A 57,393-nucleotide genomic window follows, 5' to 3' on the forward strand; every position below is an offset into this window, starting at 1 on the left:
CCCTACCAGATCCTTTTCCCGTTCCGTTTCCGGTTCGGATTCTGTTTCCGGTGGCCGTTGGAGGGCCTTTGCCTTTCGGCTGATCCGACTTTATCAGAATCATTTCCGCCGAGCTAATCGACGTTCGTGATTCGAATGAGGAATCGGATTGGCTCCGCGGAATCAATTCCGCCTTGGAGCGAGACAGACCTTAGTGTTCGCGCTCGAACCTGTCCAGTCCGAGGCAACCGTTCTAATCTACCTCCCCACGGCACCCGTGTCAACGGGTTTTGTGGGCGAAGAGGAGACTAGCAGCTCAGCTGGGCCGGACGCACATCAGGCTGCGGTGGGCAGGGCGGCGCTTCGGTCGGGGGACTCGACGTCCCCGGCTTCACCGGCTCTGGCCGCACGGCCGCCGAGGACGTACACGTACGCGAGGAATGCCAGCTCGGCGGTGATGCCGATGGCGACGCGGGCCCAGGTGGGGAGGCCCGAAGGGGTGACGAAGCCTTCGATCACGCCGGAGACGAAGAGGACCAGGGCCAGCCCGAGGGCCATGCCCAGAGCGGCTCGGCCCTGCTGGGCCAGAGCGGTGCGGCGGGGTAGGGGGCCGGGGTCGATGAGGGTCCAGCCCAGCCTGAGACCGGTGCCGGCGGCGACGAAGACGGCGGTGAGTTCCAGGAGGCCGTGCGGAAGCAGGAGGCCCAGAAAGGTATCGAGGCGCCCGGCTGAGGACATCAGGCCGAGGCCGACGCCGAGGTTCAGCATGTTGAGGAAGAGGATCCACAGGACGGGGACGCACAGGAACGCGCCGAGGACGAGGCACATGGCGGCCGCCTGCGCGTTGTTCGTCCAGACCTGGGCCGCGAAGGAGGCGGCCGGGTGGCTGGAGTAGTACGACTCGTAGTCTCCGCCGGGACGGGTCATCCGACGGAGCTCCTCGGGAGCCGCGATGGAGGACTGGACCTCGGGGTGGGTGCCGATCCACCAGCCGATGAGCGCGGCCAGAAGCGTGGAGAGCACGGCGGTCGGGATCCACCAGTGGCGTGAGCGGTAGACCGCCGCCGGGAAACCGGAGGTCAGGAAGGTGGCCGCGTCCCGCCACGAGGCACGGCGGGTACCGGTGACCGTGGCGCGTGCGCGGGCGACCAGCTGGGTGAGGCGGGCCGTGAGCATGGGGTCCGGTGCGCTGGACTGGAGGAGCGAGAGATGGGCGGCGGTGCGCTGATACAGCGCGACCAGTTCGTCGGCCTCGGCCCCGGTGAGGTGGCGGCCGCGTCGCAGGAGGTGGTCCAGGCGGTCCCATTCGGGGCGGTGGGCGGTGACGTAGACGTCGAGGTCCATGATCGGCTGCTGCTCCAGGCACTGGTGCGTACGGTTCGTACTACTGCGGCGCTCTGACTGTCAGCTTGGCAGACTGGCGTTTGGAGGGGTTGGGGAAGACCGGAGAAGGGTGGGCACTGTGAGCGGGGTAGTGACGGGGGACGCGGTCGTACTCGGCTTGCAGCCGGCGAGGTTGCCGAGCCGGGCGCTGGCCCTTGTCATCGACCTCGTCGTGGTGTGGACCGTGTACCTGCTGATATCCGTGGGGCTGGCGATCGCCACCGCTTCCCTGGATGAGGCGGCCGTCATGGCGGTGTCGATCGCGACGTTCCTGCTGGTGCTGGTGGGCGGGCCGATAGCGGTGGAGACCCTCTCCCACGGGCGGTCGCTCGGGAAGCTGGCGTGCGGGCTGCGCGTGGTACGGGACGACGGAGGGCCGATCCGGTTCCGGCACGCGCTGGTGCGGGGTGCGATGGGGGTCGTCGAGATCCTGATGACGTTCGGCGTCGTGGCGTGCGTCGCCTCGCTCGTGTCGGCGCGTGGCCGGCGGATCGGCGATGTCTTCGCCGGCACGCTGGTGGTACGGGAGCGGGTTCCGGCGGCTCGGGCCGTGGCTGTTCCGCCCCCGCCGCCCTGGCTGGTCGGACGGTTCACGCAGGTGGACCTGTCGGCGGTGCCGGACGAGCTGTGGTCGGCGATACGGCAGTACCTGACGCGGATGCGGCAGCTCGACGCCGTGGCGGGGCGGGCGCTGGCTGAACGGCTGGCCGACGATCTGGTGGCCCGGACGGGTACGCCCCCGCCGCCGGGGGTGCCCGCGGCGGAGTACCTGGCCGCGGTGGTGAACGAGCGGCAGGCGCGGGATGCGCGGCGTGCGTTCCCCGCGGGTGGTGGGGCGCCGGTGGGTGGCGGGGCGCCGGTGAGCGCGGGTGGCACGGCTGGCTGGGGTGGTGCGGGTGGCCCTGGGGGTTGGGGTGGCCAGGGGGGTGAGGGCCGGCTCGCGGATGCCGGTCGGCCGGTGGTGCCTGGGGCCGTTGGAGCCAGGGGGCCTGAGGGAGCGGGCCCCGGCGAGGGTCCCCACGATGCCCGGGGGAATGGCGCTGGTGCGGGGAGTGGGGAGCGCGGCGGTACGCCGCCTGCCACCGGGTTCGCTCCGCCCGCGTAGCGCGGTCGGGGCGCGTCGGCGTCGCCGGGTCAGCTGAAGACCGACGGTGGGGTCTGGAGGTCCTCGAGCTCGATGCCGGGGGCTGCCAGGACCACGTCGCCGGCGATGTGGACGGTGTGCCGCTCGCCGGTGTCGAGGGCGTCGACCTGGTATTCGTCCACGGTCAGGGGGCCGTTGTCAGTGGTGTGCGCTTCACTTCTGATCAGGGCCCACGACTGGTCGACGGTGAGGGGGGCGAGGACCGGGTCCGTGAAGGCGACGAGGCGGACCCGGGTGGGGGGCGAAGCGGGGGTGAGGCGCAGCAGGCGGGATGTCGCGACGAGGAACGCCGGGGACGTGCCGGTGAAGGCGTGGGCGCGCACATTGCCTTCCGTGGCGTGTGTCCCGGAGGGATCGGTCCGGACCCAGGTGACGCCGTCGAGGGCGGCGCCGCGGACCTGCCAGCTCGCGGCGTGGAGTTCGAGTCGGATGGGGCGGCCGAGGTCGTCGAGGGCGAGGTCGACGGAGCCGGCGTGGTCGCCGGAGGGGGTGGTGACCTGGGAGACGTAGCGCCAGCCGGATGGGCCGGGCGCGCAGTTGAAGTGCTCTTCACCGAGGGGGGTGTGATCGTGCGGATCATGGAGCGAATAGCGGCCGCGGGGCATGGGTCCTCGGGTCCTCGGGATCGGCGGTAGGGGGACGCCCGGTATGGGGCAGGCCCCCGGCACGGGGGTGCGGGGGCCTGCCTGGTACCTGCTGCCGTTCACCGGCTGCTGCGGACGTGCGTCAGTGCACGGGCGCCGTCAGTAGCGGTAGTGGTCGGGCTTGTAGGGGCCTTCGACCTCGACACCGATGTAGGCGGCCTGCTCGGGGCGGAGCGTCGTGAGCTTCACACCGAGCGCGTCGAGGTGCAGACGGGCGACCTTCTCGTCGAGGTGCTTGGGCAGCACGTAGACGTCGGTCGGGTACTCCTCGGGCTTGGTGAACAACTCGATCTGGGCCAGCGTCTGGTCCGCGAAGCTGTTGGACATCACGAAGGAGGGGTGACCGGTGGCGTTGCCCAGGTTCAGCAGGCGGCCCTCCGACAGCACGATGATCTTCTTGCCGTCGGGGAACGCCCACGTGTGGACCTGCGGCTTGACCTCGTCCTTGACGATGCCGGGGATCTTCGCCAGGCCGGCCATGTCGATCTCGTTGTCGAAGTGGCCGATGTTCCCGACGATCGCCTGGTGCTTCATCCTGGCCATGTCGGAGGCCATGATGATGTCCTTGTTGCCGGTCGTGGTGATGAAGATGTCGGCCTTGTCGACTACCTCGTCGAGGGTCGTCACCTGGTAGCCGTCCATCGCCGCCTGCAGCGCGCAGATCGGGTCGATCTCGGTCACGATCACTCGGGCGCCCTGGCCACGGAGGGACTCCGCGCAGCCCTTGCCTACATCGCCGTATCCGCATACGACCGCGACCTTGCCGCCGATGAGCACGTCGGTGGCGCGGTTGATGCCGTCGATCAGCGAGTGACGGCAGCCGTACTTGTTGTCGAACTTCGACTTGGTCACCGCGTCGTTGACGTTGATCGCCGGGAACAGCAGCGTGCCGTCACGGTGCATCTCGTACAGGCGGTGCACACCCGTCGTCGTCTCCTCCGTCACGCCACGGATCTCGGAGGAGAGGAGGGTCCACTTCTGCGGGTTCTCGGTCAGGGTGCGGTTGAGGAGACGGAGGATGTGCGCGTACTCCTCGCTGTCCGCGGTGGACGGGTCCGGGGCCTCGCCGGCCTTCTCGAACTCGACGCCCTTGTGGACCAGGAGGGTGGCGTCACCACCGTCGTCCAGGATCATGTTGGGACCGCCGGTGGACGCGTCCGGCCAGGTCAGCGCCTGCTCGGTGCACCACCAGTACTCCTCCAGCGTCTCGCCCTTCCAGGCGAAGACCGGGATGCCCCGAGGGTTGTCCGGGGTGCCCTCGGGACCGACGGCGATGGCCGCGGCGGCGTGGTCCTGGGTGGAGAAGATGTTGCAGGACGCCCAGCGGACCTGTGCGCCGAGGGCGACCAGCGTCTCGATCAGGACGGCCGTCTGCACGGTCATGTGCAGCGAGCCGGTGATACGGGCGCCGGCGAGCGGCTGGGTCTCGGCGTACTCCCTGCGGATCGCCATCAGGCCCGGCATCTCGTGCTCGGCGAGAGTGATCTCCTTGCGGCCGAACTCGGCCAGGGAGAGATCGGCGACCTTGAAGTCCTGTCGGTTGGCGACAGTCGTCATTTCGAGCTGCTCCTCGTGTTGGGTCGAGGGTGGGTACGGCTGGCTCTGCGAGATAGCTGGACAACACAAGGATGCCCGGTACTCGCAGTGCAGTCGTCGGAGGCCCTCTCTCCCTCGGCCGGTCCGTCGTGGACCGCCCGACCGCCATCAGCAGCGACGTCTGACTCTGTCACGAATCTACACCGATCGGTCCTGCGGACCACAGCCCGCGGGGCACCTCTGCGGAAACGGGACCATGACCTGGGTCGCTTCGGGATGGGTGGCGGCCTGGTCCCGTCGGGGCGGCGTTGCCGGTGGGAGCGGGCCGAGGGAGCGGGCGGGTGCGCGGGGCGGTGCCGGGCGGGTGGTCTCTCGTGCTCGGGGACGAGCGCGCTACTTCACGGAGGGGCGGCTGTGGTGAGCGAGCGGGTGCCCTGGGGGCGGGAGGGTCCGTTGCTGCTCTTCGGTCCCGGGCCGGTGTGGGCGGCTGACCGGCCTGATCGTCGGGGCGGGTGCGCGGGGCGGGCTCGGGGCGGCCGGCGGGTGCGTGGGCGTCGGTCGTGCGGGGCGGCACGAGCACGACGAGGCCCCCGCCCCGAGAGGGGGCCGGGGGCCTCGTCGTGCCGGTCGTGTCAGGTGGTGGGGGTGGTGCGCTTGGTCTCCTGGTAGATGTCCGGTTCCAGGTAGATCACCCGGGCGATCGGTACGGCGGCGCGGATGCGCTGCTCCGCTGCGTCGATCGCCGCGGCGACCTCGGAGGCCGTGTCGTCGTGCTGGACGGCGATCTTGGCGGCGACCAGCAGTTCCTCGGGGCCGAGGTGCAGCGTACGCATGTGGATGATGCCGGTGACGGTGTCGTTGTCGACCAGCGCCGCTTCGATGCTCTTGACCTCGTCGGTGCCGGCGGACTCGCCGAGGAGCAGCGACTTGGTCTCCGCGGCCAGGACGATCGCGATCACGATGAGCAGGACGCCGATGCAGAGGGTGCCGATGCCGTCCCAGACGCCGTCGCCGGTGACCAGGGCCAGGCTGACGCCGGCGAGGGCGAGGATCAGACCGACCAGCGCACCGAGGTCCTCCAGGAGGACGACCGGGAGCTCGGGTGCCTTGGCACGGCGGACGAACTCCTTCCAGGAGAGCTTGCCGCGGACTTCGTTGGACTCCTTGATGGCCGTCCGGAAGGAGAAGGTCTCGGCGATGATCGCGAAGACGAGGACGCCGACCGGCCAGTACCAGGCCTCGATCTCGTGCGGGTGCTTGATCTTCTCGTAGCCCTCGTAGATGGCGAACATGCCACCGACGGAGAAGAGGACGATCGAGACGAGGAAGGCGTAGATGTAACGCTCACGGCCGTAGCCGAAGGGGTGCTGGGGCGTCGCCTCGCGCTTGGCCTTCTTGCCGCCGAGGAGCAGCAGCCCCTGGTTGCCGGAGTCGGCCAGCGAGTGCACGCTCTCGGCGAGCATCGAGGACGAACCACTGAAGAGGAACGCCACGAATTTGGCCACAGCGATCGCCAGATTCGCGACAAGCGCCGCCACGATCGCCTTGGTTCCGCCTGACGCGCTCATGCGTGCGGGTGTCCCTTCCTAGATGCTGCTGGGGGGTGGTTCGTACGGCCGGACATTGTTGCAGCAGCGGATGCGGGCGGGGCGTCAGGGCCTCACCGTGGCCCGGAAGACCGTGCCCGTACCGGATAGTTCGACCTTTTCGCCCGCGGGGACGAAGACGGACCGGCCCGGGGTGAGGGACTGGTCGTTCGTCCTGGGGGTGCCGGACGTGGCGAGGACGATCTGCGGGGTGGGGGCCGTGATGTCGACGGGAGCGGCGCCTTCGGGCCGTGCGAAGCGCGAGAGACGGAACTCGTCGACCGGCGTCTCGTAGACCTCTTCGCCGGAGGGGGAGGCCTCGGGGCGCAGGACGCCGGGGTCGTGCGGTTCGAAGCGGACGACGCGGAGGAGTTCCGGGACGTCGACGTGCTTGGGCGTCAGTCCGCAGCGCAGGACGTTGTCGGAGTTCGCCATGATCTCGATGCCGAGGCCGCCGAGGTACGCGTGCGGGACACCGGCGCCCAGGTAGAGCGCCTCGCCGGGCTGGAGCCGGACGTGGTTGAGCAGCATGGCGGCGAGGACGCCCGGGTCGCCGGGGAAGTGGTGCGCGAGGACGGCGTACGGGGCGTGGACGCCGCCGAGGCGGGCGCAGGCGGCGGCGGTCTCGGTGACGGTGGCCGCCATCTCGGCGGGGTCGGCGGACAGGACGGCTGTCAGGACCTCGCGGAGGGCGGCGTCCTCGGGGCTGGCGTGGAGGAGGTCGACGTACGGCTTGAGCGAGTCGATGTCCAGCGCGGCGAGGAGTTCGGCGGTCCGGTCGGGCACCCGGAAGCCGCAGAAACCCTCGAAGGGGGTGAGGGCGCAGATGAGCTCGGGCTTGTGGCTGGGGTCCTTGTAGTTGCGGTGGGGCGCGTCGATGGGTACCCCGGCGCGCTCCTCGGCGGCGTAACCCTCCTGAGCCTGGGCGAGGTCCGGGTGGACCTGGAGGGAGAGCGGGGCGCCGGCCGCGAGGATCTTGAGGAGGAACGGGAGGCGCGGGCCGAACCGGGCGACGGTGGCGGGGCCGAGTTCGCGCTCCGGGTCGGCCTCGATGAGGGCCGACAGCGGTTGCTCGGGCTGTCCGGCTCGGGTGACGCGGGAGGGGGCGCCGGGATGGGCGCCCATCCACAACTCGGCCTGCGGTTCGCCGGTGGGGGCCACGCCGAGCAGTTCCGGGATGGCCGTCGTGGAACCCCAGGCGTATGGGCGGACGGTGTTGGAGAGGCGGTCCATGCGGCGTCGTTCCTTGCGTCTTTGCTTGCCGTGCGGCCGGGGAGGCGGGGGTGGGGGGCGTCAGGTGGTGGTGTTGCGGCGGGACGTCAGCGCCAGGTAGACGGCCGCGAAGTCCGTGATCGCGAGGAGCTCGGCGAAGCACTCCAGGTCGGTCGTACCGTCGCGGGTCGTGCCGGGGTCGCCGGTCGCCGTGCCGTTGCCGGTCGCCGTGCCGTTTCCGGTCGCCGTGCCGTTTCCGGTCGCCGTGCCGCTGCCGGCCGTGGCGCCTTCGCCGTTCGTCGCGTCGTTCCCGGTCGACGTGCCGTTTCCGGTCGCCGGTCCCTCGTCGGCCGCCGGGTCCCGGGGTTCGAGTTCGCTGATCGTCGTGTCGTGGCTCAGCGCGAGTTCGCGGGCGGCGGGGGCGGCGGTGAGGCCTCCGGTGGGGCGGTCGCGGAGCAGGACGACGCGGGCGTGCAGGGCCTGCGCCTCATCCACACGGTCGCGGAAGAAGTCGTCGGGGTCCGCGCCGCGCGCGAAGGCGCCCGCGAGAAGGCCCCGGTGGGCGGCGAGGGCCTCCGGCAGTTCGGCCGCGAACGCCGGGCGGCCGGCCAGTTCCGCCAGCACGGCGGCGAACCGGCGGCCGATCGGGGCGGCCGCCGCGCCCTCGGTCCAGATGAGCGGGAGGGTGTCGGCGAGCTCGGCGGCGAGGGTCTTGGCCGGGTTGCTGTACGTGGCGACGCCCGGGCCGCAGCGTTCAGCGGTGCGGTCGAGGCGGTCGGCGACCCTCTGGAGGGTGTCGGCGGGCGCGGTGACGAGGCCCATTCGGTCGAGGAGCGCCAGGAGGGGGGTGAACAGCGCCCACAGGGCGGCGGGGCTCGCCTCCTGGGCTTCCTCGTCGGTCAGTTCATGGGGGGCGACCGCCATCGGGACGACGAGTCCGTGCGTGCCGGAGACGGCCTCGGCGAGCGGGGAGCGCTTGGGGACGACGGCGACGACGGTGACGCCGCGGCGGTAGGCCTGCTCCGCGAGCAGCGCGAGGCCCGGTTCGCTGCCGTCGGTGGTGGTGATCAGGAGCAGATCGACGGAGCCGGCCCAGCCCGGGAGCGCCCAGCGCAGGGCGCCGGCGGCAGCCGCCACGCCCGTGGAGTGCAGGCGGGCCACGGGCGCGGAGGCACCGGCCAGGGTGGCCACCATGTCGGCGACGCCGGCGGCCGCGGTGCCGGGACCGGCGACCAGGATGGAGCGCGGACGCCCCTCGGGGTTCAGCTCGGTGACGCCTGCTTCGGCGGCGTGGCGAGCGGCGGTGCGTACGCGCGCGCCTGCTTCGGCGGCCCCGCGGAGAAGACCGCGGCGGTCGACTCGGGCCAGGGCGTCCGGGTCGTCGAGCAGCGTCTCGTCGAGCATGAGGTGGGGCCTCCGATCGCCGTGCGGTGTGGGGTGCGGTGCGGCGCCGGGGTGAGCGGCGCCCCTCGCGGGTGGGCGGTACGCGGACGGTGCCCGTTGGGTCGCGGCGCCCGCCCGTACGCCCTGCCGGTGCGCCGTCAGGCGGGGCGGCGGGCCTCGTCCACCAGGAGGACCGGGATGCCGTCCCGTACCGGGTAGGCCAGGCCGCAGTCCTCGCCGGTGCAGATCAGCTCGGGGGTCTCGGCCGTCGTGCGGTCGCTGAGCGGCGCGTGGCAGGCCGGGCAGGCGAGGATCTCCAGGAGGCCGGCTTCGAGCGGCATGGGGTGGGTCCCTTCGGGCGGGCGAGGTCGGTCGCGTTGGGCCGGGTTGTACGTGTGGTCGTGCGTGGTGCTGTCGTACGTGGTGGTGTGTCGTACGTGGTGGTGCTCGGTGTGGCGCCCGTGCGGCGGTGCGCGTCGGGCCACGTCAGCCTACCGCCGGGGGCCCGGCGATGCGGCGTCGGCGGGGACGGGCCTGTCCCCGCGGCGACGGGCTTGTCCCTTACTCCGCCCCTTCCCGGAACCGGGCGGTTCACCCCCGGCGCCCGTCGGCGATTCGGACCGCGTTGTTCGGACCCGGTTCGGTTCGGGTCCGGTCCGGGTCCGGTCCGGTTCGGGTCCGGACCGGGCGGGCGCCGGGCGAGGGGCGTGCCGGGGCGGCTGCCCGGGGCCGGGACCGACTAGGGCGTACGGACGAGGGCGAGGACCTCGTCGCGGAGCCGCGTCATCGTCGGTTCGTCGCGGGCCTCGACGTTCAGGCGCAGCAGCGGTTCCGTGTTGGAGGGGCGCAGGTTGAACCACCAGTCCGTGCCCGTCACCGTGAGGCCGTCGAGGTCGTCGGTCGTGACACCGTCGCGGGACGCGAACGCCTCGCGGACCGCCGCCGTACGGCCGGGCTGGTCGGCGACCGTGGAGTTGATCTCGCCCGATCCGGTGTAGCGGTCGTACGAGGAGACCAGCTCGGACAGCGGGCCGGTCTGGCCGCCCAGGGCCGCCAGGACGTGGAGGGCCGCCAGCATGCCGGTGTCCGCGTTCCAGAAGTCGCGGAAGTAGTAGTGCGCGGAGTGCTCGCCGCCGAAGATGGCGCCGGTGCGGGCCATCTCCTCCTTGATGAAGGAGTGGCCGACCCGTGTGCGCACCGGCGTCCCGCCGTTCTCGCGGACGACCTCCGGGACGGACCACGACGTGATCAGGTTGTGGATGACGGTCCCCGTGCCGCCGTTCCTGGCGAGCTCGCGCGCCGCGACCAGCGCCGTGACGGCCGACGGCGACACCGGGTCGCCCTTCTCGTCCACCACGAAGCACCGGTCGGCGTCGCCGTCGAAGGCCAGGCCCAGGTCGGCGCCCTCCTCGCGCACCCGCTCCTGCAGGTCCACGAGGTTGGCCGGGTCCAGCGGGTTGGCCTCGTGGTTGGGGAAGGTCCCGTCCAGCTCGAAGTACATGGGGACCAGCTCCAGCGGCAGGCCCTCGAAGACGGTGGGGACCGTGTGGCCGCCCATGCCGTTGCCCGCGTCGACCACGACCTTCAGCGGCCGGACGGACGTGAGGTCCACGAGGGTCTTCAGATGAGCGGCGTAGTCGGTGAGGGTGTCGCGCCCGGTGAGCGTGCCGGGCGTGGCCGCCGCTTCCGGCGCGCCCGTCCCGAGCCACTTCTCCGCGAGCGCGCGGATCTCCGCCAGGCCGGTGTCCTGGCCCACCGGTGCCGCGCCGGCGCGGCACATCTTGATGCCGTTGTACTGGGCCGGGTTGTGCGACGCCGTGAACATCGCGCCCGGCAGCCCGAAGCTCCCCGACGCGAAGTACAGCTGGTCCGTGGAGCAGAGGCCGATCAGCGTGACGTCCGCGCCGTGCCGCGCCGCGCCGCGCGCGAACGCGCCGGACAGGCCCGGGGACGAGGGGCGCATGTCGTGGCCGACCACGATGGCGTCGGCGCCGGTCACCTCGACGAACGCCGCGCCGAAGAGCTCCGCCAGCGGCTCGTCCCACTGGTCCGGGACCACCCCGCGGACGTCGTACGCCTTCACGATCCCCGACAGATCCCGAGACGGACCACCAGACAGATCAGCTGTCACTTCCCCGCACCCTCCTGCAAGCCCTGTGTGTCCACCCGCGGTGGAGCACACAAACTACCCGTAGGGGGCGGAGGCTCAGGAGTCGGGAGAGCGCAGCACCCGCAGGTGGCCGCGGCGGCCGACCTCGACGGGGTCCCCGGCGCGGCTTCCGGGCTTGCCGCCGGCCTGCGCCGCGCGCTCCTGGGGGCGGGCCGCTTCCCGTACGGCGTTGGCGAGCGCTTCGAGATCGTCGCCGCTGGGGCGGGCGGGGGCGGAGCCGTCCGAGAGGCGGACGACCTCCCAGCCGCGCGGCGCGGTCAGGCGCTCGCTGTGCTCGGCGCACAGGTCGTAGCAGTGGGGCTCGGCGTAGGTGGCGAGCGGGCCGAGAACCGCTGTCGAGTCGGCATAGACGTACGTCAGTGTCGCGACGGCGGGGCGGCCGCACGCGGTGCGCGAACAGCGACGTACATGGCTCACGACGTTGGACGGTACCGCACTCTTGAGCGGGCCGCGACGACTCTCCACCAGGTCACTCGCCCGTGTCGCGGTGTGACGTCCCGCACAGGGGTCCCCGGAAAGGCTCGGCTGACCTGCTCGGAAGGTGTCGGCCGGGGGCCGCGGCGGCCGGCCTGCCGAACATCACCCCGAACGAATCCGGTCAATCCTGATGGGCGAACCGATCGGGGGGCCATGCCGAATCGCGCCGAAGTATGGCCGGAACGCGCAATCGGCGACATGCCCGCCGCCCGGCGCGCGGCACGATCGTCGTACCCCGGGGAGAGCTACCCTGCCTCAGTGATGGACAGTCCCGTACCGCCCCGCCCGGCCGAGCCCCGGCCGCGCCGCCGAGACCGCCACGGCAGCGGCATGCGCGGACCCGTCGCCCCGCCGCAGGTACCGCTCTCCGCCAGCCGCGCCGACACCTTCCGCGACCTGGTCCAGGACTCGGTGGAGCGGCTGGAGCGGCGCTGGCCGCAACTGACCGACGTCGACTTCCTCGTACTGGAGGTACCGGTCTCCCCCGAGGAGTCGGTGCCGCTGGGCGTCTCGGTGCCGGCCGGGCGCGACCGGCCCGCGCGGGTCGTGGTCTACCGGCGGCCGGTCGAGCTGCGCGCCAAGAGCCGGGACGAGCGGGCCCTGCTCGTCCACGAGGTCGTGGTCGAGCAGGTCGCCGAGCTGCTGGGGCTCTCCCCCGAGTCGGTCGATCCCCGGTACGGCCAGGACTAGTCGTCCAGGACGGACAGGTCCTGCCCCGCGGACGGGACCTCCACCGTGCCACGGTCGTCGGCGAGCGTCTGCACGGTGAACATCGGCAGGCCGTCGTCCGGTTCGGCCAGTGTGCGCGCCGCGTGCACCGGACCGCCCGAGAGGGTCTCCACGGTCAGGGCGTACACCCCCTTGAGCCCGGCCGGTACCGGCGGCGTGACCGCCAGGGTGGTACCACTCCCGATCTTGTACGTCTTGGTCACCGGCGTCCCGCCCTCGGTGCCGGCCGACGCTGTGACCTTCACCTCCGCGGCCTCGCCGGGCGCCGTCAGTGACAGCGTGGTGCCCTCGGCCCGGTTGTCCGCCACGGTCGCCCGCTCCCCCACCGGCCCGGTCGCCGGGATGAACGCCATCTCCTGGTCGGCGCCCTTGCCACGCACCACCCGCAGCGCGGCGACCACCGGGGTGGCGCGCCCCTTGCGCGCCGGTGACAGCAGCAGCGACCCGGCCTCCCCGCGCGTGACGTTCTCGAGGTCGACGGCCGCGGTCATCCCCGACTTCACATGCAGGCTCTCGGCGGCGGCCGGGGTGATCGTGCCGGTCGGGCTCGCGAGCTGGATCTTCAGGTCGGCGTCGCCCTCGCCCGGCGCGTACGCCACCAACCGTACGGACGTGGCGTCCGCCGGGATGCCGGGCAGCACCAGTGTGCCGGCCGGGTCGGCCGACGCGGGCAGCCAGTCGCTGCCGAGGTTCTCGTCGGCGGAGCGCACCACCGCGCCGACCCGCCCGCTGCGGGTGGTGACGTGGACGGTGACGTCCTCGGCGGCGGGGCCGGTCGTCAGGGTGGAGAGCAGGACCGGCACGCCGGACCGGGCGGGGACGGTGATGCCTTCGGTGAGCTGCGACTTCAGGGCGCCGTCGGGTCCGTACAGCTCGATGTCGACGACGGTGGCCGTGTCGTCGGGGTTGGTGAGGTGGACGTAGTCGGCGCGCTGCCCGGCCGTCGAGGCGCCGGGGAACCAGAAGTCCGTGTCGGGCGCGGTACAGCTGAGGCCGAGCATTCCGCGCCCGCCGCCCGCCGGGACCTTGGTCGTCTGCTGGGTGGTCCAGCCGGGCGCGAGCCGGCCGGAGGCGGCGCCGACCAGGGCGGGGGCGTCGCCGCCGTCGGCCTCGGCGGTGACCGGTCTGCCGGGCTGGGTGAGCGTGAGGACGGGCTTGTCGGCGGCGGGCGCCTTCTTCGGCGCGTCCGCCTCCGCGTCCGCCTCCGTGTCCGCCTTCTTGGAGTCCGCCGCCGTCACGTCGGCGGTGGCGGCGGACGGCCTCAGCTCCGCCCGGTCGGCGGCCTCGCCCGCGGCCGTGCCGGCGCCCTGGGCGGCGCCCGCCGGTGTGAACGACGTGTACACCGTCTCGGCGACCTCGGAGTTGCTCGGCGCGGGGCACAGCAGGCTGGAGCGTTCGACCGGGAGCCGTGCCGGGGCCTTGGCGGCCGTCGCCGTCCCCGCGTCGCCCCCCGGCGCGGTCAGCACGGCGAACCCGGTGACCGCGGCGAGGGCGGTGACGGCGGCGGCGAGGGAGAGGGTGGTGCGGTTCACTGGTTGCTGCTCCCGTCGGGACGCTGCTCGTTGTCGTACCCGTAGCCGTAATCCGGCCGCTGCTCGTACTGGCCCGGCGGGTACTGCTGGTCGTACTGGCCCTGGTCGTACTGGTCGTACTGGTCGTACTGGTCGTACTGGTCGTACTGACCCTGCCCCTGCCCCTGCTCGTACGGGACCTGCTCGTACGGGACCTGCTCGTACGCGCCCTGCTCGTGCGGGCCCCGTTCGTAGGACTGCTGGGGGTGCTGCGGGTACTGCTGGTGCTCGGGGTATCGCTGGTACGAGTCGGCCGGGTACTGCTGTCCCTCGGCCGGGTGGGCCGCGTACGCCTGGCTGCCGTCCCAGTCGCCGTAGGACGGCTGTCGCGGGACGCCCTGCGCCGCGTACGGATCGGCGTCCGGTACGGGGACGGGGTCCGGCTCGGTCCCCGCGGCGGCTTCCGTCTCCGCGGCCTCCGCGGCGGCCGCCGCCCGCAGCCTGCGCGCCCGGCGGCCGTCGCCCGCCAGGTCCTCGGGGGTCACGGCGTGCCGCTCCTCCTCCGGCAGGTCGTCGTCCACGTCCCTGCGCCGTCCCGGCAGAGCGAGCACGAGGAGGACCACGGCCAGGGAGCACTGGGTCCAGATCCAGGCGGTGTGCGCGAAGGAGTCCTCGTAGGTCAGGTCCAGGCGCCCGCCCTCGGCGGGCAGCTCGAAGCCCTGCGCCCAGCCGTCGACGACCGTCTTCTCCAGGGGCTTCCCGTCGATGGTGGCCCGCCAGCCGTCGTCCGCGCGGTCCGCGATCCGCAGGACGCGGCCGGGGCCGCCCGGCGGGATCTCGGTGTGCGCCTCGACCGGACCCGCGGCGACCGGCAGCCGCTCCCCCTTGCCGTCGCCGCCCGGGACGATGGTGGCCCGCGCGACCTGACGGTCGACCCGCCACAACGCGCTGCCGTCCAGCTGGCTGAGCCGGGTGAGCCCCGGCGTGGCGTCCAGAACGCGGCTCGTCCGGCGCGGCGCCCCGTCCCGTACCAGGACGTACCGGATCGCGAAACCGCTCAGCTCGGCGGTCTGGTCCGCGCCGGAGCCGGCGACCAGATGGGCGACGACCTTGTCGAGGCGGGGGTCGCCGCCGCCCGCCGCCGTCAGCTCGGCGTCGCCGAGGCGGGCCCCGGAGCCCCGGACCAGGGTGTACGGGACGTGGGCGGACGACGTGCCGCCCAGCACCAGGGTGCGCGGCTGGTCCCGGGTGTCGCTCTCCTCCGCCACGAAGGCGGGCACCTGGACCGGGTCGCGCCGCTCCAGCGGCCCCGCGGCGCCGCCGATCATCCAGCTCGCCGCGGAGACGAGCGGGCCCGCGGCGGCGGCCAGGGCGATCAGCACGGCGACGGGCTGGCGCCAGCCGAAGCTCTGGGAGGCGACGCGCGTACGGCCGCCCTCCGCCCCGAGCATGCCGGCGGCCAGCAGCGCGACGCCGTACACGAGGGTGGCCGGCCCGGCCCAGCCGGACCCGCCGCCAGAACCGCCGCCGGTCCCGTTGGCGAGCACCGCGAAGACCAGGGCGACCACGGCCGTGACCCACGCCGTACGGATCGCGGACCGCCGCTCGGCGCGCAGCAGGGCGGCGAGCGCCGCCAGGACCAGGCCGATCAGGACCACGCCGCCGACGGTCCCCGGTCCGCCCGGCGAGACGCCGAGCAGGTCCAGCGGGGACGCCGCCGGCGTACCGAACTCCACCCCGGCCTCCCTGAAGAGGGCGGACGGGTCGGTCAGCAGCGTCAGGGACCAGGGGGCGAGCATCAGCAGCGGAGTGCCGATCGCGGCCAGGAAGCGCAGCCCGTACGCCACGAAGTCGTCGCGCCGCAGCGCCAGCACCGCCAGCCCCAGGACGGCCGCGAGCGGCCACACGACGGGCGTGAAGGCCATGGTGAAGGTGAGCAGGAAGGCGTACGCCCAGGTGGCGCGCCAGCTGCCACGCCCTTCGCCCCGCAGTCCGTGCGCCGCGACGGCGGCCCGGGCGATCAGCGGCAGCAGGACCGCGAGGACGGCGGTGCCGATCCGCCCGGTCGCGAGGGCGCCGGTCGTGGCGGGCAGGAAGGCGTACGCGACGGCTCCCCAGGCGCGCAGCAGCCGGGACTGGACGAGGGAGCGGGAGGCGAAGTACGCGGTGACGCCGGCCAGTGGCACCGAGCAGACCAGCAGCACGGTGACAGTCAGGCCGGTGGAGCCGAGGAACACGGCGGAGAGGGCGGCGAGGAGCGCGAGGTACGGCGGGGCGGTCTGCGTGCCGCCGGTGCCGAGCGGGTGCCATGCGTCCGCGTACCGGTTCCACAGGTCCCCGACTCCGTCGGGGACGGGCAGCAGCGCGCCTCCCGCCAGGGAGCCACCGCCGAACAGGCCGCGGCAGGCGACCACCGACGCGACCAGCAGCAGCGCGAAGAGGACGGGACCCGGCCTGCGGGCGATCTTCTTCAGGCGGGCGAACTGCTCGATCTCCAGGTAGTCGGCGTCGTCACCGCCGGGGCCCGACTCGACGGCACCGTGCCGTGATCCGCCCGAATCGGCGTCCGTGCCCCCGAAGTCGGACATGACCTGTTCGACCGTGACGCGGACGGTGGCGCCGGGCGGCGGGAACAGCGGGCGCAGCTCTGACGCCTCGACGGTCCCTCCGCGCCGCCTGCGACGGGCCGCGACGATCCGCTCCGGCCGCAGCAACGTGCCGAACAGGCCCATCACTTCGTCGACGGCCTGGCCGGGTGCCTTGCCGACGAGGTAGGCGAGCGTACGGAGGAGGGTGCCGACGACGAGGCGGAGCAGCACCCAGGGGAAGGCGATGCCGCGCGCGTTGGCGAGGAGTGTGTAGACGGCGCCCGCCTTGTCGACGCGGTGCGGGCTCGCGACGGAGCGGCCCGCGCAGTCGACGGTGCGCCGCTCGCGCGCGGACGCCTCGGCGTGGCGGAGGACGGCGTCGGGGGCGACGAGCACCCGGTGGCCGGCGGAGTGGGCGCGCCAGCACAGGTCGACGTCGTCACGCATGAGGGGCAGGCGGCGGTCGAAGCCGCCGAGCTCCTCGAAGACGTCACGGCGGATGAGCATTCCGGCGCTGGAGACGGACAGCACGGAGCGGACCTGGTCGTGCTGGCCCTGGTCCTGCTCGCGCCGGTCCAGTCCGGTCCAGCGGCGGCCGCTGTTGGCGATGGAGACGCCCACTTCGAGGAGCTGCTTGCGGTCGTACCAGCCGCGCAGCTTGGGCCCGATGATCGCGGCGTGCTCGTCGCCGTCCGCGACGCGGAGCAGTTCGGCGAGGGCGCCGGGCTCGGGCGCGGCGTCGTCGTGCAGCAGCCAGAGCCACTGGACGGGCTCGCCGTGCGGCAGGTCCGGCAGGTCGTAGGCGTCGTCGTTCCACGTCCTGCTGACCGGGTCCCAGCCGCTGGGCCGCTTCAGGTAGGGGAGCTCCTCGGGGCCGAGGGCGGGCGCGGTGCGGGCGGCCTCCTCGACGGCGGCGCCGAAGCCCGTACGCCGCGCGAGGTGCAGCACCCGGTCGTCGCCGATGGCCTCGGAGACCAGCCGCGCGGAGTCGTCGGCGCTGCCGGTGTCGGCGGCGACGACGTTCTGTACGGGACGCTCCTGACCGAGCAGCCCGGAAAGGACGTCCGGCAGCCACCGGGCACCGTCGTGGGACACGAGCACGGCGGTGACGACGTGCCGCGGGAAGTCGGGCTGCTGCGTGGGGGAAGCGGGGGTGAACGCGGCTGTGGCGGACATCGGGTTACGGGCCCTCCGGCCGGGGGTCGCCCGCGGGGGGCGTTGGAGCGTCTCGGACGGAGGCCCACACTAATGGCTGGCACGTCACCCTTCCGCCGCCTGTGGACAGAGCGCGGACGGTGGCCGGTTCTTTACGTACGCGTGTGCGCGGTTTGACCGGTGGGCACCGGCCGCAGGCCGCGCGTCCGGCCCGACGGGCCCCGCGTACGCCCCGGCAGACCCCTCACGCTGCGCCTGTGACCGCGCCGGTCACGCCGGACGGCCCCGGCCGGTGCCCGTCCGCGCCGTGTGCCCGGTGGGCGCCCGGCGGCCACGGCGAGCGGGGGGCCGTCGCCCCGGCGGAGGCGTCCCGGCGGAGGCGTCCCGGCGTCCGGGCCGGCCCGCGGTCGGCCACGGTCGGCCGCGGTCGGACAGCGCCGCCCGGCGGGTGGGCGGGGGCCTGGGCGCGGGGCTCGGCGCGAGGTCTGCGCGCGGGAGGCCGGGACCACCGCCCGGCCGCCCCGCGGCACCCGGCGGGTGGGCGCGGGGTCACCGCGCGGCTGTGGGGAGCCGCCGCCCGGCGGGGCGGCTCGGTGCCGGGTCGGAGCCCGTGGGCGCGTGGCCCGGCCTGCGGCCCGCGTCGAGGCCGCGCGGCGGGCGGGCGCGGGGTGACCGCGCGGGGGGCCGGGGCGGGACGGCGGAGCGCGGCGTGGCCGGCGACGGCGTCAGACCGCGGCCTTTTTCAGGCGGCGGCGTTCACGTTCCGACAGCCCGCCCCAGATTCCGAATCTTTCATCGTTGGCGAGCGCGTATTCGAGGCATTCCGAACGGACTTCGCAGGCGAGGCAGACCTTCTTGGCCTCACGAGTGGATCCGCCCTTCTCGGGGAAGAAGGACTCCGGATCCGTCTGGGCGCACAACGCGCGCTCCTGCCAGCCGAGTTCCTCATCCGCGTCCTCGACCAGCAGTTCCTGGAACAACTCGGTCATGTGCGCCCCTCGTCGGTCTTTGCGTCCCCGTGTGATGGCCGTTTGTCGAATTTTTCGGCCGAACGACACGAGTGAAATTACAAGTGCGTTGCTCCGGACCAGTCAAGCCGGGATCTGCTATTGGGCCCGGTATTCACTCTGCGGAACCAAGGCTATGCGGAAAGTGTTCAAATCAGCAAAATTGAGACACATGCCGCCACCTGGCCCACACCCTCCCTTTCGCCACCTCTTCCGGGGAGGACGTCCGCCGCTTCGATCTTGTTGCGGTCAAGCCGGTGAAGCGACCCGGATCACAGTCGGATCTCGGGACTGCGGCGACGTTTGCGCCGGTGGTTGCTGCGGCATGTGTCCCGACCCCTGGCAGCACAAACCTTTCTCCGGACGGAGTAACCGGATGAGGTGAAACATTGCGGCCAAATCGGGCATTGGGTTGACATACGGAATCGAGCCGGTCACCTTTGTTTGCATGCCAGCGACCACAGCGCTCCTCGCGACCCCCGCACGTGGGTCCCTCGGCGCTGCCCGGGCTCTCCAGCCTCTCTGTCGCTGTTGCTGTCGCTGTTCCAGCTGTTGACGCCCCAGAGCTCCAGCGCCCCGCCCCAGCGTCTGTTTCCCGCCCTTCCCGCGTGTACCGCTTCCGGCTTCCGGACCCGTTTCTCTCGAGGAACTCCCGCACCCCATGAACAGCGACAGCGACCTCCAGATCGCCGGCGACATCCTCGCCGTCCAGCACCTTCTCCAGCCCGCCAAGGAGCACCCCTCCACCGTGGCCGAGTTCGTCGGCCTGGCCCGCACCATCGCCGCCGACCGGACGCAGTGGGCCCGCCTCGTCGAGTACGACGCCACCACCCGCTGGTACCAGCGGCTGCGCACCGGACCCGGCTACGAGGTCTGGCTGCTGTCCTGGGTGCCCGGTCAGGGCACAGGTATGCATGATCACGGCGAGTCCTCCGGCGTACTGACCGTCCTCCAGGGCGAACTGACGGAACGTACGGAAAAGGGCGCGCGTCCGCTCACCGCCGGCGCCCAGCGCGTCTTCGCGCCGGGATTCGCACACGACGTGGTCAACGACTCACTCGAACCGGCCGTCAGTCTGCACGTCTACTATCCGGGCCTCACCGACATGCCGATGCACCCCAGCGGCTGCTCCGCCCCAAAGCCCCGGGACGCCGTCGTCGCCTGACCGGCCTCAGGGGGAGCCGCCCCGGACTGACAGACTGTGCCCATGCGCATTGTGGTTCTGGCCGGCGGCATCGGCGGTGCCCGTTTTCTGCGCGGCCTCAAGCAGGCCGCGCCCGACGCGGACATCACGGTCATCGGCAACACCGGTGATGACATCCATCTGTTCGGGCTGAAGGTCTGCCCCGACCTCGACACGGTGATGTACACCCTGGGCGGGGGCATCGACGAGGAACAGGGCTGGGGGCGCGCGGATGAGACGTTCCACGTCAAGGCGGAGCTCGCGGCGTACGGAGTGGGGCCGGAGTGGTTCGGGCTCGGCGACCGCGACTTCGCCACCCACATCGTCCGCACGCAGATGCTGGGCGCCGGTTACCCGCTGAGCGCCGTCACCGAGGCGCTGTGCGCCCGGTGGAAGCCCGGGGTGCGGCTGCTGCCGATGTCCGACGACCGGGTGGAGACGCACGTCGCCGTCGAGGTCGAGGGCGAGCGCAAGGCCGTGCACTTCCAGGAGTACTGGGTGAGGCTGCGCGCCTCCGTCGACGCGCAGGCGGTGGTCCCGGTCGGCGCCGAGCAGGCCCAGCCCGCGCCCGGGGTCCTGGAGGCCATCGGCGAGGCCGACGTCGTGCTCTTCCCGCCGTCCAACCCGGTGGTGTCCATCGGGACCATCCTCGCCGTGCCCGGTATCCGGGAGGCGATCGCCGAGGCGGGCGTACCGGTCGTGGGGCTGTCCCCCATCGTCGGGAACGCGCCGGTGCGCGGCATGGCCGATAAGGTGCTCGCCGCGGTGGGTGTCGAGGCCACGGCCGGGGCGGTCGCCCGGCACTACGGCTCCGGGCTCCTCGACGGCTGGCTCGTCGACACGACCGACGTGGACACGGTCGGCGAGGTCGAGGCGGCGGGCATCCGGTGCCGAGCGGTGCCGTTGATGATGACCGACGTGGACGCCACGGCGGCGATGGCGCGCGAGGCCCTGGCCCTCGCCGAGGAGGTACGCGCGTGACGGCCCCGTCGTACCGGGTGTGGGCGCTGCCGGGACTGCCGGAGGTACGGCCCGGCGACGACCTCGCCAAGCTGATCGCCACCGCCGTCACCGCCAGCGGACCGGGACTGGCCGACGGTGATGTGCTGCTCGTCACCTCCAAGATCGTCAGCAAGGCGGAGGGCCGGATCGTCGCGGCGGACGACCGCGAGACGGCGATCGACGCCGAGACGGTACGGGTGGTGGCGCGGCGCGGCACCCTCCGCATCGTCCAGAACCGGCAGGGCCTGGTCATGGCCGCGGCCGGCGTCGACGCCTCCAACACCCCGCCGGGAACGGTGCTGTTGCTGCCGGAGGACCCGGACGCCTCCGCCCGGGTGATCCGGGACGGGCTGCGGGACGCGCTCGGGGTGGACGTCGGCGTCGTCGTCACGGACACGTCCGGGCGGCCGTGGCGCAGCGGGGTCACCGATGTGGCGATCGGCGCGGCCGGGGTGCGCGTCCTGGACGACCTGCGCGGCGGCACGGACGCGTACGGCAACCCGCTCGTCGCCACCGTGGTCGCCGGCGCGGACGAGCTCGCCGCCGCCGGGGACCTGGTGAAGGGCAAGGCGGCGGGACTGCCGGTCGCGGTGGTGCGGGGCCTTTCGCACCTGGTCGTCGCCGACGAGGGGGACACGGGCGCGCGGGCGCTGCTGCGCGACGCGGTGGACGACATGTTCCGGCTCGGTACGTCGGAGGCGGTGCGGGAGGCGGTCACGCAACGGCGCACGGTGCGGGAGTTCACCGACGACCCGGTGGACCCGGGCGCGGTGCGGCGGGCGGTGGCGGCGGCCCTGACGGCGCCCGCGCCGCACCACACGACACCGTGGCGGTTCGTGCTGCTGGAGTCGGCGGAGTCACGGGTGCGGCTGCTGGACGCGATGCGGGACGCCTGGGTCGCCGACCTGCGGGCCGACGGCCTCGGCGACGACGCCGTCGCGCGGCGGGTGCGCCGCGGGGACGTCCTGCGCCGCGCGCCCTTCCTGGTGGTGCCGTGCCTCGTGATGGACGGTTCGCACCACTACGGGGACGCCCGGCGGGACGTGGCGGAGCGGGAGATGTTCGTGGTCGCGGCCGGGGCCGGCGTACAGAACTTCCTGGTCGCGCTGGCCGGTGAGCGGCTGGGGTCGGCGTGGGTGTCGTCGACGATGTTCTGCCGGGACGTCGTACGGGGCGTGCTGGACCTGCCGGCCCACTGGGACCCCATGGGCGCGGTGGCGGTGGGACGGCCGGCGGGCACGCCCCCGCCGAGGGCGGCGCGGGAGGTCGGGGGGTTCGTCGAGGTGCGGTGACCCCGGCCGGGCCCGGGCGGCGGCCTCGGGCGGCTAGAGCGCGGCGATGTTGCCGGGGGTGAAGCGGGGGCCGTGGCGGGGCGGCGTGCGGCCGCTGAGGAGGATGAGGCGGGCGGCACGGTGGCGCTGGCCCGCGTAGGGCGCGAGGAGCTCCAGCATCTCGTCGTCGTCGGCGTCCCGGCGCCCCGCCAGGGCGTGACCGACGATGCTCGGCAGGTGGTAGTCGCCGACGGTGACCGCGTCGGGGGCGCCGTTGCTGCGCTGGACCGTCTCGGCGGACGTCCAGGGGCCGATGCCCGGGATCAGCTCCAGCCGCCGCCGGGCCTCCTCGGGTTCCATCGCGGCGGCCTCCTCCAGGCGCCGGGCCACCCGGACGGCGCGCAGGACGGTGGACGAGCGCTTGGCGTCGACGCCCGCGCGGTGCCACTCCCACGAGGGGATCAGCGCCCAGGTGCGCGGCTCGGGCATGACGTACAGCCGGTCGTCGGGGCCCGGCGCGGGATCACCGAACCCGCGCACGAGCAGCCGCCACGCCCGGTACGCCTCGTCCGTCGTGACCTTCTGCTCCAGGATCGAGGGGATCAGCGACTCCATCACCAGCCCGGTGCGGGTCAGCCGCAGTCCCGGGCGGCGCCGCTCGGTGACGGCCAGCAGCCGGTGGCGCGGGGTGAACGCGGACGGGTCGTCCTCCGCGCCGAGGAGCGCCGGGAGGCGGTCCAGCAACCATCGCGCGCCCGCGCCCCACGCCTCCGCCTCGACGGCCCCGCCCCTGGCCGCCACGCGGAGCGTCCCGGGGCCCTCCGGGGTGCGGCTGGCGCGCCAGACCGAGCCGTCGGGCGCCGTACGGAACGTGGGGTCGGCCGGGCCGCGCCGCAGCGGGCCCAGGGCGAGCCCGAGGTCCAGGGGCCACGGGGGCGTCCAGGTCCGGGTGCGGGGGGCGGCTGCCGCGGCGGAGGCCGGCCGGGCGGCGGGTACGGCGACGTGCCCGCCGCGCACGGTGGTGCGGGTCGGGCGCGGGGCGTAACGGCCTGCCACGGAAGTACGGTCCTCGGGGTCGGGTCCCCCGGGTCGCGGTCCCGGGTCCTATGAGGGTAGCCCCCGCGCGGCCCCCGGGTGCCGCCCCGGGACAGCGCGGCCCAGCCGCCGCCGGGCGTCACCCCGGCGGGCCGGCCGGCGGCTCCGGGCCGCCGGCCCGCGGCGCCTGCCCGGCCGCTCCCGCCCGCGCCTACTGGTCCGACGAGAAGCGGACGGCGCCGTCCGGCAGCCGCGCGCCGCACCACACCCGTACGCCGTCCCGCAGCTCGTTGTCGGCGCCCACGTGCGCGCCGTCGCCGATGACCGCGCCGTGCAGGACCGTCCGGGCGCCCACCCGCGCGCCCTCACCGATCAGCGAGTCGCTGATCACCGCTCCGGCCTCGACGACCGCGCCGTCCAGGACGGTGCTGCCGTCGACGCGGGCGCCCTCGCCGACCGTCGCGCCGGCGCCGATGACCGTACCGCCCGTGAGCTTGGCGTCCGGGGCGACGGAGGCGCTGTCGAGGACGAGCCGGTCACCGCGGCGGCCCGGCACGGCCGGCGACGGGGCGCGGCCCATCACCAGGTCGGCGGAGCCGCGCACGAACGCCTGCGGGGTACCGAGGTCCAGCCAGTACGTGGAGTCGACCATGCCCTGGAGGTGGGCGCCGGTGGCCAGCAGGTCGGGGAACGTCTCGCGTTCGACCGAGACGGGCCGGCCCGTGGGGATCGTGTCGATGACCGAGCGGCGGAAGACGTACGCACCCGCGTTGATCTGGTCGGTGACGATCTCCTCGGGCGTCTGCGGCTTCTCCAGGAAGGCCGTGACGCGGCCGGTGGCGTCCGTGGGGACCAGCCCGAACGCCCGCGGGTCCTCGACCCGGGTGAGGTGGAGCGAGATGTCGGCACCGGACGTCTCGTGGGTGTCCACCAGGGCCCGGATGTCCAGACCGGTGAGGATGTCCCCGTTGAAGATCAGCACCGGCTCGTCCGGTCCCGAGCGCAGGCGGGAGGCGACGTTGCGGATCGCCCCGCCCGTGCCGAGCGGCTCGCGCTCCGTGACGTACTCGATGTGCAGGCCCAGCGACGACCCGTCGCCGAAGTACGGCTCGAACACCTCGGCGAGGTACGAGGTCGCCAGCACGATGTGCTCGACGCCGGCCGCCCGCGCGCGGGCCAGTTGGTGCGTGAGGAACGGGACGCCCGCCGCCGGAACCATGGGCTTGGGCGTGTTCACCGTCATCGGCCGGAGCCGGGTGCCCTTGCCACCGACCAGGAGGATCGCTTCTGTCACCTGTCGTCTCTGCTTCCTGCTGGGTCCGGTCGATGGGCCACATCGGTCATATGACCGATACGACCGGACAGTGTATGCAGATCGTCCGGTACAGCCGTCCCGGTCGTCCTCACCGGCCCTGGTACTTGGCCGACGCGCTCCGGGCCGTGCCGAGCTTGCCGTAGAGCCGCGCGCCGGGGCAGTCGGTCACAAAGCCGTCCCGGTGCCCGGAGATGACGTTGAGCTTGACCTTCGCGCCCTTCTTGTACCGGTTCCCACCGCCCGAGGTCAGGGTGGTCTTCGCCCGCGGGTTCTTTCCGTACAGTCCGAGCTTCCAGGCCGTCAGCCGCGCGACGCCGGTCACCGCCGCCGAGGGCGGATTCGACTGACTGTACGTGCCCAGGACCGCGATGCCCATGCTGTTGCTGTTGAAGCCCAGGGTGTGCGCGCCCAGCACCGGCTTGGCCACGCCTCCCGCACGGCCTTCGTAGATGTTTCCGCACTTGTCGACGGCGAAGTTGTAGCCGAAGTCCCGCCAGCCGCTGCTCTTCACGTGGTAGCGGTAGATACTGCGGAGAACGGACGGGGCCTGCTTGCAGGAGTAGTTGTTGCCGGTGGCGCTGTGGTGGACGAAGGCCGCCTGGACGGACTTGGTGTAGACGAAGTTGCGCTCGCGCAGCCTCTCGTCGGCGCCCCACCCCTTGCGGGTGATGATGCGGGGGCGGGGCCCGATGTACGGCTTGGCGACCATGGCCTCGTCGCCGAACTGGTCGGCGAACGCGGCTTCCGTCGCCTCCTTGGTCAGCTCGGGGATCTCGGCCGCGCCGAGCGGCACGAGTTCGGCGTTGACCGCGGAGGCGGCCGACTCCTCAGCCGTCAGCGCCGGGAGGGGGACCTGGCCGGAGGTGGTGCCGGTGTCGTTGCCCTCCGGGACCTCCGGGCCCTGGGCGGTGTCCTCGCCGGCGAGCTCGATGACGGGCTCGTCGCCGGGGTCGACCAGCTCGATGCGCATGCCGCGCGGCAGCGCGGCGGGAGCGGCGCCCGAGCGCGGGGCCTCTGCCCGTACGCGTACCTCGATGCCGTCCGAGGCGCCGACCCACAGCGGGGCGGTGGAGCCGCGGACCGTGCCCGAGTCCCGTTCGGGCGTGCCGGGGTCGGCGGCGTGGTCGTGGTTGTGGGTGTCGACGGACTGCCAGTCGGACCAGGCCCCGCTGCCGGTGGCGCGGGTGCGGACCTGGACGGAGCCGTGCAGCTCGGTGTCCGGGTCGTCCCAGACGACGCCGACCAGCGAGAAGGGGCGGACGTCCCGCGCGGTCAGCCCCTGCGCCGCGGCGCCCGCCCGCTCGGCGGGGAGCGCGTGGAGCGGCAGCGACTGCGTCGAGCCGGGGACGGACACCTCGCCGGCGGGACCGGCCGGGGCGGCGGAGGTGAGGGACGGGGCGGGGGCCGCGCTCGCGGGGAGCGCGAGCGGGAGCACGAGGGCCGCGGCGCACGCGACACCGATCGAGGATGCAAGGTAGGCACGCATGGGCCGATCCTCGGCGGACCGGAGCCGCCCCGCTCGTCGGGAAACTGACGGCCCATCGGTCCGACCGGTGGACGCCGTCACCGGTACGGCCCACCCCGCCCGCCCCGCGCGCGTACCCTGGCGCGCGTGAATGCCAGCGACCGTACCCCCGCCGACCTGCTGCGATCCGCTCTCGCCTCGGACGCGGCCCGCCCCTTGGTCACCTACTACGACGACGCCACCGGTGAACGCGTCGAATTGTCGGTGGCCACCTTCGCCAACTGGGTGGCCAAGACGGCCAACCTCCTCCAGGACGGCTTGTCCGCCGAGCCGGGCGAGCGGGTCGCGCTGCTGCTGCCCGCTCACTGGCAGACCGCCGTCTGGCTGGTCGCCTGCTCCTCGGTGGGTGTCGTCGCCGACCTCGGCGGCGACCCCGCCGCCGCCGACCACGTCGTCGCCGGGCCCGACCGGCTCGAAGAGGGCCTGGCCTGCCCCGGCGAGCGGCTCGCGCTGTCCCTCGCGCCGCTGGGGCGCCGCTTCCCGTCCCCGCCGGCCGGGTACGACGACTACGCGGTGGAGGTGCCGGGCCAGGGGGACGTGTTCGCCCCGTACGTCCCGGTGGACCCGGCCGCGCCGGCGCTCGCCGTGGGCGGTACGGAGCTGACCGGTGCGGAACTGGTGGACCGGGGCCGCGCGGACGCGCGGCGGCTGGGCCTGGCGGGCGGGGCGCGGCTGCTGTCGGCGTTGCCGTACGACACGTGGGAGGGCCTGTCGGCGGGGCTGTACGCGCCGCTGGCGGGCGGCGCGTCCGTCGTCCTGTGCCGGAACCTGGAACGGTTGTCGCCGGAGGGGCTCGCGAAGCGGGTCGAGAGCGAGCGGATCACCAGCACTCTGGTGTGAAGTCCACCCGTCCGGCGCATGGCGCGCCGAGTCCCCCGGGTTCGGGCACCGTCCGCGATGGATGATCGTCACACACCCCTCGGCCTCGTACGAAGGACGGACGGCAGACGTGACGGACAGCGCTGGTACGCCCCCGGAGCCGGATCCCCCAGCAGGGGCGTCCGGTCCCGGTACCCCAGCCGGTGACGCCCCGTCCGGCCGGCCGGCGGACGGCGGGGCCCACCCGCCCGGGGGCGGAGGGAGCGGCGGGGAGCCCCGGCGGCGGGCGGGAGGTGCGCGCCCCTGGCGCCCGGCCCCCGTCCGGGTCCGGGTCCGGGTCGGGTCCGGCTTCCGGTCCCGCGGTCTGCGGGTCATCGCCTTCGTGGGCGCGATCGCCGTGCTCGCGGCGGCCGGGGCCGGATGGTGGCTGTACAAGAAGCTCGACGAGAACATCACCACCGACACCTCCGCCGCCGCCGAGCTGGAGCGGTACGCCAAGGAGCGCCCCAGCGCCCTCGTGCGCGACGCGCGGAACATCCTGCTGATCGGGTCCGACACCCGCGCGGGCAAGGAGAACGCCCGGTACGGCCGCGACAAGGGCACCCAGCGCTCCGACACGACCATCCTGCTGCACCTGGCCGCCCGCGGGCGCGGGGTGACGGCGGTGTCCGTGCCGCGCGACCTGATGGTGCGCGTCCCGAGCTGCCGCAAGCGCGACGGTTCCCGCACGCCCCCGCGGTTCGCCCAGTTCAACTCGGCGTTCGAGTTCGGTGGTACCGCCTGCACGGTCCGTACGCTGGAGAAGCTGACCGGCATCCGCGTCGACCACCATGTGGTGATCGACTTCCGGGGTTTCAAGGACATGGTGGACGCGGTCGGCGGCGTACGGGTCTGCGTCACGGAGCCCATCGACGACCCCGACGCGCGGGTGAGGCTGAAGCCGGGTGCGCGGACGCTCAACGGTGAGCAGGCCCTCGGTTACGTGAGGGCCCGTAAATCCCTCGGCAACGGCAGCGACACCGAACGCATGGACCGTCAGCAGCAGTTCCTCGGCGCGCTCGTCAACAAGGTGCAGAGCAACGGGGTGCTGCTCAACCCGGCGCGCCTCTACCCGGTGCTGGACGCGGCCACCAGGTCGGTCACCACCGACCCGGGGCTGGACTCGCTGAAGGACCTGTACGACCTGTCGCGCGCGCTGCGCAGCGTACCGACCGAGAAAGTGCAGTTCCTCACCATTCCCCGACGCCCTTACCGCAACAACCCGAACCGCGACGAACTCGTACAGCCCCGGGCGAACAGCCTGTTCAAGCGTCTGCGCGACGACCAACCCGTCGTGGTCGTGCCCGGCGACGGGCAGAACGAGTCCGGAAGCGAGGAGCCTGCGGAATCGAACAGGCACAAGAGGGATGCGAGCCCTTCCGCGGCGCCGACCTTCACCGGCACGAACGCCGCCGTCGGCGCCTGCGGATGAGGGCCGCGAGTAAAGCGAAGGCCAAGGACAGCACCGCAGTCCATGCGGATTGGGCGGATTGCCCCCTTGTAAGGGGCGTGGAATTTGTCACGGGCGTCGCCCCGCGCTGAACTGGGCGGATAGTGTGACGCGATCCGGTGCAGCCGGCCGCGAGGTCGCGCACTCAAGGATCGTGGAACCGAGCGCCTGGGGGGAGGCGCCTCGCGTGGCACCGACGGAGGACTCAAGCAACCGTGGACGCGCACAGCCGTGGACGGGCGGACGACATCGACCCCGCCGACCAGTGGGTGCTCAACCCGCAGACCGGTAACTACGAACTGCGACTGGACCATTCCGCTGGGCATTCGGCGCCGTCGTCGCAGCCGTCCCGCACCCCCGGCCACCGCGGCGCCACCACTGCGAAAAAGCCCTCCCCGAGGACCTCGGGCGCGGGCGGCCCGGCGTCCTCGGCCGGAAGCCGAACGGCCGGCGTCCCCGGCCAGCGCAGGCGCCGCGCACCCGGCGCCCCGGACGGGCCGGGCAGCGGCGGAGGGACACCCCAGACGGCGGGGCGGCGCAAGCGCAAGCCGCAGAAGTCCCGCAAGAAGAAAGCCCTGGTGTGGACGAGCGGCGTGACGGCCGGCGTCGTCACGGCCCTCGCCATCACGGTGTACGCCTATTACGAGCACCTCAACTCCAACATCAGCACCGTCGACATCGCGGGCGCCGGCAGCGGCGGCTTCAAGAAGGACCAGGCCATCAACATCCTGGTCATCGGCACGGACAAGCGGACCGGCGAGGGCAACGAGGGCTACGGCGACAAGAACAGCGAGGGGCACGCCGACACCACGATCCTCTTCCACGTCTCCAAGGACCGGACGAACGCCACCGCGATGTCCATCCCGCGGGACCTGATGACCGACATCCCGGACTGCGAGACCAAGACGCCGGACGGCACGAAGGTCATCCCGGGCCAGCGCGGCGTCCGGTTCAACACCAGCCTCGGCCAGACCGGCCGCGACCCCGGCTGCACCATGCGTACGGTCACGGAGATCACCGGCGTGACCGTCGATCACTTCATGATGGCCGACTTCAACGCGGTGAAGACGCTGACGTCCGCCATCGGCGGCGTCGAGGTGTGCGTGGCCAAGGACGTCGACGACAAACAGTCGAAGCTGAAGCTCACCAAGGGCAAGCACGTCATCGAGGGCGAGGACGCCCTGGCCTTCGTACGCACGCGGCACGCGTTCGGCAACGAGAGCGACCTGGACCGGATCAAGACGCAGCAGCAGTTCCTCAGCTCGATGATCCGCAAGATGAAGTCGAGCGAGACCCTCTCCAGCCCGTCCAAGATGGTGGACCTCGCGGAGGCGGCCACCGAGGCGCTCACGGTCGACACGGGAATAGGGAGCATCAAGAAGCTCCAGGACCTCGGCATGGAGCTGGCCAAGGTGGACCCCAAGAACATCACCTTCACCACCCTGCCCGTCGTCGACAACCCCGCCGAGGCGGTCAAGGCCACCGTCGTCGTCGACGAGGCGAAGGCCCGGCCGCTCTTCTCGATGCTGCAGAACGACATCTCCCTCACCGAGGTGAAGAAGAAGGAGAAGGACGCCAAGAACGCCCAGGCCGCGCTGCTCAAGGGCGCGCGGGCGGAAGCCTCCGAGGTGCGCGTGGACGTGTACAACGGCAGTGGCAGGACGGGCGGCGCGCAGGCGACCATCAACTGGCTGCAGAACGACCAGGGTGTCTCCAAGTCCTCGAACAGGAGCAACGCGCCGCAGGAGATCGCGAAGACGACGCTGGAGTTCGCGCCGAACCAGGCCGACCAGGCACGTAAGCTCGCGGACCTGATGGGTCTGCCCGCCACGGCGCTGAAGCAGGGGACGGGGGCCGCCGGGGAGACGGAGCCGATGAAGCTCACCCTCGGCGGGGACTTCAAGGGCGCAGGGGTGCCCATCACCGGTCCGGCGAAGGCGCCGGAGGGTGTGCAGCAGGTAGTGGCGGACAAACAGGTGTGCGCCGAATGACGAACGCCTGAGCGACAGGGGGACCTGGGTGGGACAGAGCAGCGTGCGTGGGGAGGGAACGCGGGATCGCGTTCCGCACGCCCGTGACGGCGGCTGGGACGAAGGCCGTCACGACGACGCGTCGTCCGGCGACACGGAGGATCCGGCAAGACCGGCACGGCCCGCGACGGCCGGTGCGGCTGTGGACGGCGGCCGGAGCCGCCGTCGTGGCGGTGGCGGCGGACAGCGCCGCTCCGGCAAGGGCGGCGGGGGCCGGAACGGCAAGCGGCGGGTGCTCCGGTGGAGTGCCTCCGTGCTGTCGCTGCTGATACTGGGGACGGCCGGCGCCGGGTACCTCTACTACGAGAACCTCAACGGCAGGATCAAGAAGGAAGACCTGACGCTCGGCAAGAACAGGATGCCCCAGCACCAGCCGAACGCCGCGGGCCAGACCCCCCTGAACATCCTGCTGATCGGCTCGGACGCCCGGAACTCCAAGGAGAACCAGGCGCTGGGCGGTGGCAGGGACACCTTCGACGGCCCCCCGCTCGCCGACGTGCAGATGCTGGTGCACCTCTCCGCCGACCGCAGCAACGTCTCCGTGGTCAGCATGCCGCGCGACACCATGCTGCGGATTCCGGAGTGCAGGGACAGCAAGGGCGAGGTCTACGCGGCGCGGGAGTTCGCCCAGACCAACGAGTCGCTGGACCGCGGCGGTCCGGGCTGCACCGTGGCCACCTGGGTCGAGCTGACCGGCATCCCCATCGACCACTTCATGATGATCGACTTCGCGGGCGTGGTGTCGATGGCCGACGCGATCGGCGGCGTACCCGTCTGCGTCGACAAGAACATCGAGTCCCGGACCAGTGACGGCAAGGGCTCCGGCCTGAAACTCCCCAAGGGCACGCACGCCATCAAGGGCGAGCAGGCGCTCGAATGGCTGCGCACCCGGTACGGGTGGGTGGGCGGCACCGACCTGGAGCGCGCCAAGGCGCAGCACATGTACATGAATTCGATGGTCCGCGAGCTGCGCAGGAACGCGAAGCTCACCGACCCGAACAAGCTGCGCAAGCTCGCCGAGGCGGCCACCGAGGCGCTCACCGTGGACAAGGGGCTCGACACCATCGGCAAGCTGTACGACGTGGCCGAGCAGCTCAAGAGCGTCCCGACCAGCCGCATCAGCATGACGACGATGCCGAACTTCTACTCGACCCGCAGGCCCGGCAAGGTCGAGCCGACGCCCGGTGAGGCCGAGGAACTGTTCCGCATGATCCGCGAGGACATCCCGCTCGACGGCAAGCCCTCCAAGCGCGCCACGCCCACCGCCTCCAAGGACGCGGCCGCCGCGCCCGCCGAGACGGAGGTGACCGTGCAGAACGGCACCTACACCGACCGGTTGGGCTCCGCCCAGGGGCGGGCGACCACGGTCGCCGGACTGCTGGCGGCCAAGGGTTACGCCCAGGCCAGGGCCGACACGGCCGCCCCGCGGCAGGCCAAGACGGTCGTCCGGTTCCCGAGCGCGGACCTGGAGGGGGACGCGCGGGCCGTCGCCACGTCGCTCGGCATCCCGGCCGGTTCGGTGCAGAAGTCCGACCAGGTCCAGGGCATCACCCTGGTCGTGGGCGCCGACTGGCGCGAGGGCGACACCTACCCGAAGCCCCGGAGCAGCGGGAAGCCACCCGGGTCGAACACCAGCAGGGCCGACCAGTCCGGCTGTATGACGGTCGACCCCGCCTTCACCTGGTGAGCCGCTACGCCGCCGTCCGCACGACCGCCGGGCGGCGGCTGGCGATGACCTTCTTCGCCAGCGAGCGCGGGCTCGTGAGGAATCCGTACCCCCACGACATGTGCATCGTCGCCAGCGCCACCGGGATCCGGACGCGGGCCTTCAGCGGCAGGCCCTTGCCGGCCGGGACCGAGCCGGCGGTGATGGCCGCCAGGTAGCCCGCCGGGACGACGAAGCCGAACGGGGTGAGCGTCACGCCCACGACGACGCCCGCGGCGATCGCGCAGACGGCGGCCGGCGGGGCGAGGTAGCGGAGGTTGATGGAGCCCTGGTGGTAGCGGGCGACGACGTGCCGCCAGCGGCCGTAGTCCTTGTACTGCTTCGCCAGCGCCCGCACGTTCGGCCGGGGGCGGTACTGGACCCTCAGCTCCGGTGAGAACCAGATCAGCCCGCCCGCCTCGCGGATACGGAAGTTCAGCTCCCAGTCCTGGGCGCGGATGAACTCCTCGTTGTAGCCGCCCTGCCGCTCCAGCGCCTCGCGCCGGAACACGCCCAGGTAGACGGTCTCCGCCGGGCCCGCCTCGCCGCCGGTGTGGAAGGCCGCGTTGCCGACGCCGATCCTCGAGGTCATCGCGGCGGCCACCGCGTGCTCCCAGTCGTTCTCGCCCTCGGCGTGCATGATGCCGCCGACGTTCTGCGCGCCGGTCTCCTCCAGGAGGCGGACGGCCGTCGCGATGTAGTTCGGCGACAGCATGCCGTGCCCGTCGACCCGGACCACGATCGGGTGACGCGACGCCTTGATCGCGGCGTTCAGCGCCGCGGGCGTGCGCCCGGTGGGGTTGGGCACGGTGCGGACCCGCCCGTCCTCGCGCACGAGTTCGGCGGCGATCTCGTCGGTACGGTCCGTGGACGGACCCAGCGCGATCACCACCTCCATCTCGCCGTCGTACTCCTGCTCGAGGATGTGACGGACCGAGGCGCGCAGATGCCGCTCCTCATTGAGGACCGGCATGATCACGGAGACCGGGGGCGGAGGCGGGGGCGTGGCGTTCATCGGCGCCACGTTACCGCGAACGGGGGACACCGATGCGCGCCGCCCGGGTGGCGCGGACGGTCGCTGATCGTATGGGCCTACTGTGCTCACTATTCCCCCCAGCCGCCCGCGGAGGTGTCCTTCGTGCCCACGCCGCCCCGCCGCCCCGACCCTCACCGGCCGCCCGCCCCCGGCCGGCCGAGACGGGCCCCGGCGGCGGCGCCGACCGTGCGACCGGAGCGGCGGGGGAACCCCGACAAACGGAGCCGCCCCGAGCGGTCCCGGTGGGGCATGCGGATGGCCACCACCCTGTCGGTGCTGGTCCTCGCGGCGGGCGGCATCGGGCACGCGATCGTGACGAGCCTGGACACCGAGATCGGCCGGGTCGACCCCTTCAAGGACATGAAGAACCGCCCCGCTCCGGGCCACGGCACCAACATCCTGGTCGTCGGCACCGACGGGCGAGACAAGATCACGCCTCAGCTGAAGGAGAAGTACCGGCTCGGCGGCGCGCCCTGCCGCTGCACCGACACGATCATGCTGGTGCACATCTCCGCCGACCACAAACGCGCCAGCATGGTGTCACTCCCCCGCGACTCCTACGCCGAGATCCCGCCCCACACCGACGCCACCACCGGCAGGCGCCACCAGCGGCACCCGGTGAAGCTGAACGCCGCCTACGCCGAGGGCGGGCCGACCCTCACCGTACGGACCGTCGAGCACATGACCGGCGTCAAGATCGACCACTACCTGGAACTGGACTTCATCAGCTTCATGAAGACCGTCGACACCATCGGGGGCGTGGAGATCTGCACCGCGAAGCCGATGAAGGACGCGTACACCGGGCTCGACCTGCCGGCCGGCACGCACAAGCTGGACGGCGGGGCCGCCCTTCAGTACGTACGCTCCCGCCATGTCGACGGGGCGTCCGACCTGGGACGCATGCAGCGCCAGCAGCGGTTCATGGCGGCCCTGATCGACCAGGCCACCAGCAACGGCACCATGCTCAACCCGGTGCGGTTCCAGCAGGTCATCGCCTCGATGCTGAGCTCCGTACGGGCCGACCAGGGCTTCGGCGCGGAGCAGATGCTGTCCCTGGCGAAAGCCATGCGGGGCTTCACGGCGGCGTCGTCGGAGTTCACCTCCGTACCGGTCAGCGACACCAGCTTCCCCGTCAAGGGCATCGGCTCGACGGTGAAGTGGGACCCGGTGAAGGCGAAGCGGCTGTTCGCGGCGGTACGCGCGGACAAGCCGCTGGCCCCGTTCGTGCCGCGCAGCACGGTACGCAAGAAGCTCGTGGAGGTCTCGCCGCAGCAGATCCGGGTGCAGGTCTACAACGGCACGCGGGTGCACGGGCTGGGCGCCCGGCTCGACGTGGCCCTGCGCGGAACCGGCTTCCGGACGAGCGCGCCCGCCCTGAACTGGCCGCGGCGTGACGTGGCCCGCACGATCGTCTGGTTCGACCCCCGCTGGGACCGCTCGGCGCGCTCCCTTGCCACGGCGCTCCCCGGCTGCGAGCTCCGCCCGGTGCCGGGTCAGGGCCCGCTGTTCAAGGTCACGGCCGGTACGAACTTCCGGGGCGTGCTGCCGGTGCGCGCGGAGAACGCCTTCCAGGGCGAGTTCGGCGCGGTCACCGGCGACCAGGTCATCTGCGCCTGACGCCGCCTGGCCGCCGCCTGCCGCCGCCTGATGCCGCCTGATGCCGCCTGATGCCGCCTGCCGCCGCCTGATGCCGCCGGTCGGGCGGGCACGGTGCGGGGGCGGGGGCCCGGTGCGGAGGTGGGCGGCTCGGGGCCGGTGCGGGCGCGGGGGCCCGGGCCCGGTGCGGAGGAGGGCGGTGGGTGGGGGGCGGGGCCCCTCCGGGCTCGTCTCCTCGAGGCCGGCGGTCCCGGGTCCCGCGAAGGGGAGCCCACGCGGCGCCGCCGACCTCTGCGGGGACGACCCTGCACGGCCCCACCCCGGCCCGGATGCCGGGTGCGGGCCGGGGGCCGGGGGCGGCCGGGGTCAGTCGTCGATGCCCTCCGCCGCGCGCTTCTCGCGGAGCTCCTTGATCGCGCGGCGGCGGGCGAGGCGGTGGGTGCGGCGGATCTGCGCCTCCTGGTAGCGGCGCTTGTCGCGCTCGGTCTCCGGGACGACCGGCGGGACGCTGCGCGGCTTGCCGTCCGCGTCGACCGCGGCGAAGACCAGGTACGCCGAGCCGACCTGGGTCGCGGGCGTGGACTCGTTCCAGCGTTCGGCCAGGACCCGGACGCCGACCTCCATGGAGGACCGGCCGGTCCAGTTGACCTGTGCCTTCACATGGACCAGGTCGCCCACGCGGACCGGCTCCAGGAAGACCATCTCGTCCATGGACGCGGTTACCGCCGGCCCGCCGGAGTGGCGGCCCGCGACGGCGCCCGCCGCGTCGTCCACCAACTTCATGATCACACCGCCGTGCACCGTACCGAGGAGGTTGGTGTCACTGCCGGTCATGATGTGGCTGAGGGTGGTGCGGGATGCCGAGGTGGGCTTTCCCCGCAGCTCGGAGGCCTGATCTGTCATGCCCTCCACCCTATGCCCGAGTCCGTCCCGCCCCTCATTGCATCAGGTTCGCTACAGCCCCGGCCCGATTCCCCACCCACCCTGTCGGGCTCCCGGGAGCGGGCTGCACACTGGTCCGCATGAACGACTGGCCCGATGGATGGAGCGGCGACCGCAACGCGCGGTACGGCCGTGGCAGCGCCGACGCCCAGCCCGAGGGCGCCCGGGTGATGCGGCACGTGCAGCGCCCCTCCGCGCCGCCGCAGCGTCCGCCGGTCCCCCAGCAGCAGTCGCAGGGGTACGACAGCGGCTACAACACCGGGCAGGTCTACGGCAGCCCCGCCGGAGGCGGCCGTGGCGGCGGCCGGGCCGACCGCGGATCGATCCGCGCCCCCGGGCCGGCGCCCGACTGGCGCCGCCGCATCAAGGTCGGGTCGATCGTGGTCCTGGTGGCCGTGCTCGGCACGACGATCGGCACGTACTTCTGGGCCGACGGCAAGATGCGCCGGGAGGTCGACCTCGCCAAGGTCATCGACCGCCCCAAGGAGGGCGACTGCACGACGTACCTGATCGTCGGCTCCGACAGCCGTGCGGGCATGACGGCCGAGGAGAAGAGGAAGCTGCACACCGGTTCCGCCGAGGGCAAGCGGACCGACTCGATGATGATCCTGGCGTCCTGCGGCAGCGGGAACACCATGATCTCGCTGCCCCGCGACTCCGACGTCGAGATCCCCTCCTTCGTCGGCTCCGAGTCCGGCAAGGCCTTCCCCGCCCAGGGCCGCCGCGTGAAGCTGAACGCCGCGTACGCCGAGGACGGTCCCGAGCTGCTGGTGCGGACCGTGGAGCACAACACCGGGCTGCGCATCGACCACTACGCCGAGATCGGCTTCGCGGGCTTCGCCAACATCGTCGACGCGCTCGGCGGTGTGGAGATGAACATCGAGAAGGGCTTCAAGGACAAGAAGTCCGGCGCCGACTTCCAGGCCGGCAAGCAGACCCTCAACGGCGAGCAGGCCCTCGCCTTCGTCCGCACCCGGTACGCCTTCGCCGAGTCCGACCTGGCCCGGACGAAGAACCAGCAGAAGTTCCTCTCCGCACTGGCGAGCCAGGCGGCGACGCCCGGCACGATCCTCAACCCGTTCCAGCTCTACCCGACGCTGGGCGCGGGCCTGGACACCCTGATCGTCGACAAGGACATGTCGCTGTTCGACCTGGGCGAGATGTTCTTCGCGATGAAGGGCATCAGCGGCGGCGACGGTACGTCGATGAACATGCCGGTCAACGGCACCCGCGGCGGCAACCTGGTCTGGGACAGGGCGAAGGTGCGGCAGCTGGTCCAGCAGATCCAGAACGACGAGAAGGTCACCGTCACGGAGAAGTGACCGGCCCCGCCCCTGTTGCCGGGCTCCGGCAAGGGCACGGTCCCGACCGTGCCGGTCCGGGCAGACGCGGCCCGGCCCGCCGCCGTGGCTGACTGTGCACCATGCGGAAGGCGACCAGGGAGAAGAAGCGGGAGCGCAGGCGCGCGGAGCGGCAGGCGCAGGCCGAGCGGTTGGAGAGGCTGGCGCGCCGGGCGGCGACCATGTCGCCCGTCGAAGGCCCCCTCGTGTGGCGGGCGGGATGGACGGGCTGGATCGCCGCGCTCCTGCTCTGCGCCCACATCGTTCAGTACGGCCGGCTCGGCCCGCCCGCCGAGCCGGGCTTCCTCGGCGGGCTGGAGTGGCTGGCTCTCCAGGCCGGAGTACCTCTCTTGTGGGCCTACTTCGCCTGCGCCGCCGCCAACTGGAGCGCCGCCGTCGACCAGCACGGTGTACGCGTGCGGACGGGGTGGACGACCCGGTCGCTCCCGTGGCAGCGGATCAAGCGGATCGAGGCGGGGAACGCGGGGCAGCTGCTCCTCGTCGTCTCCGGCCGTCACGCGGACGAGCACGTCGTGACCGCACCGTCCGCACTGCCGTGGGTCCATCGTCTCGCGTGGGTACCGGACCGCGCGGGTGAGCGGGCCGACCTGCTGACCATACTGGTCCACCACCCGCACCTGCGGCCGGCGGCCGGTACGGTACGGGCCCGGATGGCCCATCCCTGGATGACCTGGCTCGCGGGCGCCTGCTGGGCCTTCTCCGTCTACGCCGCCTGGACGTGACGCGTCGACGGCTCGCCCCCGGAGTTCGCGCACGGCCCCCGGCGGATCGCCGGGGGCCGTCGCGGTGCGGTCGCGGGGGGGGTGCCGTGGTTACGGCAGGTTGCGGGCCATGACGATCCGCTGGACCTGGTTGGTGCCCTCGTAGATCTGCGTGCTTTACAGCATGCACCGCGTTGACCTGCACAGACACCCTCCAGGAAGGGCCCTCTCCAGGATTCCCCCATGATCACCTTCCGTTAGGACTGCTCGACCTCGGCCATGAGGAGCCTCAGCGTCAGTGAGTGCTTCTCGGGCGGAAGCGCGTCCAGGGCCGCGCGAGCGTAGGCAGTTCCTCCGCGCTTGTCCCCTGAGCGGGCGAGCATCAACCCCCGGTGCATCTCCAGGTGGGTCGCGAACCTTGGCAGCGAATCCGGCAGCTCTCGACGTGCCGCTTCCTGAGCATCGACCGCTGTCGTTTCGTCACCGAGGCGGGCTGCTAGCAAGGACACAAAGACGTTCATGCGCTACCAGGGAACCGCATAGTCCGATGTCTGCTCGTACGACCCCGCATTGTCGAACACTCGGCGCCCGTCGTCCATAAGCTTCCGCGCGGTCTTGGTATCGCCCCTGAGTGCTGCGGCGTGCGCCTTGCCCATGATGGCGTTGAGGAGTCCGAGGGACGGCTTCTCACTGATCGCCATCGCCTGATCGGCGAGGAGGTCGGCGACGCCCAAAGCGGCCCCCTCATAGCCGAGTGCGATAGCCGCGCGACCGCGTACCCACACACGGGCATCATCGTCGCCCGATTGGTCTGCGGCCTCGGCTGCCATCCGATACCAGCTGACCGCCTTGACGCCGTCCGAACCGGGAAAGGTCTTCGCATACAAGGTCATGAGGCGGGCTGCCACGGACCAAAGTTGCGGGGTGTCCAGTTGTTGCTGGACGACGACGAGTTCGCCGGAGATCCGCCGCTGGATGTCGGCCGCACCAAGGCTCATGTACTCAGTCCCGTAATTGGCTAGCTTCCCCTCCCAGTCGTCGACGGATGGGCCACCATGAAGCCGAGCGGCGAAACCAGCGCTCAGGAGATCCGAGGCGACGACTGGCGCTATCGCGGTGGCTGCCACGTCAGACAGGAACGTACGGCGCTTCACTTCACCCTCCAGGACCGCTAGGGGCACGTCCAGGACGGCCGACAGGCACCGGAGATAGAAGGATCCCGGTGCAACCTTGGAACGCTCCCAGCGGCTCACGTACTCCCGGTTGAGGTTGGTTCCGAAAGCCTCGTTGATCGCGTCCGCCAGACGTGCCTCCTCATGTGCTACCGCAGACTCACCAAATGAGATGACGTCTAAGAACCATGGGCTCTGGGGGCCGGAACGGCTCCTCTTCCCCAACGTGACCCGGACCGGCTACCTGTACGCCTCGTACTTCTACCGGCAAATCTGGCTTGTGGCCCTGACAAAGTCAGAGGTGGCGTACTGCAAGCCGCACTCCATGCGGCATTACTACGGGTCGCGTCTGCTGTACGCGGGCGTCCCGGAGAACGACGTAGCCGACTGGATGGGCCACAGCAGCACCGATGTGCTCAGGGAGCACTACCACTACATCTTCGAGGGGGCCGAGCAGCGCGGCCGGGCAGCCATCGCAACGATGCTCACGCCCGGCGCGGACGACCCCACGGAGCGGGCCGAAGTCGCCTGACCCGGCCCATACGAACGGCCCCCGGCATCGCGCCGGGGGCCGCTGTGTTTGTGCAGGTCAGAAGCCGTAGCTAGCCCAGCATCAGCCCAGGATTTCCCCAGCATGACGCCCAAGAACGCCCCGGAACGGACCCGAACGGACCGGAAGCCGATCACGCCTCCAAGACCACCCAATAGGGCAGCTGACCTGCAAAAACCCTGCTAGGGAAGGTTCCTCGCCATGACGATGCGCTGGACCTGGTTCGTGCCTTCATAAATTTGCGTGATCTTGGCGTCGCGCATCATGCGCTCGACCGGGTAGTCACGGGTGTAGCCGTAGCCGCCGAGCAGCTGGACGGCGTCCGTGGTGGCCTCCATGGCGATGTCGGAGGCGAAGCACTTCGCCGCCGCGCCCAGGTAGGTGAGGTCGGCGTCACCGCGCTCGGAGGCCGCGGCTGCCTGGTAGGTGAGGGCGCGGGCGGCGGAGATCTTCATCGCCATGTCGGCGAGCATGAACTGCACACCCTGGAAGTCGCCGATCGGCTTGCCGAACTGCTTGCGCTCCTGGACGTACCCCTTGGCGTAGTCCAGGGCGCCCTGGGCGATGCCGAGGGCCTGGGCCGCGATGGTGATGCGGGTGTGGTCCAGCGTCTTCATCGCGGTCGCGAAACCGGTGCCCTCCTCGCCGATCATGCGGTCGGCGGGGATGCGGACGTTGTCGAGGTAGACCTCGCGGGTCGGGGAGCCCTTGATGCCGAGCTTCTTCTCCGGGGCGCCGAAGGAGACGCCCTCGTCGGACTTCTCCACGACGAAGGCGCTGATGCCCTTGGAGCGCTTGGTCGGGTCGGTGACGGCCATCACCGTGTAGTACTCGGAGACGCCGGCGTTGGTGATCCACCGCTTCACGCCGTTGAGGACGTAGTGGTCGCCGTCGCGGACCGCCTTGGTCTTCATGCCGGCGGCGTCCGAGCCCGCGTCGGGCTCGCTCAGGCAGTACGAGAACATGCCGTCGCCCTTGGCGAGCGGGGTCATGTACTTCTTCTTGAGGTCCTCCGAGCCGGAGAGGATCACCGGGAGGGAGCCCAGCTTGTTGACCGCCGGGATCAGGGAGGAGCTGGCGCAGACGCGGGCGACCTCCTCGATGACGATCACGGTCGCGAGGGCGTCGGCGCCCGCGCCGCCGTACGACTCGGGTACGTGGACGGCGTGCAGGTCGGAGGCGACGAGCGCGTCCAGGGCCTCCTGCGGGAAGCGGGCCTCCTCGTCCACCGCGGCGGCGTACGGCGCGATCTTGGCCTCGGCGAGCGAGCGGACGGTGTCCCGGAGCATGTCGTGCTCCTCGGACGGGCGGTACAGATCGAAGTCAGGCGTTCCCGCCACTTTCTCTCACTCCCCTGGGCTGCTGCTAACTACCGTTAAGTAACCCGAATTTTAGTGGGACGGGCCGAGCCAGGCATACGTGAGTTTGACGACAGCGCCCGTCACGCAGGAACGGTGCCCGGCGCCGGGCCCGACTATGCTCGGGCCCGCACTCCCTCCCGTACGTCAATGGAGCACCGTATGGCCCTCAAGATCACCGTGATCGGCACCGGATACCTCGGCGCCACCCATGCGGCGGCCATGGCGGAGCTCGGTTTCGAGGTGCTCGGGCTCGACGTCGTCCCCGAGAAGATCGAGATGCTGTCGGCGGGCCGCGTCCCCATGTACGAGCCGGGGCTCGAGGAGCTGCTGCGCAAGCACGTCGCCGGGATCGAGGGCTCCACCGGGCGGCTCCGTTTCACCACCTCGTGGGAGGAGGTCGGTGAGTTCGGCGACGTCCACTTCGTGTGCGTGAACACGCCGCAGAAGCACGGTGAGTACGCGTGCGACATGCGGTACGTCGACGCCGCCTTCGGCTCGCTCGCCCCGCACCTGCGGCGGCCCGCGCTGGTCGTCGGCAAGTCGACCGTGCCGGTGGGCAGCGCGGAGCGCCTCGCACGGCTCCTCGCCGACCGGGCCCCGGTGGGCGCGGACGCGGAGCTGGCGTGGAACCCGGAGTTCCTGCGCGAGGGCTTCGCCGTGAAGGACACGCTGCACCCGGACCGGATCGTGGTGGGCGTGGAGAGCGCGGCGGCGGAGAAGGTGCTGCGCGAGGTGTACGCCACTCCCATGGAGGAGGGGTCGCCGTTCGTGGTGACCGACTTCCCGACGGCGGAGCTGGTGAAGACCGCCGCGAACTCCTTCCTGGCCACGAAGATCTCGTTCATCAACGCGATGGCGGAGGTCTGCGAGGCCGCCGGCGGTGACGTGGTCAAGCTCGCGGAGGCGATCGGGTACGACGAGCGGATCGGTGCGAAGTTCCTGCGGGCCGGGATCGGCTTCGGCGGCGGCTGCCTGCCCAAGGACATCCGGGCGTTCATGGCACGGGCGGGCGAGCTGGGAGCGGACCAGGCGCTGACGTTCCTGCGCGAGATCGACTCCATCAACATGCGGCGCCGGGGCCAGATGGTCGGCATGGCCCGCGAGGCCCTGGGCGACGGCATGTTCCTCGGCAAGCGGGTGGCCGTGCTGGGCGCGACGTTCAAGCCCGACTCGGACGACGTACGGGACTCGCCCGCGCTGAACGTCGCCGGTCAGATCCACCTCCAGGGCGGTCAGGTCACGGTGTACGACCCGAAGGGCATGGATAACGCGCGGCGGCTGTTCCCGACGCTGGGGTACGCCGACACCGCCGTGGACGCGGTACGGGGCGCGGACATCGTGCTGCACCTGACGGAGTGGCGCGAGTTCCGCGAGCTGGACCCGGCGGAGCTGGGTGAGGTCGCGGCGGCCCGGGTCATCCTGGACGGCCGCAACGCCCTGGACGCGGAGCGCTGGCGTGAGGCCGGCTGGACCTTCCGCGCGATGGGCCGGCCCCGGGCCTGACCCGGCGGAAGGCATGGCGGGGCGCCGCACGGGCACCCGGAGGCCATGGCTTTTGCGACGCTCACGCTGACCGCGATCGACTGTCCCGAACCCCGTCGGCTCGCCGAGTTCTACGCCGCGATCCTCGGCGGTGAGGTGAGGGACGACCAGACCGGTGACGGCCGCTGGATCGACCTGTACCTGCCGGGCGGGCAGCGACTGGCTTTCCAGAAGGCGCCGGACCTGCGCCCGCCGGAGTGGCCGCGGGCCGACCGGAACGCCCAGCAGCTCCATCTCGACCTGGACGTCGAGGACATCGACGCCGCCCAGGAGCGGGTCCTCGCGCTGGGCGCGCGGCCGCTGGACGTCGACGACGACGGGGGTAAGCGGGACTTCCGGGTGTACGCGGACCCGGCGGGACATCCGTTCTGCCTGTGCCGGGCATAACGGCCGCTCCCGAGCGCGGCGGACCTGGGCGGGGCGCGAGGCGGCGGGGCCTAGGCGGGTTGTGCGGCGTCCGCCGCCTCGCGGACGACCCGGGCCGCGTTGCCCCAAGTCAGAGCCGCGATGTCGGCTTCTGACCAGTCGCGGTGGAGCAGCTCCGCGATGAGGTTCGGGTAGGAGGACGCGTCCTCCAGGCCGATGGTGTGCGGCGCGTCGGCGGTCAACCCGTAGGAACCGGACAGGCCGACGCACTCCGGTCCGGCGACCTCGCGGACGTACTCGACGTGGTCGGCCACGTCCCAGAGGGTGGCGGGCTGGTCGGCGCGGCGGGTGACCTGGTCCGGAGCGAAGCTGACCATGCAGACGCCGGCGTTGACGCGCAGGCGGCGCAGGACGTCGTCGGGGGCGTTGGCGCGGTGCGGGGTGAGGGCCTGGGCCGCCGAGTGGGAGAGGATGACCGGCGCCTTGGAGACGTCCAGGACCCGGTCCATGGTGGCCTCGGAGGCGCCGGAGAGGTCGATGAGGACCCCGAGGCGGTTCATCTCGCGGACCGCCTCCTCTCCGAACGGCGTCAGGCCGGCGGGGTCGGCGGTCCAGCGCGTACCGGCGATGCCCACGCTGCGGACGCCGAGCGCGTGGTACGCGCGGAGGGTGCTCAGCGAGTCGCCGAGGGCGGCGCCCGACACGGGTCCCAGGAGGGAGGCGATGCGGCCGCAGTCCCGGGCCTGGACCATGTCGGCGGCGGTGAGGGCGAGCCGGAGGGCCTCGGGGCAGGACGCGATGAGGGTGCGGACGGCGTCTATTCGGTCCAGTGTGTCCTGCACGGCGGCGGGGCCCGGTGGTACGCACAGCGACCAGAACTGCGCTCCGACGCCGCCGGCGCGGATGCGGGGGATGTCGGTGTCGAGGAGGGCCGAGCCGTGCTGGAGGTCGTGCCAGTGCGTGTGGTCGAGCTCCTGCGCGAGGGTGTTGTGGCCGTCGACGACGAGCTGCGCGGCGAGCAGGACGCGGGCCCGCTCGATGTCGACCTCGGCCGGGGTGGTCGCCTCGGCGAGCCTGTCGGCCGTGTCGTCGAATTCACCGATCGCGGAGGGTGCCGCACAGGGGTGGTCCTGAAGGTCTGCCATGGGGGAGCTCCGCTACGGACGGACGACGAGCCGACAGGGCCACGGTGGCACGCACGGGTACGGAGGTCGCGGCGACGTACTGCGTTCGGGTGACGACAGGGGCGCCGTGCGGCGCGTGCCCGGGTCGGTTTCCGCCGGTGGGCAAGGGTCGGGCCCCTCCGGGCTCACCTCCTCGCGGTCGGCGGGGCACCCACCCGCCCCGGTGACCGTCACTCGCCGCCGATCCTCCCCCTACGCCGGAGGCATGGGGGGACCCCCAGCGGGGACGACCCTCCACGGCCCCTCCACGCCGTACGCCACACAGTTCCTCGCCGTGGCGAGATCCGGCCCGCAGACGGCATACGACCGGGGTGGGGCCGTGCAGGGTCGCCCCCGCAGGGGTTGGCGGCAACGGACGGGCTCCCAACTGTCGTAACCCAAGGCCGCCGACCCCGAGGAGGCGAGCCCGGAGGGGCCACACCCCACCACCCACCGGCAGCCACCGACCGGCACCGGCCAGGGGCACCGGCCGCGGACCGGACCGAACGGAGATCGGCTGCCAGCCCCCACCACCCACCGGCAGGCAACCGGGCACCGGCCAGGGGCGCCGGCAGACACCGCACCCGCCGGGACGCCCGGACAGGCGCCGCGCCGCGCCGGCAGACACCGCACCCGCCGGGACGCCCGGACAGGCGCCGCGCCGCGCCGACAGACGCCGCACCCGCCGGGGCGCCCGGACAGGCGCCCCCACCGGTGGGCGCCTCTCCTCGCCGGAGGTCAGGCGTCCAGCGACGCGAGCGTGGCGGTGGAGGGGGCGCGGGCGGAGAGGGAACGCGCCACGGATTCCGCGTCGCGGAGCACACGAACCGCGTTCTGCCAGGTGAGCTTCGCCAGGTCGGCGCGGGACCAGCCCCGGTGCAGGAGCTCCGCGATCAGGTTCGGGTAGCCCGACACGTCGTCCAGGCCCTCCGGCGTGAACGCGGTGCCGTCGAAGTCGCCGCCGATGCCGAGGTGGGCGATGCCCGTGATCTCGCGCATGTGGTCGAGGTGGTCCGCCACCGTGGCGGCGGTGGCGACGGGGCGGGGGTTCGCCTCCTCGAAGGCCGCGTGGACGCGCATCGCCTCGGGGGTGGTTTCCAGGTGGTGGAAGCCGTGCGCCCGCATGTTCTCGTCGGCCCGCCGGGTCCAGTCGACGGCGGCGGGGAGGACGAACTTGGGGACGAACGTGACCATGGCGACGCCCCCGTTGGCCGGGAGCAGCGACAGCACGTCGTCGGGGATGTTGCGCGGGTGGTCGCACACGGCCCGCGCGGAGGAGTGGGAGAAGATCACCGGCGCCTCGGACGTGGCGAGGGCGTCGCGCATCGTGGTGTCGGCCACGTGCGAGAGGTCCACCAGCATGCCGAGCCGGTTCATCTCCCGTACGACCTCACGGCCGAACGCGGACAGGCCGCCGACGCCCGGTTCGTCGGTCGCCGAGTCGGCCCAGGGCACGTTGTCGTTGTGAGTGAGCGTCATGTAGCGGACGCCCAGCGCGTACAGGGCGCGGAGGGTGGCCATCGAGTTGTTGATGGAGTGGCCGCCCTCGGCGCCCTTCAGCGAGGCGATGCGTCCCGAGGTCCGCGCCGCCTCCATGTCGTCGGCCGTCAGCGCGGGCGCCAGGTCCGCCGGGTGGCGGGCCAGCAGCCGGTCGACGCAGTCGATCTGCTCCAGCGTCGCGCTGACCGCGTCGTCGCCGGCCATGCCGCCGCGCACGTACACCGACCAGAACTGGGCGCCGACCCCGCCCGCCCGGAGCCGGGGGATGTCGGTGTGGAGCCGGCCCGTCTGGTCCACCCCGACGTCGAGGCGGTCCAGGTCGTAGCCGGCGTTCTCGCGCAGCGCCCACGGCAGGTCGTTGTGGCCGTCCACCACGGGGTACGAGGCGAGCAGCTCGCGCGCCTCGTCCCGGAAACGGCCGGCCGTCACTTGGCGAAACCGAACGAGGCCGAGCCCTCGACCTTCGCCCGCAGCCGCTTGCCCTTCTCCGTGGCCTGGTCGTTCAGCTCCTGCTGGAAGTCGGCCATGCGGGCGAGCAGCTCGGGGTCGGAGCTCGCGAGGACGCGGGCCGCGAGCAGGCCGGCGTTGCGCGCGCCGCCCACCGAGACGGTGGCCACGGGGACGCCCGCGGGCATCTGGACGATCGACAGCAGGGAGTCCATGCCGTCCAGGTACTTCAGGGGTACGGGTACGCCGATGACGGGGAGGGGCGTGACCGAGGCGAGCATCCCGGGCAGGTGCGCGGCGCCGCCGGCGCCCGCGATGATCGCCTTCAGGCCGCGGCCGGCGGCGCGCTCCCCGTACGCGATCATTTCGCGCGGCATCCGGTGCGCGGAGACGACGTCGACCTCGTAGGGGATCTCGAACTCGTCGAGGGCCCCGGCCGCGGCCTCCATCACCGGCCAGTCGGAGTCGGAGCCCATGACGATGCCGACGAGCGGGGTGTCCATCGGGTTACTCAACGATCGTTCCTCGCAGGTAGCCGGCGGCGTGACGCGCGCGGTCCAGCACGTCGTCGAGGTCGTCGCCGTAGGTGTTGACGTGCCCCACCTTGCGGCCGGGCTTCACGTCCTTGCCGTACATATGGATCTTCAGCTGGGGGTCGCGGGCCATGCAGTGCAGGTAGGCCTGGTACATGTCCGGGTAGTCACCGCCGAGCACATTGCACATGACGGTCCACGGCGCGCGCGGACGGGGGTCGCCGAGCGGCAGGTCGAGGACGGCCCGGACGTGGTTGGCGAACTGCGAGGTGACCGCGCCGTCCTGGGTCCAGTGGCCCGAGTTGTGGGGCCGCATCGCCAGCTCGTTGACGAGGATGCGGCCGTCGCGCGTCTCGAAGAGCTCGACGGCGAGGTGGCCGACGACACCCAGCTCGTTCGCGATGCGGAGCGCCAGCTCCTGCGCCTGGCCGGCCAGGTCGGCCGGTAGGCCGGGCGCCGGGGCGATCACCGTGTCGCAGACACCGTCGACCTGACGCGACTCGACGACGGGGTACGCCACGGCCTGGCCGTGCGGCGAACGGACGATGTTGGCCGCCAGCTCGCGTACGAAGTCGACCTTCTCCTCCGCGAGGACGGGCACGCCCGCCAGGAACGGGTCGCGGGCCTCGTCCTCGGAGCGTACGAACCACACGCCCTTGCCGTCGTACCCGCCGCGCACCGTCTTGAGGATGATCGGGAACCCTCCGGTCTCGGCGGCGAAGGCCACCGCGTCGGCCGGGTCCGCCACGATGCGGTGGCGGGGGGAGGGGGCGCCGATCTCGTCGAGCCTCGCCCGCATCACGCCCTTGTCCTGGGCGTGCACCAACGCGTCGGGCCCCGGCCGGACGGGGATGCCGTCCGCCTCCAGGGCCCGCAGGTGCTCGGTCGGTACGTGCTCGTGATCGAACGTGATCACGTCGCAGCCGCGTGCGAACTCACGCAGCGTGCCCAGGTCGCGATAGTCGCCGATGACGACGTCGCTCACCACCTGGGCCGCCGAGTCCTGCGGGGAGTCGCTGAGGAGCTTGAACTTGATGCCGAGGGGGATGCCCGCCTCGTGTGTCATCCGGGCCAGCTGACCGCCGCCCACCATGCCTACTACCGGGAACGTCACCCTCTTAGGGTATCCGGCCCGGGTGGCCGGGCCGTAGCCGTCCCCGAGCGGGGTCCCGGGCGGGTGGTTAGCATGGGTTGGTTGACCGAATCGACCGGACGGGGCTGAAAGATCACCATGAGTGAACGAGGCGCACTGCGGGTGCGGCTGGACCAGCTCTTCCGCGAGATGGCCAAATTCGGTCTCGTCGGCGGCCTCGGCCTGCTGGTGAACATGGCCGTCTTCAACCTTCTGCGTCACACCACGGAGATCCCGGTCGTCCGGGCCAGCCTGCTCGCCACGGTCGTCGCCATCGCGTTCAACTACGTGGGCTTCCGCTACTTCACCTACCGGGACCGCGACAAGAGCGGCCGGACGAAGGAGCTGACGCTGTTCCTGCTGTTCAGCCTGGTCGGGCTGGTCATCGAGAACGGTGTGCTGTACGCCGCGACGTACGGCTTCGGGTGGGACAGCCCGCTGCAGAACAACTTCTTCAAGTTCTTCGGCATCGGTGTGGCCACGCTGTTCCGCTTCTGGTCCTACCGCACCTGGGTGTTCCGGACGCTGCCCGGCCACGAGACCGTGCCGGGCGCCGAATCGTTCCTGGAGCAGCGGCGGCACGAGCCGGAACCGGCCGCCGAGCCGGTCGCTCCCCGCCGTTAGCGGCGTCAGCGGACCGTCGGCGGTGCGTGCGGGTTCTTCTCCTTGCGGCTGCGCGCCTCCCGGCTGAGGAACAGCGCGAAGACCGGCGGCTGCTGCTGGAGCAGTTCCAGGCGTCCGCCGTCCGCCTCGGCGAGGTCACGGGCGACGGCGAGGCCGATCCCGGTGGAGTTGCGGCCGCTGATGGTCCGCTCGAAGATCCGCGCCCCAAGGTCGGGCGGTACGCCCGGCCCCTCGTCCGTGACCTCGACGACGGCCTGGTTGCCGGTGACGCGGGTGCGGAGGGCGACCGTGCCGCCCCCGTGCATCAGCGAGTTCTCGATCAGCGCGGCCAGCACCTGGGCGACCGCGCCCGGGGTGCCGACGGCCCGCATGCCGACCTTGCCCGACCGGACGATGGCCCGCCCCACGTTGCGGTAGGCCGGCCGCCACTCCTCCAGCTGCTGCTTGACGACCTCGTCGAGGTCGAAGGCGATCGCCGAGCCGGTCCGCGGGTCCCGCGAGTTGGTCAGCAGCCGCTGGACCACGTCGGTGAGCCGCTCCACCTGGGTGAGCGCGATGTGCGCCTCCTCCTTGACGGTGGCCGGGTCGTCGGTCTCGGAGATCTCCTCCAGCCGCATGGAGAGCGCGGTCAGCGGCGTACGCAGCTGGTGCGAGGCGTCGGCGGCCAGCCTTCGCTCGGCGGTGAGCATCCGGGCGATCCGCTCGGCCGAGGCGTCCAGGACGTCGGCGACCCGGTCCAGCTCCGGCACCCCGTAGCGCCGGTGGCGGGGCCTGGGGTCGCCCGAGCCGAGCCGTTCGGCGGTCTCAGCGAGGTCGGTGAGCGGTGAGGCGAGGCGGTTGGCCTGCCGTACGGCGAGGAGGACGGCGGCGATCACGGCGAGCAGCGCCACCGCGCCGATGATCAGCAGGGTGCGGCCGACCTCGCGGGTCACGCTGGAGCGCGACTCCTCGACGATCACCTTCTCGCCGCGCTTGCCGTCGGCGCTGCCGCGGATGACGCTGCCCTCGGGCCGTTCGCCGATCTCGATCGGGGCGCGGCCGGGGATCTCGATCAGGGCGTACCGCTTGGCGCCGCTCTGCTGGGCGAGGATCCCCGGGTTGACCGGCTCCCCGCCGACGAGCCGGCTCTCCACGATGCTGACCAGCCGGACGGCCTCGGAGTCCACGCTCTCCTGGGCGCTGCTGCTGATGGTGCGCGTCTCGACGATGACGAGGGAGACCCCGAAGACGGCGATGACGACGAGGACCACCGCGAGGGTGGAGTTGATCAGTCGGCGGCGCACGGTGCGTACCTAGCTCTTTTCGAAGCGGAAGCCCACGCCCCGGACCGTGGCGATGTAGCGGGGGTTGGCGGCGTCGTCGCCGAGCTTCTTGCGCAGCCAGGAGATGTGCATGTCGAGGGTCTTGGTGGACGACCACCAGGTGGTGTCCCACACTTCGCGCATGAGCTGGTCACGGGTGACGACCCGGCCGGCGTCGCGGACGAGGACCCGCAGCAGGTCGAACTCCTTGGCGGTGAGCTGGAGCTCCTCGTCGCCCATCCAGGCGCGGTGCGACTCGACGTCGATGCGCACGCCGTGCGTCGCGGGGGCCTGGGCGGGCTCGCTGGCGCCGCGCCGCAGCAGGGCCCGGACGCGGGCGAGCAGCTCGGCGAGGCGGAACGGTTTGGTGACGTAGTCGTCGGCGCCCGCGTCCAGCCCGACAACGGTGTCGACCTCGTCGGCGCGGGCCGTCAGCACCAGGATCGGCACCGTGAGCCCGTCGGACCGCAGCCGCCGCGCCACCTCGAGCCCGTCCATCCCCGGCAGCCCGAGATCCAGGACGACCAGGTCGACGTGGGCCCGCAGCCCGGCGTCGAGCGCGCCGGGTCCGTCCTCCCGGACCTCGACCTCGTACCCCTCCCGCCGCAGGGCGCGGGCCAGCGGTTCCGAGATGGATGCGTCGTCCTCGGCGAGCAGTACACGGGTCATGTGGTGATGGTAGTCCGCGCCGCGCGGACAGCGCCGGGGGATCGCACGATGATCAACATGCCCTGCGAGTATGGGATGCCATCCAGCGGAATACCTTGGAAACAGGGTGGATGGTTCCAGCGACACCTGTGATCCATCTCTCAAGTCCTTCCATATGCCGCCCTGTCGTGTCGTATGGTGGCGAGACGCCTGATGCACTATCCGGGGACCTTTGGCCCACTACGCGCCAAGGGTCTCTTTCTGCGTGAGGCCGGCCCGGCCGGCCTCGAGACAGTGAACGACCTGTGGGCCGGGCCCCGTGGCGCGACAACGCCCGCGGGGCGCGGATCCCGGTGCGGACTGTCCCGCCGCCTCCGTACGCCGTACGGGGGCGGACCCCTGCGGGCGTGGGGGCGGGGCGGAGCCCGTGCCGGCGCCGGCAGCCCCCCACCGGGCGCGTGACCGCTCACGAAGCGCAGCGCGTCCCGAGCAAGCAAGGATCGACCATGGCGTCCAGCCTGACGAAGGACTCCGCCGGAGCACCTACCGGCGGTAAGACCTTCTTCGGCCACCCCCGGGGTATGGCCACGCTCTTCATGACGGAGATGTGGGAGCGCTTCTCCTGGTACGGAATGCGCGGCATCCTCGTCCTCTACCTGATCGCGGGCGTCCTCGACGGACCTCTGGAGGGCCGGGAGGCCCTGGCGGCCTCGATCTACGGTGTGTACAACGCGGTCGTCTACATGGCCGCCATGCCCGGCGGCTGGGTCGCGGACCGCCTCTGGGGCGCCCGCAAGGCCGTACTGGTCGGCGGCATCGTCATCGCACTGGGCCACTTCACCCTGGCGATCCCCTCCGACCTCGCCTTCTTCTGCGGCCTCGGTCTGATCGCGATCGGCACCGGCCTGCTGAAGCCGAACATCTCCGCGATGGTCGGCGGACTCTACGAGGGTCAGCCCAGCGCCCGTCGCGACGCCGGGTTCACGCTCTTCTACATGGCGATCAACATCGGCGGTATGGCCGCCCCGCTGGTCGTCGGCTACCTCGGTGAGCACGTCGACTGGCACCTCGGCTTCGGTGTCGCCGGTATCGGTATGACCCTCGCCGTCATCCAGTACGTCCTGGGCGGCCGTCACCTCGGTGACATCGGCAAGCAGCCCGGCACCCCGGCCTCCCCGGAGGAGAAGCGCTCCGCGCTGCGCAAGGTCGCGCTGTGGGGCGGCATCGCCGTCGTCGCGCTGGTCCTGGACATCGCGCTCGGTACGTACGACATCGAGCACATCGTCAACGTGCTGGCCGTCCTCGGCATCGTGGTGCCGATCGTCTACTTCGTGACGATGTACCGCAACCCGGCTCTGACCAGCGCGGACAAGCCGAAGATCCAGGCCTTCGTCTGGTTCTTCGCCACCGCCGTGCTGTTCTGGATGATCTACGACCAGTCCGGCTCGCTGCTGACGATCTTCGCGGACGGCAAGACCGACCGCATGATCGGCGGCTGGGAGTTCCCGGCGTCCTGGTACCAGTCGGTGAACCCGGCCATGGTGATCGTCCTCGCCCCGCTCTTCGCCACGCTGTGGGTCAAGCTGGCCCAGCGCGACCGTGAGCCGAGCACCCCGATGAAGTTCGCCCTGGCGATGCTCCTCATCGGTGGCTCCTTCGGCATCATGGGCCTGGCCGGCGCCGCCGCCGCCAACAGCGACACGGGCAAGGTCACCGTCTTCTGGCTGCTGAGCGTCTACCTGGTGCAGACCCTCGGCGAGATGTGCCTGTCGCCGGTCGGTCTGTCCCTGTCGACGAAGCTGGCGCCGAAGCAGTTCGTGGGCCAGATCATGGGTCTGTGGTTCCTGGCCACGGCGACGGGCAACGCCCTGAACGGCTGGACCACCAAGCTCAACGCGCCGCTGGGTGACGCGATGTACTACACGCTGTGGGGCGTCATCGCCGTCGCGGCCGGTCTGGCCTTCATGACGGCCGGCAAGAAGATCCGCGCCCTGATGGGCGACGTGAAGTAGCCGCGGGGCACGAAGGGCCGCCGTACCGGATCCGTCCGGTACGGCGGCCCTCGTCATGTCCACGCCCCTCCGGTACGGCGGCCCTCGCCGTGTCCACGCCCCTCCGGTACGGCGGCCCTCGCCGTGTCCGCGCCCCTCCGGTACGGCGGCCCTCGCCGTGTCCGCGCGCGCTCAGCGCTTCGGGAGCGCACCGCGCCCGGGCGGGCGGGGTCGCCGCGCCGGCGGGCGCCGCCGGACGGTGTCGGCCGCTGCCGTCGTCCGTCCCGGACGCCTGCGCCCGGGAAAGCCCGGGAGGGCTCCCGTGGCCGTGGAGGAGCCGCCGAGCGGCCGCGGGGCACGCCCCCGGGCCGGAGGGCTCCGGCCCGGGGGCGTGACACCGGAGGCACTCGTACCGCTTCGCAGAGATGTCGGGCCCCGGAGAGACCGGCCGTACGTTCGCGGGCAGGACCCACACCCTCGCGGTGCCCAGCGCCTGGACGCGCCCGGCAGGTCACCGGGCGCGTTGGGGGCCCTCCGCCCTTCCCAGCCCCACCGGGCTCGGTGAGAGGCCTTCAGGAACGCCCTGGTGTGCCGGCGCCCGCCGCCCGCCGCCGCCCGGACCGGAGTTGTCCGCTTCCGGTGTGGCACGTGGAGGAGGAAAGACAAAGAGCACGGCGAATCGCCGTGCTCCACAACCGCTGCGGGGAACCCGCCGGATCAGGCGGGTGCCGCGAGTTCCGCCCAGACCGTCTTGCCGGGTGCGTCGGCGGACCTGACGACCCCCCAGTCCAGACAGAGGCGCTGGACGATGAACATGCCGTGGCCGCCCGGCCGCCCGGCCCGGTGCGGGGTGCGCGGCGCGGGCTGACCGGCACCGCGGTCCTCGACCTCCAGCCGCAGGACTTTCGCGTCCAGCGAGACACGCAGCTCCTCCGGCCCCTCGGCGTGCAGGCACGCGTTGGTGACCAGCTCCGAGACGACGAGCAGGACGTCCTCGGCGGCGGCCCGGCGGTCGGCGGTGGCCGCCGGCAGCCAGCCCCAGTCGTAGAGGGCCTGCCTCGTGAAGTCCCGGGCGAGCGGAACGATCCCACTGGCACTGCCCAGCGAAAGCCGCCGCGTCCGGCGCCCCGCGGGCGTGGCCCCGGGACCCGGCCCGGGCGCCGCACCTGACATGTCCGACCTCACCTCCGGCGTGGTGGAAACGGAGGAGGCAGTCGAGACCGAGGCACCGACACCGAGGCCGGAACCGTCCGGCTGGGGGCCGAGATCGCTCGGCGGATGCTGCTGGGTGGTGCCCATCAGCGCTTCACCTCACCGATTTCACCGAGTCGCCATTACGTCGTCGCAGGGCAGCCACAAGGCCGTCACAGAGAGTGTGGAGCCCGTCCGTACAGTTGCCGCGGGGTTCTTCTGCCCGGCCGATCCGGGACAACACCCGCTTTGTCACTTCAGTCGGCGAGCGCCGCGTCCAACGAGTCGTGGACGGTGAAAACCGCCTCCGCCCCTGTGATCTCGAACACCCTGGCCACTACGGGCTGCATCCCTGCCAGATGCACCCCTCCGCCCGCGGCCTCCGCCTTCAGGCGGGCCCCGAGCAGCACGTTGAGCCCGGTGGAGTCGCAGAACGCAAGCTGCGAGCAGTCGATCACCAGGCGTGTGCGACCTTGTTCGAGCGCGGCGTCCAGCGGCTCGCGCAGCAGCTCGGCGGTGTGGTGATCAAGCTCACCCGCCGGTGTGAGCACCTCGCTGCGGCCTTCCGTCCGGACCCCGACCTTGAGTCGGCCCTGATTCGCGCTGCCGACCGTCCCGCGGTCCATGCCGTCCCTCTTCGCCGATGCCATTGAGTCGGTAGAACCCTACGCCTTCTGAACGGCAGCCGGTAGTCGCGACTTAGCCACAAGCCGGTCATACGGGACAATTGACACTTGCAACGATCCGTGCGAAGCGGGTAGGGCTAGTAGGGACACAACCGAGACGGCCGGCTTTGGAGGCGCCGCACACCGCAGCCACATCCTTTGGGCATCGGCGGCCATATGCCGAGAACGATGGAGGAGACCATGTCACCCCGGCTCGACGAAACGCGTACCCCCCACGCGCCGTCGACAACTCCGCCCCACCAGATCGAAGACTTCGAGCAGATCGGGACCGCAGCTCTCGGTCTGCCCGACATCCCTCGGTACGACGAAGTCGAACCTCTCGACGCGAGGGCCCTGTCCAAGACGCTCTTCGCGCGCCTCGAAGGCCTCGAGGAAGGGACGTACGAGCACGCGTACGTCCGCAACACGCTGGTCGAACTGAACCTCGCGCTGGTCAAGTTCGCCGCCTCCCGGTTCCGCTCCCGCAGCGAGCCGATGGAGGACATCATCCAGGTCGGCACCATCGGTCTCATCAAGGCCATCGACCGCTTCGAACTCAGCCGAGGGGTCGAGTTCCCCACCTTCGCGATGCCAACCATCGTCGGAGAGATCAAGCGCTTCTTCCGCGACACCTCCTGGTCCGTGCGCGTCCCGCGCAGGCTCCAGGAACTCCGCCTCGACCTGGCCAAGGCCGGGGACGAACTGGCCCAGCAGCTCGACCGCTCGCCCACCGTGGCCGAGCTCGCCGAGAAGCTCGGGATCAGCAAGGAGGAGGTCGTCGAGGGCATGGCGGCGAGCAACGCCTACACCGCCAGTTCGCTCGACGCCCAGCCCGAGGAGGACGACTCCGAAGGCGCGCTGGCGGACCGCATCGGCTACGAGGACCACGGGCTCGAGGGCATCGAGTACATCGAGTCGCTCAAGCCGCTGATCGCCTCCCTCCCGGCCCGCGACCGGAAGATCCTCTCCCTGCGCTTCGTCGCCGGGCTCACACAGTCGGAGATCGGCGAGGAGCTCAACATCTCGCAGATGCATGTCTCCCGTCTGCTCTCCCGCACGCTGGGCAAACTTCGCAAGGGTCTCACCGTGGAGGAGTGACCGGCCGCGCACCAGCCGCCGAAGGCTCCCGAAGGCTCGCGAAGGGTCCGTTCCGTCAAGGGACGGGCCCTTCCGCCTCATTGACGCTTTCGCCCCGTTGGCTCGGCTTCGGTCGGCGATGCGGGGTACGTGCCACCCGGTCGGTTCCGGTCGCCCGCGGCGCTGTGCCACGGCGCCCGCCCGGCGGCCGACGGCCTGCGACGAGCGGCAACTCGGGGCCGGGGCACGTGTTCAATGGGCCAGGGCGGCCGTGACGGCGGCCTCGGCGTGCAGCCGGATGGTGGGGAACACCGGCACCGGACTGTGCTCCTGCCCGATCAGCAGCTCGATCTCGGTGCAGCCGAGGATGACGCCCTCCGCGCCGTCGGCCACCAACTGGTCGACGACCCGCTGGTAGACCTCGCGGGAGGCGTCCTCGACGATGCCCAGGCACAGCTCCTCGTAGATGATCCGGTGCACCTCGGCCCGCCCCTCCGCCTCGGGGACCAGGACGGTGAGCCCGTGCCCGGCGAGCCGGTCGCGGTAGAAGTCCTGCTCCATGGTGAACGCGGTCCCGAGCAGCCCGACGGTCTTCAGACCGGCCGCGCGTACGGCGTCGGCGGTGGCGTCCCCGAGGTGCAGCAGCGGCACGGGCACCGCGTCCTGCACCTGGCCGGCGACCTTGTGCATGGTGTTCGTACAGATCAGCAGCAGATCCGCCCCGGCGGCCGCCAGCCCCCGCCCCGCCTCGGCGAGCACCTCCCCGGCCTGCTCCCACTCGCCGGAGACCTGGAGCCGCTCGATCTCCGCGAAGTCGACGGAGTGCAGGATGCACCGCGCGGAGTGCAGCCCGCCGAGGCGCTCGCGTACGAGCTCGTTGAGGAGCCGGTAGTACTCCGCGCTGGATTCCCAGCTCATGCCGCCGATCAGTCCGATGGTCTTCATCGGGACAGGTTGCCATGATCGTCGCGGACCCGCCCCGGCGCGGCCCCCCTCCTGCTCCCGTCACCGCTCCAGCGCGAAGAGCCCGCCATGGGGCCGGGCGCTCCACGGGTCCTCGTAGCCGTCCGGGAGGAGCCCGGCGCGCTCCGGCACGACGGACGGCGCGACGGGCGGCCCGTGGCTGCCGCCGGCCCGCGTCTCACGCGAGCGTGCGCACCTGCCGGGCGAGTTCGGCCAGGTGCGTGAGGGAGGCGTCGGTGGAGGGGTCGGGCATGGCGACGATGACGTGGTCGATGCCCTGCTCCGCGAGTTCGCCGCAGCGCTGGACGCTCTCCGCCACGGACTGCGCGTCGGGCACGCGCATGTGGAGCGTCTTCTCGATCGCCTCGTAGGGCCGCCGTTCCGCCTCGCAGTGCGCGCGCAGCACGGCGAGCTTGTGGCGTACGTCGGCGCCGTGGAAGAGGTTGCACGCGTCGCCGTACCGGGCGACCAGCCGCAGGGTCTTCTTCTCGCCGCTGCCGCCGATGAGGATGGGCGGGTGGGGGCGGGACAGGGACTGCGGGGAGTTGAGGGTACGGGCCAGCCGGTAGTGCTTGCCCTCGTACGGGGTGTCCTCGGCGCTCCACATCCGCTTGGCGATCCGCAGCGTCTCCTCCAGCCGCTCGAACCGCTCGGCGACCGGCGGCAGCCGGAACCCGAGGCCCCGGTGCTCCTCCTCGTGGAACCCGGCCCCGATCCCGAGCACCGCCCGCCCGCCGGACAGCACGTCCAGGGTGGTCACCTGCTTCAGCAGCAGGCCGGGCAGACGGTACGTCACGCCCGTCACGAGCGTGCCGAGGGTGACGCGCCGGGTGAGGGCGGCGGCGTACGACAGGGCGCCGTAGGCCTCCAGCATGGGGTCCTCGGCGACGCCGAAGTTCGGGATCTGGAAGAAGTGGTCCATCACCCAGAAGCTGTCGAGCCCGGCCTCGTCGGCCCCGCGCGCGACGTCCGCGAACCGCGCCGCGATGGCGGCGTCGCCGCCGGGCCAGACGAACCGGGGACAGGTGAGACCGAGCTTCACGGGAGCCTCCAGGGCAAACAAAAACAGCCTGCCGGGTCGGCAGGCTGTCGGTGGAATTCAGCGGGAGCGTACGGTCATCGCGCCGTCCGCGTCCAGACCGACGCGCACGCCGAAGCCACGGCTGACGCGGTCCAGCGTGCCCCGCAGCCACTCACGGTCCTCGCCCGAGGCGTGGTGCAGGCGCATCCGCCGGGCCTGCATGGGAACGATCCGTACGCCCGGCGCGCGGGCGGCATCCGGCTCCACCGTGACGAGGTACAGCAGCCGGAGGTCGTCCCGGAACTGCTCGTAGCCGGTGATGCCCTCGTAGTCGTCGATGAAGTCGCCGCAGCCGTAGAGGACCAGCCGGTCCCGGTACAGCTCCGGGGGGCGGGGGTGGTGCGAGGAGTGCCCATGCACGACGTCGACGCCCCCGTCGACCAGCGCGTGCGCGAACCGGACCTGGTCCCGCCCGACGGCGTACCCCCAGTTGCACCCCCAGTGGACGCTGACGACCACGATGTCCCCGAGCCGCCTGACCTCCCGTATCCGCCCCGTGATCACGGCCGCGGCCTCGTACGTCGGCTCTGGTACGAAGGCGACCCCGGGCCGGTCCTCGGTGGCGGCCCAGC

Annotated in this window: 47 protein-coding genes and 1 pseudogene (1 of these 48 only partly in view); 18 read left to right on the forward strand and 30 right to left on the reverse strand. The window is 72.2% G+C overall.

The genetic code is table 11. The features are described 5' to 3' along the window. Window positions 1-315 precede the first annotated feature (315 nt). Complete coding sequence (locus ABD347_RS14345) at window positions 316-1,323, reverse strand: stage II sporulation protein M (RefSeq protein ID WP_344360902.1); 1,008 nt, start codon at window positions 1,321-1,323, stop codon at window positions 316-318. Between the two features lie 118 nt (window positions 1,324-1,441). Between ABD347_RS14345 and ABD347_RS14350 the strand changes: the two genes are divergently transcribed. Further along, the gene (locus tag ABD347_RS14350; protein ID WP_344360904.1) at window positions 1,442-2,467 is read left to right on the forward strand and encodes an RDD family protein; all 1,026 of its coding nucleotides are present in this window, start codon (window positions 1,442-1,444) and stop codon (window positions 2,465-2,467) included. Window positions 2,468-2,496: 29 nt separating this feature from the next. Here ABD347_RS14350 and ABD347_RS14355 read toward each other — a convergent pair whose 3' ends face one another. From ABD347_RS14355 to ABD347_RS14390, 8 genes are all read right to left on the reverse strand, one after another. Then, window positions 2,497-3,111, reverse strand: a complete 615-nt coding sequence (locus tag ABD347_RS14355) for a hypothetical protein (RefSeq protein WP_344360906.1) — start codon at window positions 3,109-3,111, stop codon at window positions 2,497-2,499. A 138-nt stretch (window positions 3,112-3,249) separates the two neighbouring features. Beyond that, complete coding sequence (gene ahcY, locus ABD347_RS14360; protein ID WP_344360907.1) at window positions 3,250-4,707, reverse strand: adenosylhomocysteinase; 1,458 nt, start codon at window positions 4,705-4,707, stop codon at window positions 3,250-3,252. Between the two features lie 611 nt (window positions 4,708-5,318). Further along, complete coding sequence (locus ABD347_RS14365; RefSeq protein ID WP_344360909.1) at window positions 5,319-6,254, reverse strand: cation diffusion facilitator family transporter; 936 nt, start codon at window positions 6,252-6,254, stop codon at window positions 5,319-5,321. 84 nt (window positions 6,255-6,338) lie between these two features. Beyond that, window positions 6,339-7,505 (reverse strand): mannose-6-phosphate isomerase, class I, encoded by a 1,167-nt coding sequence (manA, locus tag ABD347_RS14370; protein WP_344360911.1) that lies wholly within the window; start codon window positions 7,503-7,505, stop codon window positions 6,339-6,341. A 60-nt stretch (window positions 7,506-7,565) separates the two neighbouring features. Further along, complete coding sequence (locus ABD347_RS14375; protein ID WP_344360913.1) at window positions 7,566-8,888, reverse strand: SIS domain-containing protein; 1,323 nt, start codon at window positions 8,886-8,888, stop codon at window positions 7,566-7,568. Window positions 8,889-9,025: 137 nt separating this feature from the next. Continuing rightward, window positions 9,026-9,208: a Trm112 family protein gene (locus ABD347_RS14380; RefSeq protein WP_344360915.1), complete on the reverse strand. Its 183-nt coding sequence runs from the start codon at window positions 9,206-9,208 to the stop codon at window positions 9,026-9,028. Window positions 9,209-9,606: 398 nt separating this feature from the next. Further along, on the reverse strand, window positions 9,607-10,998 hold the full coding sequence (locus ABD347_RS14385; protein WP_344360917.1) for a phosphomannomutase/phosphoglucomutase: 1,392 nt from the start codon (window positions 10,996-10,998) through the stop codon (window positions 9,607-9,609). Between the two features lie 75 nt (window positions 10,999-11,073). Beyond that, entirely contained in the window at window positions 11,074-11,502 is a 429-nt protein-coding gene (locus tag ABD347_RS14390; protein ID WP_344360919.1) for a DUF3499 domain-containing protein, read from the reverse strand. A 273-nt stretch (window positions 11,503-11,775) separates the two neighbouring features. On the opposite strand from ABD347_RS14390, the gene ABD347_RS14395 reads away from it, so the two are divergent. Next, a complete protein-coding gene (locus ABD347_RS14395; RefSeq protein ID WP_344360921.1) occupies window positions 11,776-12,204 on the forward strand; it encodes a metallopeptidase family protein in 429 nt (142 codons plus the stop codon). Here ABD347_RS14395 and ABD347_RS14400 read toward each other — a convergent pair. From ABD347_RS14400 to ABD347_RS14410, 3 genes are all read right to left on the reverse strand, one after another. Beyond that, window positions 12,201-13,775 carry a DUF5719 family protein gene (locus tag ABD347_RS14400; protein ID WP_344360923.1) on the reverse strand — a complete coding sequence of 525 codons (1,575 nt, stop codon included), beginning with the start codon at window positions 13,773-13,775 and terminating at the stop codon, window positions 12,201-12,203. The genes ABD347_RS14395 and ABD347_RS14400 overlap by 4 nt on opposite strands. Further along, window positions 13,772-17,518 (reverse strand): glycosyltransferase family 2 protein, encoded by a 3,747-nt coding sequence (locus ABD347_RS14405; protein ID WP_344360926.1) that lies wholly within the window; start codon window positions 17,516-17,518, stop codon window positions 13,772-13,774. The genes ABD347_RS14400 and ABD347_RS14405 overlap by 4 nt, the downstream gene beginning before the upstream one ends. A gap of 704 nt (window positions 17,519-18,222) precedes the next feature. Continuing rightward, window positions 18,223-18,486 (reverse strand): WhiB family transcriptional regulator, encoded by a 264-nt coding sequence (locus tag ABD347_RS14410; protein ID WP_023588371.1) that lies wholly within the window; start codon window positions 18,484-18,486, stop codon window positions 18,223-18,225. A 679-nt stretch (window positions 18,487-19,165) separates the two neighbouring features. Here ABD347_RS14410 and ABD347_RS14415 point away from each other — a divergent pair. The 3 genes from ABD347_RS14415 to ABD347_RS14425 are packed head-to-tail and all read left to right on the forward strand — an operon-like array spanning window position 19,166 to window position 21,981. Further along, window positions 19,166-19,669 carry a cysteine dioxygenase gene (locus ABD347_RS14415; RefSeq protein ID WP_344360934.1) on the forward strand — a complete coding sequence of 168 codons (504 nt, stop codon included), beginning with the start codon at window positions 19,166-19,168 and terminating at the stop codon, window positions 19,667-19,669. A gap of 42 nt (window positions 19,670-19,711) precedes the next feature. After that, window positions 19,712-20,668, forward strand: a complete 957-nt coding sequence (gene cofD, locus ABD347_RS14420) for a 2-phospho-L-lactate transferase (RefSeq protein WP_344360937.1) — start codon at window positions 19,712-19,714, stop codon at window positions 20,666-20,668. After that, window positions 20,665-21,981, forward strand: coding sequence for a coenzyme F420-0:L-glutamate ligase (locus ABD347_RS14425; protein WP_344360939.1), 1,317 nt, complete (start codon window positions 20,665-20,667; stop codon window positions 21,979-21,981). Before cofD ends, ABD347_RS14425 begins: the two co-directional genes overlap by 4 nt. 33 nt (window positions 21,982-22,014) lie before the next feature. On the opposite strand, the gene ABD347_RS14430 is transcribed toward ABD347_RS14425, so the two are convergent. From ABD347_RS14430 to ABD347_RS14440, 3 genes are all read right to left on the reverse strand, one after another. Further along, window positions 22,015-23,016, reverse strand: coding sequence for a DNA-3-methyladenine glycosylase family protein (locus tag ABD347_RS14430; protein ID WP_344360941.1), 1,002 nt, complete (start codon window positions 23,014-23,016; stop codon window positions 22,015-22,017). A 190-nt stretch (window positions 23,017-23,206) separates the two neighbouring features. Further along, window positions 23,207-24,289, reverse strand: coding sequence for a mannose-1-phosphate guanylyltransferase (manB, locus tag ABD347_RS14435; RefSeq protein ID WP_344360943.1), 1,083 nt, complete (start codon window positions 24,287-24,289; stop codon window positions 23,207-23,209). Window positions 24,290-24,398: 109 nt separating this feature from the next. Continuing rightward, the gene (locus tag ABD347_RS14440) at window positions 24,399-25,796 is read right to left on the reverse strand and encodes a peptidoglycan recognition protein family protein (protein ID WP_344360945.1); all 1,398 of its coding nucleotides are present in this window, start codon (window positions 25,794-25,796) and stop codon (window positions 24,399-24,401) included. Window positions 25,797-25,922: 126 nt separating this feature from the next. Between ABD347_RS14440 and ABD347_RS14445 the strand changes: the two genes are divergently transcribed. The 4 genes from ABD347_RS14445 (at window position 25,923) to ABD347_RS14460 (ending at window position 31,860) form a co-directional block, all read left to right on the forward strand. Continuing rightward, a complete protein-coding gene (locus ABD347_RS14445) occupies window positions 25,923-26,675 on the forward strand; it encodes a TIGR03089 family protein (RefSeq protein ID WP_344360948.1) in 753 nt (250 codons plus the stop codon). Window positions 26,676-27,036: 361 nt separating this feature from the next. Further along, the gene (locus ABD347_RS14450; RefSeq protein ID WP_425575656.1) at window positions 27,037-28,125 is read left to right on the forward strand and encodes an LCP family protein; all 1,089 of its coding nucleotides are present in this window, start codon (window positions 27,037-27,039) and stop codon (window positions 28,123-28,125) included. 233 nt (window positions 28,126-28,358) lie between these two features. Further along, window positions 28,359-30,134, forward strand: coding sequence for an LCP family protein (locus tag ABD347_RS14455; RefSeq protein ID WP_344360953.1), 1,776 nt, complete (start codon window positions 28,359-28,361; stop codon window positions 30,132-30,134). A gap of 28 nt (window positions 30,135-30,162) precedes the next feature. Then, on the forward strand, window positions 30,163-31,860 hold the full coding sequence (locus tag ABD347_RS14460; RefSeq protein WP_344360955.1) for an LCP family protein: 1,698 nt from the start codon (window positions 30,163-30,165) through the stop codon (window positions 31,858-31,860). A 4-nt stretch (window positions 31,861-31,864) separates the two neighbouring features. Here ABD347_RS14460 and ABD347_RS14465 read toward each other — a convergent pair whose 3' ends face one another. Then, window positions 31,865-32,893, reverse strand: coding sequence for a glycosyltransferase family 2 protein (locus ABD347_RS14465; protein WP_344360957.1), 1,029 nt, complete (start codon window positions 32,891-32,893; stop codon window positions 31,865-31,867). A 123-nt stretch (window positions 32,894-33,016) separates the two neighbouring features. Between ABD347_RS14465 and ABD347_RS14470 the strand changes: the two genes are divergently transcribed. Further along, entirely contained in the window at window positions 33,017-34,531 is a 1,515-nt protein-coding gene (locus tag ABD347_RS14470; RefSeq protein ID WP_486388595.1) for an LCP family protein, read from the forward strand. A gap of 345 nt (window positions 34,532-34,876) precedes the next feature. On the opposite strand, the gene ABD347_RS14475 is transcribed toward ABD347_RS14470, so the two are convergent. Next, window positions 34,877-35,413 carry an acyl-CoA thioesterase gene (locus ABD347_RS14475; RefSeq protein WP_344360962.1) on the reverse strand — a complete coding sequence of 179 codons (537 nt, stop codon included), beginning with the start codon at window positions 35,411-35,413 and terminating at the stop codon, window positions 34,877-34,879. A 119-nt stretch (window positions 35,414-35,532) separates the two neighbouring features. On the opposite strand from ABD347_RS14475, the gene ABD347_RS14480 reads away from it, so the two are divergent. Both ABD347_RS14480 and ABD347_RS14485 read left to right on the forward strand, forming a co-directional pair. Then, window positions 35,533-36,774 (forward strand): LCP family protein, encoded by a 1,242-nt coding sequence (locus ABD347_RS14480; RefSeq protein ID WP_344360964.1) that lies wholly within the window; start codon window positions 35,533-35,535, stop codon window positions 36,772-36,774. Between the two features lie 101 nt (window positions 36,775-36,875). Then, window positions 36,876-37,535, forward strand: coding sequence for a hypothetical protein (locus ABD347_RS14485; protein ID WP_344360966.1), 660 nt, complete (start codon window positions 36,876-36,878; stop codon window positions 37,533-37,535). A gap of 236 nt (window positions 37,536-37,771) precedes the next feature. Here ABD347_RS14485 and ABD347_RS14490 read toward each other — a convergent pair. Further along, window positions 37,772-38,860: pseudogene (locus tag ABD347_RS14490) on the reverse strand (XRE family transcriptional regulator). On the opposite strand from ABD347_RS14490, the gene ABD347_RS14495 reads away from it, so the two are divergent. Then, window positions 38,859-39,218, forward strand: coding sequence for a tyrosine-type recombinase/integrase (locus ABD347_RS14495; RefSeq protein WP_344360967.1), 360 nt, complete (start codon window positions 38,859-38,861; stop codon window positions 39,216-39,218). The pseudogene ABD347_RS14490 and the gene ABD347_RS14495 sit on opposite strands and share 2 nt — an antisense overlap. Window positions 39,219-39,418: 200 nt before the next feature. On the opposite strand, the gene ABD347_RS14500 is transcribed toward ABD347_RS14495, so the two are convergent. Next, the gene (locus tag ABD347_RS14500) at window positions 39,419-40,576 is read right to left on the reverse strand and encodes an acyl-CoA dehydrogenase family protein (protein ID WP_344360968.1); all 1,158 of its coding nucleotides are present in this window, start codon (window positions 40,574-40,576) and stop codon (window positions 39,419-39,421) included. Window positions 40,577-40,756: 180 nt separating this feature from the next. Here ABD347_RS14500 and ABD347_RS14505 point away from each other — a divergent pair, with 180 nt between their 5' ends. Together ABD347_RS14505 and ABD347_RS14510 are read left to right on the forward strand one after the other, a co-directional pair. Then, the gene (locus ABD347_RS14505; RefSeq protein ID WP_344360969.1) at window positions 40,757-42,100 is read left to right on the forward strand and encodes a UDP-glucose dehydrogenase family protein; all 1,344 of its coding nucleotides are present in this window, start codon (window positions 40,757-40,759) and stop codon (window positions 42,098-42,100) included. Window positions 42,101-42,145: 45 nt separating this feature from the next. Next, window positions 42,146-42,526 (forward strand): VOC family protein, encoded by a 381-nt coding sequence (locus ABD347_RS14510; RefSeq protein WP_344360970.1) that lies wholly within the window; start codon window positions 42,146-42,148, stop codon window positions 42,524-42,526. A 50-nt stretch (window positions 42,527-42,576) separates the two neighbouring features. On the opposite strand, the gene ABD347_RS14515 is transcribed toward ABD347_RS14510, so the two are convergent. The 4 genes from ABD347_RS14515 to ABD347_RS14530 all read right to left on the reverse strand — a co-directional run bounded on the left by ABD347_RS14515 (window position 42,577) and on the right by ABD347_RS14530 (window position 47,241). Then, the gene (locus tag ABD347_RS14515) at window positions 42,577-43,650 is read right to left on the reverse strand and encodes a dipeptidase (protein ID WP_344360972.1); all 1,074 of its coding nucleotides are present in this window, start codon (window positions 43,648-43,650) and stop codon (window positions 42,577-42,579) included. Window positions 43,651-44,406: 756 nt separating this feature from the next. After that, window positions 44,407-45,597, reverse strand: a complete 1,191-nt coding sequence (locus tag ABD347_RS14520) for a dipeptidase (RefSeq protein WP_344360973.1) — start codon at window positions 45,595-45,597, stop codon at window positions 44,407-44,409. Further along, window positions 45,594-46,118 carry a 5-(carboxyamino)imidazole ribonucleotide mutase gene (purE, locus tag ABD347_RS14525; protein ID WP_344361284.1) on the reverse strand — a complete coding sequence of 175 codons (525 nt, stop codon included), beginning with the start codon at window positions 46,116-46,118 and terminating at the stop codon, window positions 45,594-45,596. Before purE ends, ABD347_RS14520 begins: the two co-directional genes overlap by 4 nt. A gap of 4 nt (window positions 46,119-46,122) precedes the next feature. Beyond that, complete coding sequence (locus ABD347_RS14530; protein WP_344361286.1) at window positions 46,123-47,241, reverse strand: 5-(carboxyamino)imidazole ribonucleotide synthase; 1,119 nt, start codon at window positions 47,239-47,241, stop codon at window positions 46,123-46,125. 138 nt (window positions 47,242-47,379) lie between these two features. Here ABD347_RS14530 and ABD347_RS14535 point away from each other — a divergent pair, with 138 nt between their 5' ends. Further along, window positions 47,380-47,904: a GtrA family protein gene (locus tag ABD347_RS14535; protein WP_344360974.1), complete on the forward strand. Its 525-nt coding sequence runs from the start codon at window positions 47,380-47,382 to the stop codon at window positions 47,902-47,904. A gap of 5 nt (window positions 47,905-47,909) precedes the next feature. Here ABD347_RS14535 and ABD347_RS14540 read toward each other — a convergent pair whose 3' ends face one another. Together ABD347_RS14540 and ABD347_RS14545 are read right to left on the reverse strand one after the other, a co-directional pair. Continuing rightward, window positions 47,910-49,187 carry an ATP-binding protein gene (locus tag ABD347_RS14540; protein ID WP_344360975.1) on the reverse strand — a complete coding sequence of 426 codons (1,278 nt, stop codon included), beginning with the start codon at window positions 49,185-49,187 and terminating at the stop codon, window positions 47,910-47,912. A gap of 9 nt (window positions 49,188-49,196) precedes the next feature. Further along, window positions 49,197-49,874, reverse strand: coding sequence for a response regulator transcription factor (locus ABD347_RS14545; RefSeq protein ID WP_344360978.1), 678 nt, complete (start codon window positions 49,872-49,874; stop codon window positions 49,197-49,199). Between the two features lie 485 nt (window positions 49,875-50,359). On the opposite strand from ABD347_RS14545, the gene ABD347_RS14550 reads away from it, so the two are divergent. Then, the gene (locus tag ABD347_RS14550; RefSeq protein WP_344360981.1) at window positions 50,360-51,865 is read left to right on the forward strand and encodes a peptide MFS transporter; all 1,506 of its coding nucleotides are present in this window, start codon (window positions 50,360-50,362) and stop codon (window positions 51,863-51,865) included. 696 nt (window positions 51,866-52,561) lie between these two features. Here ABD347_RS14550 and ABD347_RS14555 read toward each other — a convergent pair. Together ABD347_RS14555 and ABD347_RS14560 are read right to left on the reverse strand one after the other, a co-directional pair. Beyond that, a complete protein-coding gene (locus tag ABD347_RS14555) occupies window positions 52,562-53,143 on the reverse strand; it encodes an ATP-binding protein (protein ID WP_344360984.1) in 582 nt (193 codons plus the stop codon). 149 nt (window positions 53,144-53,292) lie between these two features. Next, on the reverse strand, window positions 53,293-53,661 hold the full coding sequence (locus ABD347_RS14560; protein WP_344361288.1) for an STAS domain-containing protein: 369 nt from the start codon (window positions 53,659-53,661) through the stop codon (window positions 53,293-53,295). A 240-nt stretch (window positions 53,662-53,901) separates the two neighbouring features. Between ABD347_RS14560 and ABD347_RS14565 the strand changes: the two genes are divergently transcribed. Further along, entirely contained in the window at window positions 53,902-54,798 is an 897-nt protein-coding gene (locus ABD347_RS14565) for an RNA polymerase sigma factor SigF (RefSeq protein ID WP_344361291.1), read from the forward strand. 231 nt (window positions 54,799-55,029) lie between these two features. Here ABD347_RS14565 and ABD347_RS14570 read toward each other — a convergent pair whose 3' ends face one another. The 3 genes from ABD347_RS14570 to ABD347_RS14580 form a co-directional block, all read right to left on the reverse strand. Further along, window positions 55,030-55,722: an aspartate/glutamate racemase family protein gene (locus ABD347_RS14570; RefSeq protein WP_344360987.1), complete on the reverse strand. Its 693-nt coding sequence runs from the start codon at window positions 55,720-55,722 to the stop codon at window positions 55,030-55,032. A 196-nt stretch (window positions 55,723-55,918) separates the two neighbouring features. Next, window positions 55,919-56,782 carry an LLM class F420-dependent oxidoreductase gene (locus ABD347_RS14575; RefSeq protein ID WP_344360990.1) on the reverse strand — a complete coding sequence of 288 codons (864 nt, stop codon included), beginning with the start codon at window positions 56,780-56,782 and terminating at the stop codon, window positions 55,919-55,921. 57 nt (window positions 56,783-56,839) lie between these two features. Then, on the reverse strand, window positions 56,840-57,393 hold the 3' portion of the coding sequence (locus ABD347_RS14580) for a CapA family protein (RefSeq protein WP_344360992.1). 556 nt of this gene lie beyond the right edge of the window; 554 of the gene's 1,110 nt are visible here — the last part of the coding sequence; its start codon lies off the right edge, out of view; it ends in the stop codon at window positions 56,840-56,842.

The organism is Streptomyces gobitricini, from assembly GCF_039532985.1.
GTDB lineage: Bacteria > Actinomycetota > Actinomycetes > Streptomycetales > Streptomycetaceae > Streptomyces > Streptomyces gobitricini.

Excerpts from the sequence above, each read along its gene's own strand:
- ABD347_RS14345 (WP_344360902.1), bottom strand. The coding sequence starts at position 1,323 with ATGGACCTCGACGTCTACGTCACCGCCCACCGCCCCGAATGGGACCGC.
- ABD347_RS14355 (WP_344360906.1), bottom strand. The coding sequence starts at position 3,111 with ATGCCCCGCGGCCGCTATTCGCTCCATGATCCGCACGATCACACCCCC.
- ahcY (WP_344360907.1), bottom strand. The coding sequence starts at position 4,707 with ATGACGACTGTCGCCAACCGACAGGACTTCAAGGTCGCCGATCTCTCC.
- ABD347_RS14365 (WP_344360909.1), bottom strand. The coding sequence starts at position 6,254 with ATGAGCGCGTCAGGCGGAACCAAGGCGATCGTGGCGGCGCTTGTCGCG.
- manA (WP_344360911.1), bottom strand. The coding sequence starts at position 7,505 with ATGGACCGCCTCTCCAACACCGTCCGCCCATACGCCTGGGGTTCCACG.
- ABD347_RS14375 (WP_344360913.1), bottom strand. The coding sequence starts at position 8,888 with ATGCTCGACGAGACGCTGCTCGACGACCCGGACGCCCTGGCCCGAGTC.
- ABD347_RS14380 (WP_344360915.1), bottom strand. The coding sequence starts at position 9,208 with ATGCCGCTCGAAGCCGGCCTCCTGGAGATCCTCGCCTGCCCGGCCTGC.
- ABD347_RS14395 (WP_344360921.1), top strand. The coding sequence starts at position 11,776 with ATGGACAGTCCCGTACCGCCCCGCCCGGCCGAGCCCCGGCCGCGCCGC.
- ABD347_RS14405 (WP_344360926.1), bottom strand. The coding sequence starts at position 17,518 with ATGTCCGCCACAGCCGCGTTCACCCCCGCTTCCCCCACGCAGCAGCCC.
- ABD347_RS14410 (WP_023588371.1), bottom strand. The coding sequence starts at position 18,486 with ATGACCGAGTTGTTCCAGGAACTGCTGGTCGAGGACGCGGATGAGGAA.
- ABD347_RS14415 (WP_344360934.1), top strand. The coding sequence starts at position 19,166 with ATGAACAGCGACAGCGACCTCCAGATCGCCGGCGACATCCTCGCCGTC.
- cofD (WP_344360937.1), top strand. The coding sequence starts at position 19,712 with ATGCGCATTGTGGTTCTGGCCGGCGGCATCGGCGGTGCCCGTTTTCTG.
- ABD347_RS14440 (WP_344360945.1), bottom strand. The coding sequence starts at position 25,796 with ATGCGTGCCTACCTTGCATCCTCGATCGGTGTCGCGTGCGCCGCGGCC.
- ABD347_RS14465 (WP_344360957.1), bottom strand. The coding sequence starts at position 32,893 with ATGAACGCCACGCCCCCGCCTCCGCCCCCGGTCTCCGTGATCATGCCG.
- ABD347_RS14475 (WP_344360962.1), bottom strand. The coding sequence starts at position 35,413 with ATGACAGATCAGGCCTCCGAGCTGCGGGGAAAGCCCACCTCGGCATCC.
- ABD347_RS14480 (WP_344360964.1), top strand. The coding sequence starts at position 35,533 with ATGAACGACTGGCCCGATGGATGGAGCGGCGACCGCAACGCGCGGTAC.
- ABD347_RS14485 (WP_344360966.1), top strand. The coding sequence starts at position 36,876 with ATGCGGAAGGCGACCAGGGAGAAGAAGCGGGAGCGCAGGCGCGCGGAG.
- ABD347_RS14495 (WP_344360967.1), top strand. The coding sequence starts at position 38,859 with ATGACGTCTAAGAACCATGGGCTCTGGGGGCCGGAACGGCTCCTCTTC.
- ABD347_RS14505 (WP_344360969.1), top strand. The coding sequence starts at position 40,757 with ATGGCCCTCAAGATCACCGTGATCGGCACCGGATACCTCGGCGCCACC.
- ABD347_RS14510 (WP_344360970.1), top strand. The coding sequence starts at position 42,146 with ATGGCTTTTGCGACGCTCACGCTGACCGCGATCGACTGTCCCGAACCC.
- ABD347_RS14515 (WP_344360972.1), bottom strand. The coding sequence starts at position 43,650 with ATGGCAGACCTTCAGGACCACCCCTGTGCGGCACCCTCCGCGATCGGT.
- purE (WP_344361284.1), bottom strand. The coding sequence starts at position 46,118 with ATGGACACCCCGCTCGTCGGCATCGTCATGGGCTCCGACTCCGACTGG.
- ABD347_RS14530 (WP_344361286.1), bottom strand. The coding sequence starts at position 47,241 with ATGGTGGGCGGCGGTCAGCTGGCCCGGATGACACACGAGGCGGGCATC.
- ABD347_RS14535 (WP_344360974.1), top strand. The coding sequence starts at position 47,380 with ATGAGTGAACGAGGCGCACTGCGGGTGCGGCTGGACCAGCTCTTCCGC.
- ABD347_RS14545 (WP_344360978.1), bottom strand. The coding sequence starts at position 49,874 with ATGACCCGTGTACTGCTCGCCGAGGACGACGCATCCATCTCGGAACCG.
- ABD347_RS14550 (WP_344360981.1), top strand. The coding sequence starts at position 50,360 with ATGGCGTCCAGCCTGACGAAGGACTCCGCCGGAGCACCTACCGGCGGT.
- ABD347_RS14555 (WP_344360984.1), bottom strand. The coding sequence starts at position 53,143 with ATGGGCACCACCCAGCAGCATCCGCCGAGCGATCTCGGCCCCCAGCCG.
- ABD347_RS14560 (WP_344361288.1), bottom strand. The coding sequence starts at position 53,661 with ATGGACCGCGGGACGGTCGGCAGCGCGAATCAGGGCCGACTCAAGGTC.
- ABD347_RS14565 (WP_344361291.1), top strand. The coding sequence starts at position 53,902 with ATGTCACCCCGGCTCGACGAAACGCGTACCCCCCACGCGCCGTCGACA.
- ABD347_RS14570 (WP_344360987.1), bottom strand. The coding sequence starts at position 55,722 with ATGAAGACCATCGGACTGATCGGCGGCATGAGCTGGGAATCCAGCGCG.